The 56,548-nt window shown below is 61.1% G+C and carries 54 protein-coding genes (2 of these 54 only partly in view); 32 read left to right on the plus strand and 22 right to left on the minus strand.

Going from position 1 to position 56,548, the window contains the following annotated elements:
* Positions 1-450 carry the 5' portion of a pyridoxamine 5'-phosphate oxidase gene (gene pdxH / locus ACS5RD_RS18565; protein ID WP_489928617.1) on the minus strand. It extends 153 nt beyond the left edge of the window, so the window shows 450 of its 603 coding nt (coding positions 1-450); its start codon is at positions 448-450; the stop codon falls past the left edge of the window.
* Between the two features lie 121 nt (positions 451-571).
* Between pdxH and fabI the strand changes: the two genes are divergently transcribed.
* The 8 genes from fabI to trpE all read left to right on the plus strand — a co-directional run bounded on the left by fabI (position 572) and on the right by trpE (position 8,568).
* On the plus strand, positions 572-1,408 hold the full coding sequence (gene fabI, locus ACS5RD_RS18570) for an enoyl-ACP reductase FabI (protein ID WP_489928618.1): 837 nt from the start codon (positions 572-574) through the stop codon (positions 1,406-1,408).
* 28 nt (positions 1,409-1,436) lie between these two features.
* Positions 1,437-2,051 carry a LysE family translocator gene (locus ACS5RD_RS18575; RefSeq protein WP_489928619.1) on the plus strand — a complete coding sequence of 205 codons (615 nt, stop codon included), beginning with the start codon at positions 1,437-1,439 and terminating at the stop codon, positions 2,049-2,051.
* Positions 2,052-2,062: 11 nt separating this feature from the next.
* Positions 2,063-2,569 carry a xanthine phosphoribosyltransferase gene (gene gpt, locus ACS5RD_RS18580; RefSeq protein WP_489928620.1) on the plus strand — a complete coding sequence of 169 codons (507 nt, stop codon included), beginning with the start codon at positions 2,063-2,065 and terminating at the stop codon, positions 2,567-2,569.
* A 180-nt stretch (positions 2,570-2,749) separates the two neighbouring features.
* Positions 2,750-3,259 carry a DUF2127 domain-containing protein gene (locus tag ACS5RD_RS18585; RefSeq protein WP_489928621.1) on the plus strand — a complete coding sequence of 170 codons (510 nt, stop codon included), beginning with the start codon at positions 2,750-2,752 and terminating at the stop codon, positions 3,257-3,259.
* Positions 3,260-3,472: 213 nt separating this feature from the next.
* Positions 3,473-4,651: an aminotransferase gene (locus tag ACS5RD_RS18590; RefSeq protein ID WP_489928622.1), complete on the plus strand. Its 1,179-nt coding sequence runs from the start codon at positions 3,473-3,475 to the stop codon at positions 4,649-4,651.
* A 2-nt stretch (positions 4,652-4,653) separates the two neighbouring features.
* The gene (locus tag ACS5RD_RS18595; RefSeq protein WP_489928623.1) at positions 4,654-5,058 is read left to right on the plus strand and encodes a hypothetical protein; all 405 of its coding nucleotides are present in this window, start codon (positions 4,654-4,656) and stop codon (positions 5,056-5,058) included.
* A gap of 79 nt (positions 5,059-5,137) precedes the next feature.
* Positions 5,138-7,015: a peptidylprolyl isomerase gene (locus tag ACS5RD_RS18600; RefSeq protein ID WP_489928624.1), complete on the plus strand. Its 1,878-nt coding sequence runs from the start codon at positions 5,138-5,140 to the stop codon at positions 7,013-7,015.
* Between the two features lie 44 nt (positions 7,016-7,059).
* Positions 7,060-8,568, plus strand: a complete 1,509-nt coding sequence (gene trpE / locus ACS5RD_RS18605; protein ID WP_489928625.1) for an anthranilate synthase component I — start codon at positions 7,060-7,062, stop codon at positions 8,566-8,568.
* Positions 8,569-8,905: 337 nt separating this feature from the next.
* Here the strand turns inward: trpE and ACS5RD_RS18610 are convergent, their stop codons facing one another.
* A complete protein-coding gene (locus tag ACS5RD_RS18610; protein WP_489928626.1) occupies positions 8,906-10,513 on the minus strand; it encodes a divergent polysaccharide deacetylase family protein in 1,608 nt (535 codons plus the stop codon).
* Between the two features lie 157 nt (positions 10,514-10,670).
* Here ACS5RD_RS18610 and ACS5RD_RS18615 point away from each other — a divergent pair, with 157 nt between their 5' ends.
* The 6 genes from ACS5RD_RS18615 (at position 10,671) to lexA (ending at position 15,510) form a co-directional block, all read left to right on the plus strand.
* Entirely contained in the window at positions 10,671-11,258 is a 588-nt protein-coding gene (locus ACS5RD_RS18615; RefSeq protein ID WP_054007913.1) for an anthranilate synthase component II, read from the plus strand.
* Positions 11,255-12,268: an anthranilate phosphoribosyltransferase gene (gene trpD / locus ACS5RD_RS18620; protein ID WP_489928627.1), complete on the plus strand. Its 1,014-nt coding sequence runs from the start codon at positions 11,255-11,257 to the stop codon at positions 12,266-12,268. Before ACS5RD_RS18615 ends, trpD begins: the two co-directional genes overlap by 4 nt.
* Positions 12,269-12,275: 7 nt before the next feature.
* Positions 12,276-13,088, plus strand: a complete 813-nt coding sequence (gene trpC, locus ACS5RD_RS18625; protein ID WP_489928628.1) for an indole-3-glycerol phosphate synthase TrpC — start codon at positions 12,276-12,278, stop codon at positions 13,086-13,088.
* Positions 13,085-13,573, plus strand: a complete 489-nt coding sequence (moaC, locus tag ACS5RD_RS18630) for a cyclic pyranopterin monophosphate synthase MoaC (RefSeq protein ID WP_489928629.1) — start codon at positions 13,085-13,087, stop codon at positions 13,571-13,573. Before trpC ends, moaC begins: the two co-directional genes overlap by 4 nt.
* Complete coding sequence (locus ACS5RD_RS18635) at positions 13,570-14,745, plus strand: molybdopterin molybdotransferase MoeA (RefSeq protein WP_489928630.1); 1,176 nt, start codon at positions 13,570-13,572, stop codon at positions 14,743-14,745. The genes moaC and ACS5RD_RS18635 overlap by 4 nt, the downstream gene beginning before the upstream one ends.
* 78 nt (positions 14,746-14,823) lie before the next feature.
* A complete protein-coding gene (gene lexA, locus ACS5RD_RS18640) occupies positions 14,824-15,510 on the plus strand; it encodes a transcriptional repressor LexA (RefSeq protein ID WP_054007918.1) in 687 nt (228 codons plus the stop codon).
* Here the strand turns inward: lexA and ACS5RD_RS18645 are convergent.
* Positions 15,504-17,618: a ComEC/Rec2 family competence protein gene (locus ACS5RD_RS18645; protein WP_489928631.1), complete on the minus strand. Its 2,115-nt coding sequence runs from the start codon at positions 17,616-17,618 to the stop codon at positions 15,504-15,506. The two genes, lexA and ACS5RD_RS18645, sit on opposite strands and share 7 nt — an antisense overlap.
* Before the next feature lie 80 nt (positions 17,619-17,698).
* On the opposite strand from ACS5RD_RS18645, the gene gltX reads away from it, so the two are divergent.
* The 3 genes from gltX to ACS5RD_RS18660 all read left to right on the plus strand — a co-directional run bounded on the left by gltX (position 17,699) and on the right by ACS5RD_RS18660 (position 21,271).
* The gene (gene gltX / locus ACS5RD_RS18650) at positions 17,699-19,099 is read left to right on the plus strand and encodes a glutamate--tRNA ligase (RefSeq protein WP_489928632.1); all 1,401 of its coding nucleotides are present in this window, start codon (positions 17,699-17,701) and stop codon (positions 19,097-19,099) included.
* Positions 19,100-19,174: 75 nt separating this feature from the next.
* Positions 19,175-20,470, plus strand: a complete 1,296-nt coding sequence (gltA, locus tag ACS5RD_RS18655) for a citrate synthase (RefSeq protein WP_054007920.1) — start codon at positions 19,175-19,177, stop codon at positions 20,468-20,470.
* A 78-nt stretch (positions 20,471-20,548) separates the two neighbouring features.
* Positions 20,549-21,271: a heparan-alpha-glucosaminide N-acetyltransferase gene (locus ACS5RD_RS18660; protein ID WP_489928633.1), complete on the plus strand. Its 723-nt coding sequence runs from the start codon at positions 20,549-20,551 to the stop codon at positions 21,269-21,271.
* Here ACS5RD_RS18660 and aguB read toward each other — a convergent pair.
* From aguB to ACS5RD_RS18675, 3 genes are all read right to left on the minus strand, one after another.
* Positions 21,263-22,135, minus strand: coding sequence for an N-carbamoylputrescine amidase (gene aguB, locus ACS5RD_RS18665; RefSeq protein ID WP_489928634.1), 873 nt, complete (start codon positions 22,133-22,135; stop codon positions 21,263-21,265). The two genes, ACS5RD_RS18660 and aguB, sit on opposite strands and share 9 nt — an antisense overlap.
* Positions 22,136-22,213: 78 nt before the next feature.
* Positions 22,214-23,293 (minus strand): T6SS phospholipase effector Tle1-like catalytic domain-containing protein, encoded by a 1,080-nt coding sequence (locus tag ACS5RD_RS18670; protein ID WP_054008046.1) that lies wholly within the window; start codon positions 23,291-23,293, stop codon positions 22,214-22,216.
* Positions 23,294-23,378: 85 nt separating this feature from the next.
* Positions 23,379-24,524, minus strand: coding sequence for a type III PLP-dependent enzyme (locus tag ACS5RD_RS18675; RefSeq protein WP_489928635.1), 1,146 nt, complete (start codon positions 24,522-24,524; stop codon positions 23,379-23,381).
* Positions 24,525-24,747: 223 nt separating this feature from the next.
* Here ACS5RD_RS18675 and ACS5RD_RS18680 point away from each other — a divergent pair, with 223 nt between their 5' ends.
* On the plus strand, positions 24,748-25,179 hold the full coding sequence (locus ACS5RD_RS18680) for an Lrp/AsnC family transcriptional regulator (RefSeq protein ID WP_054007924.1): 432 nt from the start codon (positions 24,748-24,750) through the stop codon (positions 25,177-25,179).
* Here ACS5RD_RS18680 and ACS5RD_RS18685 read toward each other — a convergent pair.
* A complete protein-coding gene (locus ACS5RD_RS18685; RefSeq protein ID WP_489928636.1) occupies positions 25,176-25,919 on the minus strand; it encodes a hypothetical protein in 744 nt (247 codons plus the stop codon). The genes ACS5RD_RS18680 and ACS5RD_RS18685 overlap by 4 nt on opposite strands.
* Before the next feature lie 188 nt (positions 25,920-26,107).
* Here ACS5RD_RS18685 and ACS5RD_RS18690 point away from each other — a divergent pair, with 188 nt between their 5' ends.
* The 4 genes from ACS5RD_RS18690 to ACS5RD_RS18705 all read left to right on the plus strand — a co-directional run bounded on the left by ACS5RD_RS18690 (position 26,108) and on the right by ACS5RD_RS18705 (position 31,857).
* On the plus strand, positions 26,108-26,869 hold the full coding sequence (locus ACS5RD_RS18690; protein WP_489928637.1) for a VOC family protein: 762 nt from the start codon (positions 26,108-26,110) through the stop codon (positions 26,867-26,869).
* Positions 26,870-27,064: 195 nt separating this feature from the next.
* Positions 27,065-30,151, plus strand: a complete 3,087-nt coding sequence (locus ACS5RD_RS18695; RefSeq protein WP_489928638.1) for a valine--tRNA ligase — start codon at positions 27,065-27,067, stop codon at positions 30,149-30,151.
* A gap of 106 nt (positions 30,152-30,257) precedes the next feature.
* Positions 30,258-30,587, plus strand: coding sequence for a DnaJ family domain-containing protein (locus ACS5RD_RS18700; RefSeq protein ID WP_235815706.1), 330 nt, complete (start codon positions 30,258-30,260; stop codon positions 30,585-30,587).
* Between the two features lie 166 nt (positions 30,588-30,753).
* A complete protein-coding gene (locus ACS5RD_RS18705; protein ID WP_489928639.1) occupies positions 30,754-31,857 on the plus strand; it encodes a pyridoxal phosphate-dependent aminotransferase in 1,104 nt (367 codons plus the stop codon).
* On the opposite strand, the gene ACS5RD_RS18710 is transcribed toward ACS5RD_RS18705, so the two are convergent.
* The 3 genes from ACS5RD_RS18710 to gatB form a co-directional block, all read right to left on the minus strand.
* Complete coding sequence (locus ACS5RD_RS18710) at positions 31,858-32,247, minus strand: DUF4177 domain-containing protein (protein ID WP_489928640.1); 390 nt, start codon at positions 32,245-32,247, stop codon at positions 31,858-31,860.
* 134 nt (positions 32,248-32,381) lie between these two features.
* Positions 32,382-33,032, minus strand: a complete 651-nt coding sequence (locus ACS5RD_RS18715) for a glutathione S-transferase family protein (protein WP_489928641.1) — start codon at positions 33,030-33,032, stop codon at positions 32,382-32,384.
* A gap of 105 nt (positions 33,033-33,137) precedes the next feature.
* Complete coding sequence (gene gatB, locus ACS5RD_RS18720) at positions 33,138-34,649, minus strand: Asp-tRNA(Asn)/Glu-tRNA(Gln) amidotransferase subunit GatB (protein ID WP_489928642.1); 1,512 nt, start codon at positions 34,647-34,649, stop codon at positions 33,138-33,140.
* A 179-nt stretch (positions 34,650-34,828) separates the two neighbouring features.
* On the opposite strand from gatB, the gene ACS5RD_RS18725 reads away from it, so the two are divergent.
* Positions 34,829-35,449 (plus strand): transglycosylase SLT domain-containing protein, encoded by a 621-nt coding sequence (locus ACS5RD_RS18725; RefSeq protein WP_054007931.1) that lies wholly within the window; start codon positions 34,829-34,831, stop codon positions 35,447-35,449.
* On the opposite strand, the gene ACS5RD_RS18730 is transcribed toward ACS5RD_RS18725, so the two are convergent.
* Entirely contained in the window at positions 35,406-35,993 is a 588-nt protein-coding gene (locus ACS5RD_RS18730) for a hypothetical protein (protein ID WP_489928643.1), read from the minus strand. The genes ACS5RD_RS18725 and ACS5RD_RS18730 overlap by 44 nt on opposite strands.
* A 62-nt stretch (positions 35,994-36,055) precedes the next feature.
* Positions 36,056-38,617: an aminopeptidase N gene (gene pepN / locus ACS5RD_RS18735; protein WP_489928644.1), complete on the minus strand. Its 2,562-nt coding sequence runs from the start codon at positions 38,615-38,617 to the stop codon at positions 36,056-36,058.
* Positions 38,618-38,976: 359 nt separating this feature from the next.
* Between pepN and ACS5RD_RS18740 the strand changes: the two genes are divergently transcribed.
* Positions 38,977-40,455: an FAD-binding domain-containing protein gene (locus ACS5RD_RS18740; protein WP_489928645.1), complete on the plus strand. Its 1,479-nt coding sequence runs from the start codon at positions 38,977-38,979 to the stop codon at positions 40,453-40,455.
* 8 nt (positions 40,456-40,463) lie between these two features.
* Positions 40,464-40,625: a DUF2256 domain-containing protein gene (locus tag ACS5RD_RS18745; RefSeq protein WP_489928646.1), complete on the plus strand. Its 162-nt coding sequence runs from the start codon at positions 40,464-40,466 to the stop codon at positions 40,623-40,625.
* Here ACS5RD_RS18745 and ACS5RD_RS18750 read toward each other — a convergent pair.
* The 3 genes from ACS5RD_RS18750 to ACS5RD_RS18760 are packed head-to-tail and all read right to left on the minus strand — an operon-like array spanning position 40,622 to position 41,888.
* On the minus strand, positions 40,622-41,065 hold the full coding sequence (locus ACS5RD_RS18750) for an SRPBCC domain-containing protein (RefSeq protein WP_489928647.1): 444 nt from the start codon (positions 41,063-41,065) through the stop codon (positions 40,622-40,624). The genes ACS5RD_RS18745 and ACS5RD_RS18750 overlap by 4 nt on opposite strands.
* Complete coding sequence (locus ACS5RD_RS18755; RefSeq protein ID WP_489928648.1) at positions 41,065-41,550, minus strand: SRPBCC family protein; 486 nt, start codon at positions 41,548-41,550, stop codon at positions 41,065-41,067. The genes ACS5RD_RS18750 and ACS5RD_RS18755 overlap by 1 nt, the downstream gene beginning before the upstream one ends.
* Before the next feature lie 2 nt (positions 41,551-41,552).
* Positions 41,553-41,888, minus strand: a complete 336-nt coding sequence (locus ACS5RD_RS18760; RefSeq protein ID WP_426034484.1) for an ArsR/SmtB family transcription factor — start codon at positions 41,886-41,888, stop codon at positions 41,553-41,555.
* A 195-nt stretch (positions 41,889-42,083) separates the two neighbouring features.
* Between ACS5RD_RS18760 and ACS5RD_RS18765 the strand changes: the two genes are divergently transcribed.
* On the plus strand, positions 42,084-44,231 hold the full coding sequence (locus tag ACS5RD_RS18765; protein WP_489928649.1) for a malate synthase G: 2,148 nt from the start codon (positions 42,084-42,086) through the stop codon (positions 44,229-44,231).
* 86 nt (positions 44,232-44,317) lie between these two features.
* On the opposite strand, the gene ACS5RD_RS18770 is transcribed toward ACS5RD_RS18765, so the two are convergent.
* A complete protein-coding gene (locus ACS5RD_RS18770) occupies positions 44,318-44,569 on the minus strand; it encodes a BolA family protein (RefSeq protein ID WP_054007939.1) in 252 nt (83 codons plus the stop codon).
* 72 nt (positions 44,570-44,641) lie between these two features.
* Between ACS5RD_RS18770 and ACS5RD_RS18775 the strand changes: the two genes are divergently transcribed.
* Positions 44,642-45,274 carry a DnaJ domain-containing protein gene (locus tag ACS5RD_RS18775; protein ID WP_054007940.1) on the plus strand — a complete coding sequence of 211 codons (633 nt, stop codon included), beginning with the start codon at positions 44,642-44,644 and terminating at the stop codon, positions 45,272-45,274.
* Between the two features lie 9 nt (positions 45,275-45,283).
* Here ACS5RD_RS18775 and ACS5RD_RS18780 read toward each other — a convergent pair whose 3' ends face one another.
* The 3 genes from ACS5RD_RS18780 to msrB all read right to left on the minus strand — a co-directional run bounded on the left by ACS5RD_RS18780 (position 45,284) and on the right by msrB (position 48,321).
* A complete protein-coding gene (locus ACS5RD_RS18780; RefSeq protein ID WP_489928650.1) occupies positions 45,284-46,951 on the minus strand; it encodes a glycosyltransferase family 4 protein in 1,668 nt (555 codons plus the stop codon).
* Positions 46,948-47,751, minus strand: coding sequence for a class I SAM-dependent methyltransferase (locus tag ACS5RD_RS18785; RefSeq protein ID WP_489928651.1), 804 nt, complete (start codon positions 47,749-47,751; stop codon positions 46,948-46,950). The genes ACS5RD_RS18780 and ACS5RD_RS18785 overlap by 4 nt, the downstream gene beginning before the upstream one ends.
* A gap of 114 nt (positions 47,752-47,865) precedes the next feature.
* The gene (gene msrB, locus ACS5RD_RS18790; RefSeq protein WP_489928652.1) at positions 47,866-48,321 is read right to left on the minus strand and encodes a peptide-methionine (R)-S-oxide reductase MsrB; all 456 of its coding nucleotides are present in this window, start codon (positions 48,319-48,321) and stop codon (positions 47,866-47,868) included.
* A 195-nt stretch (positions 48,322-48,516) separates the two neighbouring features.
* Here msrB and cobS point away from each other — a divergent pair, with 195 nt between their 5' ends.
* The 4 genes from cobS to ACS5RD_RS18810 all read left to right on the plus strand — a co-directional run bounded on the left by cobS (position 48,517) and on the right by ACS5RD_RS18810 (position 53,683).
* The gene (gene cobS / locus ACS5RD_RS18795) at positions 48,517-49,491 is read left to right on the plus strand and encodes a cobaltochelatase subunit CobS (RefSeq protein WP_162232912.1); all 975 of its coding nucleotides are present in this window, start codon (positions 48,517-48,519) and stop codon (positions 49,489-49,491) included.
* A 71-nt stretch (positions 49,492-49,562) separates the two neighbouring features.
* Positions 49,563-51,434 carry a cobaltochelatase subunit CobT gene (cobT, locus tag ACS5RD_RS18800; RefSeq protein WP_489928653.1) on the plus strand — a complete coding sequence of 624 codons (1,872 nt, stop codon included), beginning with the start codon at positions 49,563-49,565 and terminating at the stop codon, positions 51,432-51,434.
* 50 nt (positions 51,435-51,484) lie between these two features.
* Positions 51,485-53,290, plus strand: a complete 1,806-nt coding sequence (locus ACS5RD_RS18805) for an aminopeptidase P family protein (RefSeq protein WP_489928654.1) — start codon at positions 51,485-51,487, stop codon at positions 53,288-53,290.
* Between the two features lie 45 nt (positions 53,291-53,335).
* A complete protein-coding gene (locus tag ACS5RD_RS18810) occupies positions 53,336-53,683 on the plus strand; it encodes a DUF427 domain-containing protein (protein ID WP_489928655.1) in 348 nt (115 codons plus the stop codon).
* On the opposite strand, the gene ACS5RD_RS18815 is transcribed toward ACS5RD_RS18810, so the two are convergent.
* A complete protein-coding gene (locus ACS5RD_RS18815; RefSeq protein WP_489928656.1) occupies positions 53,680-54,087 on the minus strand; it encodes a SufE family protein in 408 nt (135 codons plus the stop codon). The genes ACS5RD_RS18810 and ACS5RD_RS18815 overlap by 4 nt on opposite strands.
* A 118-nt stretch (positions 54,088-54,205) precedes the next feature.
* On the opposite strand from ACS5RD_RS18815, the gene ACS5RD_RS18820 reads away from it, so the two are divergent.
* Entirely contained in the window at positions 54,206-54,655 is a 450-nt protein-coding gene (locus tag ACS5RD_RS18820; RefSeq protein WP_489928657.1) for a hypothetical protein, read from the plus strand.
* Between the two features lie 15 nt (positions 54,656-54,670).
* Here ACS5RD_RS18820 and rnd read toward each other — a convergent pair whose 3' ends face one another.
* Together rnd and purN are read right to left on the minus strand one after the other, a co-directional pair.
* Positions 54,671-55,828 (minus strand): ribonuclease D, encoded by a 1,158-nt coding sequence (gene rnd, locus ACS5RD_RS18825; RefSeq protein ID WP_489928658.1) that lies wholly within the window; start codon positions 55,826-55,828, stop codon positions 54,671-54,673.
* Between the two features lie 325 nt (positions 55,829-56,153).
* Positions 56,154-56,548, minus strand: partial view of a phosphoribosylglycinamide formyltransferase gene (purN, locus tag ACS5RD_RS18830; protein WP_489928659.1) — the 3' portion only. Its footprint extends 193 nt past the window's final position; 395 of the gene's 588 nt are visible here — the last part of the coding sequence; its start codon lies beyond the right edge, outside the window; its stop codon occupies positions 56,154-56,156.

A 56,548-nucleotide genomic window follows, 5' to 3' on the forward strand; every position in this document is an offset into this window, starting at 1 on the left:
TGCACCCTTAGCGGCGGTGACTTTTGCCACCTCTGCCATCAAACTCAGCCGGGAGGAAAGTGGCTGCGATTGATCCGAGGCCCAAGCCCCCAACCGCGACTTCAGACTGCGGCTGGCGTAATAGTCATCCGCAGGCTTGCCCTCCTCACGGCTGACCAAACCGCGCACCCGAATCTGACGGCGCAGGCTTTTCCAATGCAGCACAAAGGCCACCTTGCCGGAAGCATCCAATTCGCGGCCCTTGGCCGAGCCATAGTTGGTGTAAAACACGAAAGAGTCAGGCTCGATATCCTTCAGCAAAACCATCCTCACATTCGGCAACCCGTCCGGGTCCACCGTCGCCAGCGCAATCGCATTGGGATCGTTCGGTTCGGTGGCTTCCGCCGCCGTCAACCAGCTTTTCGCCAGCGCAAACGGGTCATCGCCCGCAAAAATTCCGCTTCTGTCCATGATCTTTCCTTCCGGGGCCCAAACCTGCGGCCCAAACTTCGCCCTGACGCTCTCTCTTGATGCAGAGCAACCTTTCGCCTACACAGCTTTTTCAGGAAATAAGGTGGACGGGGAAGACCGAATGTCAACTGGACTCGTGACGGGCCCGCTTATGGCGGGCAAACGTGGGCTGATCATGGGGCTGGCCAATGACAAATCCATCGCTTGGGGCATCGCACAAGCCATTGCCGCGCAAGGTGCTGAAATTGCGTTTTCCTATCAGGGCGAGGCGCTGAAAAAGCGCGTCGAACCGCTCGCCGCCTCGATCGGCATGAACACCTTCGTCGAATGTGATGTCTCGGATGAGGCGTCGATTGACGCTTTGTTCGCCCATCTGGCCGAGCTGTGGGGCAAGATTGATTTCGTCGTCCACGCCATTGGTTTCTCGGATAAAGCCGAGCTGCGCGGTCGCTACGTTGACACCAGCCGCGCTAACTTCCTGATGACGATGGATATTTCGGTCTATTCATTCACCGCCGTCTGCCAGCGCGCTTGCGCGATGATGAACCAAGGCGGCTCTCTGCTGACCCTGACCTATTACGGTGCAGAAAAAGTCATGCCGCATTACAACGTGATGGGCGTGGCCAAAGCGGGCCTTGAGGCAAGCGTCAAATATCTCGCCGAAGACCTTGGCAAAGATGGCATCCGGGTCAATGCGATATCGGCAGGCCCGATCAAAACCTTGGCCGCGAGTGGCATCGGCGATTTCCGCTACATCATGAAGTGGAACGAACTCAACAGCCCGCTGCGTCGCAATGTCACGCAAGAGGAAGTCGGCAAGGCGGCACTTTACCTGCTGTCCGATCTCGGCTCTGGCACCACCGGCGAGAACCTGCATGTCGATGCGGGCTATCATGTCGTCGGCATGAAAGCCGTCGATGCCCCGGATATTGACGTAGTGACCGGCCGTAAGGACTAAGCCCGCGCAACCCATAGGGAGCAAACCGATGACCCTCACCGCCTTCCTCGCCGTCGCCTTCCTGCATCTGATGGTGGCCATTAGCCCCGGCCCCGCCGTGCTGATGTCGGCGCGCACTGGTGTGATCGAGGGCCTGCGCACCGGGTTTTTCTTAGCCTGCGGCATTGGCATTGGTGGCGTTATCTGGGCGATGGCGGCGCTGTTTGGCCTGAACCTGGTGTTCCAAGCCGCTCCCGCCTTGCTTTACGCGCTGAAAATCGTGGGCGGGCTCTATCTGATCTACATGGCCTGGGGCATGTGGAAATCCGCTGATCAGCCGCTGGACATGTCAGAAACCACGCGCCCGCCGCGCACCGCTTGGTCGGCGTTCCGCCTCGGCCTGATTACCCAACTTGCCAACCCCAAGCCCGCCGTTCTGTTCTCGGCGATCTTCGTCGGCACCGTACCGCCGCACACCCCGGCTTGGGTCTACGCCGCCCTGCTCACAGTGGTGTTCCTGAATGAGACGATCTGGAACACGGTTGTGGCCCGCATCTTTTCCTTCCACCGCTCAAAGGCCGCCTATATCAGCCTGAAATCCATCATCGACCGATGCTTTGGTGGTATGCTTGCCATCCTTGGCCTCAAGATCGCCGCCACCTGAAAGGGCCCGCCATGAACGACCGCTTGCCGCATGAAAAAGGCTTTCACGTCAGTTGGGATCAGATGCACCGCGACAGCCGCGCGTTGGCGTGGCGGCTGGATGGCAAGGGGCCGGACAACGGGTTGTGGAAAGCCGTGGTCGGCATCACCCGCGGCGGTCTGGTGCCTGCGATGATTGTTGCGCGAGAACTCGACATCCGCCGCGTCGATACCATCTCGATCAAAAGCTACAACCACCAGACCCAAGGCTCAGTGCCGGAAGTAATCAAAGCCCCGCAAGCGGATCTGATGGGTGACGGCACCGGGATTCTGATCGTCGATGATCTGGTCGACAGCGGCAAAACGCTGGAAGTCGTGCGCAAACTCTACCCCAACGCGCATTTCGCCACCGTCTACGCCAAACCTTCCGGCAAGCCGCAGGTCGACAGCTATATCACCGAGGTCAGCCAAGACACTTGGATCTTCTTCCCGTGGGATATGGCGCTGCAATACGTCCAGCCCTTCCGCGGCGCAGACTGACCCCCAACCCCAGATGACGGCTGCTTGAAGCCTTTGTAACAGGGCTTGCAACCGCACCGCTATCTGCGCCATATCCGCGTGCCCAACCTCTGGGCAACGGAAAGGCCGCCTCATGCTCGTCTGCCCCTGCCCCGTGCGCGCCTCCTTGATACAGTTCCGGCAGACGCAGGGCCTCTAAGCATGAAAGCCCCCGCCCGCCCCAGCAAAGCCCGCGTGCTGCATTGGCTGTTCGAGACCAGCCTTGCGATCAAGGGCTTGCTGTGTTCCGCCGAGTTTCTGGCGGGCCTCGGCCTGCTTTTGACCCCAAATGCCCCCATAGCGCGGCTGCTCTACTGGCTGACCCATTACCAGATCGCCGAGCACCCCACCGACACCCTCGCCGCTTGGACCCAACGCGCGATGGAGGGCTTTCCGGTTGCCACCCAAGACTTCTACGGCTGGTATCTGCTGCTGCATGGCGGGCTGAAACTGGCGATGGTGGTGATGCTCTGGGCCCGCATCCTCTGGGCTTATCCGGCGGCGATGGTGGTGCTGTCGGGCTTCGTGATTTACCAACTGTTTGAGTTTCAGCACTCAGGCTCGCCGTTCCTGCTGCTGCTGGCGTTCTTCGATCTGATGATGATCGCACTGGTCTGGCAGGAATACAAAGCCCTGAAAGTCAAGCGCAGCGCCAAGGCCGCCGCGCTCTAAGACCTGCCCCTATAACCACGCCGCCCCGGCCCTGAGCCGGGGCGGCGTCGGTTGCCTAAGAGCAGGAGGCCCCGGCTCAAGGCCGGGGCGGCGAGGGGATAAGGGACAGTGCCGCGCGAACGCTTCTCGCTTGAACTCAGGCCCGCATCCGTCAACACTGCGGCGCAAAGCAATGACGCCCGCCGAAGCGGGGCCGGCAAGGAGGCACCCAAGATGATCCACCCCCTCAACCCAGCCATGGCTGCCACCGATCCGCCGCCGGTGATGGAGGCGCGGCGCTGGCTGGCCGGTGTGACCTTCCCGCCCGAGCGCCCGCTGATCAACATCAGCCAAGCCGCCCCCGTCGAAAGCCCGCCGTTGGGTCTGCGGCAGGCTTTGGCCGATGCCGCACTGAACAATCCCGACGCCCATCTTTACGGCCCAGTGCTAGGCCTGCCCGCCCTGCGCGCCGAGGTTGCGAAACAATGGTCCGCGGCCTATGGCGGCACCGTGCTGGAAAGCCAAACCGCGATCACCCAAGGCTGCAACCAAGCCTTCTGTGCTGTGATGTCCACCCTTGCTGGCGCAGGGGATGAGGTAATCCTGCCAACCCCCTGGTATTTCAACCATAAAATGTGGCTGGATATGCAAGGGGTTAAGACCGTCCCCCTTGCCGCTGGTCCCGGCCTGATCCCCGAAGCCGAAGCCGCCGAGCGGCTTATCACCGAGCACACTCGCGCCATCGTCCTCGTCAGCCCCAATAACCCCGGCGGCGTCGAATACCCCGCCGAAACCCTCACCGCCTTCCGCGACCTCTGCCGCTCAAAGGGCATCGCCCTGATCGTGGACGAGACATACCGCGACTTCGACAGCCGCATCGGCCGCCCACATGATCTGTTCACCGACCCCGACTGGCACGACACCCTGATCCAACTTTACAGCTTCTCGAAAGCCTACCGCCTGACCGGCCACCGCGTCGGGGCCGTCACCGCCTCCGCCGAACGCCTGTTCCAGATTGAGAAATTCCTCGACACAGTAGCCATCTGCCCCAGCCAGTTGGGCCAGATCGGCGCCCTCTGGGGCATGCAAAACCTCGCCCAATGGCTCGCAGGCGAACGCGCCGAAATCCTCGCCCGCCGCGCCGCGATGGTCGCAGGCTTCTCCGCCCTGCCCGACTGGAAACTGCTCGGCTGCGGCGCGTACTTCGCCTATGTCGAACACCCCTACCCGCTGGCATCAGACGCCCTCTGCAAACGCCTTGTGGCTGAGGCTGGCCTCCTGATGCTCCCCGGCACCATGTTCCAACCAGAAGGCTCGCCAGACGGCAAACGTCAAATCCGCATCGCCTTCGCCAATGTCGATCAAGCGGGTATAGCCGAGACATTCCGAAGGCTGGCAGCGTTCAAGGGCTGAATATGCGCAATAAAACCCTCGTTGCAGCCGCTGGTGCCGCATTACTGGCGCTGATCATTTGGTGGCTCACCTCTGGCCCGCAACTGATCATCGCACTGGAAACAAATTCCGGCAGAAGCAGCCTGATCTACCGCTGCACCATCACGACAGATGCTGCCGAAGCCGAAGCGCGCGCAAACGCGGCCCATGTCGCACTTCAAGCGCGGGTCAAAGTCATAGGAACGGATGCTGGAAACCAAATGCACGCCGCGATGCAAGCGGCCAATGCCTCGGGGGATATTCCCGATCTCGGTGCAATCGACGCGGCAGCAAAGGCGCGAGTGCGCGCGCTTGAGGCTGATATAAAACATGAATTTGGCTGCGATGTCGACGTATCACCCCTGATGCGACGTAAGCCTGTCTCCTAACTCATCCCCCACCCCACTCTTGCCCCCATCCCCGCAACCGCTTAGACAAGCGGCCAAACCTTTGTAAGCAGGCAGACCCATGGCCAAGACACCTAATACCTCCGACGACACCCCGCAGAAAAAGCGCCGGGGCGGGTCCGTTATGGCATGGGTGCTGCTTGCGATGATCGTCGGCGGTCTGGGCGGCTTTGGTGTCACCAATTTCGGCGGCGGCACCGCCTCGATCGGCACGGTCGGGGATCGCAAAATCGACGTCAACGACTATGCCCGTTCGCTGCGCCAAGCCATGGACGGCTTCTCCAAGCAAATCGGCCAACCCGTCACCCTGCAACAAGCCCAAGCCATCGGCCTCGATCGCCAAGTGCTGCAACAGGTGATGGACCGCGCCGCGTTGGACAATGAAGCTGATCGCATCGGCCTGTCGGTCGGTGATGCTTCGGTCGCCAGCAAAGTCTCGGCGATCCCCAGCTTTCAAGGCGTCGATGGCTTTGACCGCACCACCTACCGCGAGGTTCTGCGCCAGAACAACCTGACCGAATCCAGCTTTGAGGCAGGCCTGCGCGCCGACACCGCCCGGCAACTCTTGCAAACCGCGATCTCCAGCGGCCTCACCCCGCCGCAAACCCTGACCGACACCATCGCCGCTTGGGCCGGTGAGCAGCGCGGCTTCTCGATGCTGCGCCTCACCGAAAAATCCCTGACCAAACTGATGCCGCCACTGAGCGATGCCGATCTGCAAGCCTATTACCAAGCCCATATCGACAGCTACACCCGGCCCGAGGCCAAACGCATCACTTATGTCGCCTTGCTGCCGGATACCCTCGCCAAAGACATGCCCTTGGACGAAGCGGCCCTCAAAGCCACCTACGAGGCGCGCCTTTCCACCTATATCATCCCGGAAAAACGCCTTGTCGAGCGCCTCGCCTTCGCCACCGAAGCCGATGCGGCTGCCGCAAAGGCCCGCATCGACGCAGGCACTTCGTTCGATGATCTGGTGAAAGAGCGTAACCTGAGCCTTGACGATGTCGACATGGGTGACGTGTCGCAAAAGGAACTTGCCGCAGCAGGTGACGCCGTCTTCGCGCTGAAAGAACCCGGCGTGGTCGGCCCGTTCCCGTCCTCGATCGGCCCGGCCCTTTTCCGCATGAATGCGATCCTTGCCGCGCAAGAAACCAGCTTTGAGCAAGCCAAGCCCGATCTGGCGCTGGAGCAGCAACTCGAATCCGCCCGCAAGGAAATCTCGGGCAAAGTCGAAGCGGTCGATGACGCGCTTGCAGGCGGCGCGACCCTCGCCGATGTCGCCAAAGAGCAGGGCTTGACCTTGGCGACCACCGATTATGCCGCCGGTGCCGACGACAACGACCCGATCACCGCCTACAAAGGCTTCCGCGACACCGCCGCCAGCATGGCCGAGGGCGATTTCCCCGAAGCCATCGTGCTGGACGACGGCGGCCTCGTGGCGATGCAACTCGACAGCACCCTGCCGCCCGCGCCGCTGCCCTTCGACAAGGTCAAAGAAAAAGTCACCGCTGCTGCGCAAGCCGACGCCCTCGCCAAAGCGCTAGGCGACGAGGCCACCCGGATCAAGTCGGCGGTCGAAGGCGGTGCCAGCTTGGGCGGCTTCGGCATCGTATCGCGGACCAGTCAGATCGACCGTCAAGGTGTTGTGAAAGACACCCCGCCCAGCCTGCTCGAAGCGGTGTTCCAGATGCAGCCGAACGATCTGCGGGTGATTAAGGCTCCCGGTTTCGCCGCCGTGGTGCAACTCAACTCCATCAGCGCTGCCGCCACCACGGGCGAAGATGCCACCGCCTTGCGCGACGCCATCAACGTCAACGCGGGGCGCGCGATTTCCGACGATGTGATGGCGCTGTACACGGCGGCCCTCACCGCCTCTGCCGGGATCACCTTGGACCAAGCCGCGATCAACGCGGTCCATACCCAGATGAACAACTAAGACCAGATCAAACCCAAGACCCGTTCTTAAACCAAGGCCCTGCGATGAACCTTCTGCCGTCCTTTGAACAGTTTGAACGCGGCTGGGCGCAGGGTCACAACCAACTGGTCTACGCCCGCTTGGCCGCCGATCTGGATACCCCCGTCTCGCTGATGCTGAAACTGGCCGAAGCCCGCACCGACACCTTCATGCTGGAATCGGTGACGGGCGGCGAAGTGCGGGGGCGCTATTCCGTGGTCGGCATGAAGCCCGATCTGATCTGGAAATGCCACGGCACCACCGCCTCGATCAACCGCGACGCCCGGTTTGATCCGCAAGCCTTCACCGCCTTGCCCGGTGCGCCGCTCGACAGTATGCGCGCCCTGATCGCCGAATCCCGCGTTGATCTGCCCGAAGGCCTGCCCGCGATTGCCTCCGGCCTGTTCGGCTATCTCGGCTATGACATGATCCGCCTTGTCGAACACCTGCCCAACATCAATCCCGATCCCTTGGGCCTGCCCGATGCCGTGCTGATGCGCCCTTCGGTGGTGGCCGTGCTGGATGGCGTCAAAGGCGAAGTCACCCTCGTCGCCCCGGCTTGGGCCGCCTCGGGTCTGTCGGCCCGCGCCGCCTATGCCCAAGCCGCCGAGCGGGTGATGGACGCCCTGCGCGACCTCGACCGCGCCCCGGCAGCCCAACGTGATCTGGGCGAAGCCGCCACCGTGGGGGAAATGAAATCGAACTTCACGCATGAAGGCTACAAGCAAGCCGTTGAAAAGGCGAAAGACTACATCCGCGCCGGGGACATTTTCCAAGTGGTGCCAAGCCAACGCTGGGCGCAAAGCTTCACCCTGCCGCCCTTCGCTTTGTATCGCAGCTTGCGCCGCACCAACCCCTCGCCGTTCATGTTCTTCTTCAACTTCGGCGGCTTCCAAGTCATTGGCGCAAGTCCCGAAATCCTCGTCCGCCTGCGCGACGGCGAAGTCACCGTGCGCCCCATCGCAGGCACGCGGATGCGCGGGGCTACGCCCGAAGAAGACAAGGCGCTGGAGTTGGACCTGCTTGCCGATAAAAAAGAACTCGCCGAACACCTGATGCTGCTTGATCTCGGCCGCAACGATGTCGGCCGGGTGGCGAAAGTCGGCACCGTCCGCCCCACCGAGAAATTCATCATTGAGCGTTACAGCCACGTCATGCACATCGTCTCCAACGTGGTGGGCCAAATCGCCGACGGTGAAGATGCGCTGTCAGCCCTGCTCGCAGGCCTGCCCGCAGGCACAGTGTCTGGTGCGCCCAAAGTCCGCGCGATGGAGATCATCGACGAGCTGGAACCCGAAAAGCGCGGCGTCTACGGCGGCGGGGTGGGGTATTTCGCGGGCAATGGCGAGATGGATTTCTGCATCGCCCTGCGCACTGCCGTGCTGAAGGATGAGACGCTCTACATCCAAGCGGGCGGCGGCGTCGTCTACGACAGCGACCCCGAATCCGAATACCAAGAAACCGTCAACAAATCCCGCGCCCTGCGCCGCGCCGCCGAAGATGCCGGTCTGTTCGTGCGCAAAGGCAACCTCTGACCTGAAAACAGGTGCCGCTTCGGGGGCCATCCATTCGGCGGTGAAACGTGCCCCCAGCACGTTTCATAATCCGCCTCAAACCTCACTCTGCGGCGCTGCCGGGGAAACTTTCGGCAAGGGCAGTGCTGCACACAAGCCTGGGATGCCTGCGGCGGGAGTATTTCAGAAAGAGCAAATCCGATATTGGCTCTGCAATTTCACATTGGCTTAAATATCCCCGCCGGAGGTATCCGACGCTGATGCCAAGCACGCGGACAAATGTTAAGAAAGCGTGAACAGCCCTCGCTTAACCCATTGATTTCTCATGAATGAGGCAGATGTCCACGCGTGGACGGCCCTATTTTACCGCGAGCACAGCCGTAATCGGAGCCAAAGCCACCGCGGCCCCCTTGCCCTCAATCGACCATTCTATCAGGGCCGCAATCGTCTCGGGCCGCGTGGTGCCCACCACCACAACCCGGCCCTCCTGCGCCGCCTTGAACGCCGCGCGGTCCAGATAGCGCCGGATCAGCGGCGTATCCTCGCCCGCGCCGTCCAAGTCACGGAAGATCACCGCCGCCGCCACATCCTCGCGCCGCGCCACCTGATCCGCCGCGTTCAGCCCCGCATCAAAGGTCACCAGACCACGGCCCTGATCCTTGATGATCGGCACCACCATCGTCGCCAGCGGCCGGTTGTCCTGAAAGCCCTGCGCGCCAATATCCATCACCGCGACCGCCTCGGGCAGCACCGCCGCATTGGCCTGAAAGGTCTGCTCCAGATCGCCCGCAGTCGCCCCCGCCGGGATCCCCGCCGCCAGCATCACCACCTCTTTGCCCGCCGCGCGATACACAGCCTCCGCAGCAGCCGCCCCCGGATCGAGCGGATCAATCACGAAACTGACCGGAAACGGCAGTGCCGCCAGCTTGGCCCGGTCCAGATCGGCGGCCCCACTGTCGACCAGCAGTACCGCAAACAACGGCTTGCCCAGATCATTGCTGAACTCCGCCGCATATTGCGCGATGGGGCGGGTGTCAGTGGCAGGCACAGGTTCCGCCGCCGCGGTCGGATCGGCGGGCGGCGCGGGCTCGGCAATGCTCGGCAGCCGCCCGACCGTCACGCCATCGACGGATTTGGTGAGCCCAACGCTTGGGGCCAAAGTTTCCGGCTGGCTGGTGTCGAGCAGTTTTGGCAAGTTATTCGCGGCAGCCTCCGGCGCAGGCTCTGGCACCACCACGGCGACCTCAGGGACAGCGGGTGCCGGATCCAGCACCAGCATCGACGGCGATGTGGGCTCTGCGGGAGCAGGCGCGGGCGTCAGCAGCGTCTCGGCGGCTTCTTGCGGCGCGGGCGGCGGCAGATCGGCCGGAGCCGGGGCTGCATCGGTGCCGATATCCCCCGCCAAAGCGCCCGGGCTGGCCGGAGCCGGGGCGGTCTCTGTCCCCGCCTGCACCTGAGGTGCCGCAGCAGCAGAACCGGGATCGTTCAGCGCCGCCGGGGCCTCGACACTCGCGACCGGGGGTTTGGCAGGCATATCGGGCAGTTCAGCGCTGGTCTTCGCGGCCACAGGTGCCGCAGCCTCGGGTTGCGGCGCTTCGGGCAAAGGGGGCAGCGCCTCGGCCACCGGTGCGGCAGGTTTGGGTGCGGGTGCCACCGGCTCTGGCAGTGCAGGCGGTGTCTCTTCAGCAAGAGGCATCGTTTCCGCAGCAGGCTTTGTCACAGGCATCGCCTTTGGCGCAGGTGCCGACTCTGGCACTATCACCCCAGCCGCATCCGTCGGCGCAGGCTTCACCGCCTCTGGCTTGGGCACCATCGCAGCCTCTGGCGCGGCCACCACAGGCTTGCTCTGATCCGCCACCAGCTGCGCACGCCCGTGCGGCAGCGGCGTCAGTTGCGAAACAACCCCCAGCCCAGCCCCCGCAACCACGCCACCTACGACGATCCCTGTCACGAAATTCCGGATCATACCTGTCTCCACCCGTTATGAGCGCCACTTGCCCTTGACGCCGCTTTGCCGCTAGGCCCATCTATAGCCGACATCCATCGGGGGCCCGCAAACCTTGGCCCCTCTATAAACCGAACCGCCGCCGCCTTCATCCCCTTTTCCGTCCGGACCTTGCAAGATGCTCCTGCTCATCGACAACTATGACAGCTTTACCTACAATCTCGTCCATTACTTGGGCGAGTTGGGCGCGGATGTGCGCGTGGTGCGCAATGATGCGATGTCGGTGCAAGACGCGCTTGCGCTGGCTCCTGAGTTGATCGTGCTGTCGCCCGGCCCCTGCGATCCGGCTTCGGCGGGCATCTGCATCCCTCTGACCAAAGCCGCCGCAATGGCCGACGTGCCGCTTTTGGGCGTCTGCCTGGGCCATCAGACCATTGGTGAGGCGTTTGGCGGCAAGGTGATCCGCTGCCACGAGATCGTGCATGGCAAGATGGGTGCGATGCATCACCACGGTGGCGGCATGTTCCGCGACCTGCCCTCGCCGTTTCTGGCCACCCGTTATCATTCCTTGGTGGTCGAGAAAGAAAGCCTGCCCGATTGCCTTGAGGTCACCGCTTGGCTGGAAGACGGCACCATTATGGGCCTGCGCCACAAAGAAAAGCTGATCGAGGGCGTGCAGTTTCACCCCGAATCTATCGCCTCGGAACACGGGCATCAGTTGCTGAAGAATTTCCTCGACTCCGCTCGGGCGCGTGTGCCCGCATGAGCGATATTCTCAAACCGCTGATCGGCGTGGCCGCCACCCGCGCTTTGACCCGTGCCGAGGCCGAAGCCGCGTTTGGCGCGCTGTTTGACGGTGCGGCAACCCCCGCGCAAGTCGGCGGTTTCCTTATGGCGCTACGGGTGCGTGGTGAGACGGTAGATGAATATGCCGCAGCCGCCAGCGTCATGCGCAGCAAATGCAACGCCGTGCGTGCACCCGAAGGGGCCATCGACATTGTCGGCACCGGGGGCGATGGCAAAGGCACACTGAACATCTCAACCGCCACCGCCTTTGTGGTCGCGGGCGCGGGCGTAGTCGTGGCCAAACACGGCAACCGCAACCTGTCGTCGAAATCCGGTGCAGCAGATGCGTTGACCGAGATGGGCCTGAATGTCATGGTCGGTCCCGAAGTGGTGGAGCGTTGTCTGAACGAAGCGGGCATTGGCTTTATGATGGCTCCGATGCACCACCCCGCCACCCGCCATGTCATGCCGGTGCGCGCCGAGTTGGGCACGCGGACGATCTTTAACATCCTTGGCCCGCTGACCAATCCGGCAGGCGTTAAACGCCAGCTCACGGGCGCATTCTCCCCCGCCCTGATCCGCCCGATGGCCGAAACTTTGCTGGCTTTGGGCAGCGAAAAAGCATGGCTGGTGCATGGTGGTGACGGTTCGGATGAAATTTCCATCGCAGCGCCCACCGCCGTAGCTGCACTCGAAAATGGCGCTGTGCGCGAGTTTACCTTGCACCCAGAAGACGCGGGACTCTCGATCTACCCCTTCGAGGCGATCCAAGGCGGCACGCCCTCCGAAAATGCCGTCGCCTTTCGCGCCCTGCTCGATGGCGCGAAAGGTGGCTTCCGTGATGCGGTGCTACTTAATGCCGCCGCAGCGCTTGTGGTGGCAGACAAAGCCACTAGCTTGAAAGAAGGCGTTGAAATCGCCCGGGTTTCCATCGACTCCGGTGCCGCGCGCGGCAAAATCGAGGCGCTGAAGCGTCTGACCAATCAATAGGGCGCATATGACCACCATTCTAGACCGCATCAAAGCCTATAAGCTGGACGAAATTGCTGACCGCAAGGCCCAAGTCGCGTTGGCAGACCTCGAACAAGCCGCCCGCGCGGCACCACCTCCGCGCGGCTTTGCCAAGGCTTTGTCGGATGCCGCAATCTCAGGCTATGGCCTGATTGCCGAAATCAAAAAAGCCAGCCCGTCCAAAGGCTTGATCCGCGCCGATTTTCATCCGGCTGAACTCGCACAGGCGTACGAGGCGGGCGGCGCAACCTGCCTTTCGGTGCTGACCGACGCGCCCAGCTTTCAAGGCGATGATGCCTTCCTGACGGAAGCGTCACAGGCCACAATTCTGCCCTGCCTGCGCAAAGATTTCCTCTACGACCCCTACCAAGTCGTCGAATCCCGCGCCCTGCACGCCGATTGCATCCTGATCATCTTGGCGTCTTTGTCCGACGCCCAAGCCGCCGAATTGGAGGCCGCCGCTTTCGAGCAAGGCATGGATGTGCTGCTGGAAGTCCACGACCGCGCCGAACTGGACCGCGCCTGTCTGTTGAAATCCCCGCTGATGGGCATCAACAACCGCAATCTGCATACGTTTGACGTCACGCTGGACACCACCCGCCAACTCGCCCGCTATGTGCCGGACGACCGGCTGATCGTCTCGGAGTCCGGCCTGTTCACCCCCGGCGATCTCGCCGATGTCGCCGCCTACGGTGCGCGCTGCTTCCTGATCGGTGAGGCTTTGATGCGGCAAGACGATGTAACCGCAGCCACAAAAGCCATTCTGACCAAGCCCTTAACCTCAGAGGCCGGGGTATGAGCCAAGAAACCGGCCTCACGCATTTCGACGACCAAGGCCGCGCCCATATGGTCGATGTCTCCGACAAACCCGTGACCGCCCGCATTGCCGTGGCGCGGGGGGCGGTGAAAATGTCCGCCGAGACCTTGGCTTTGATCACCGAAGGCCGCGCCAAAAAGGGCGACGTGCTGGGCGTCGCCCGTCTGGCGGGCATCATGGCTGCGAAGAAAACCGCCGATCTGATCCCTTTGTGCCACCCATTACCGATCACCAAAGTGTCACTGGATCTGACTCCCGATGCCAGCCTGCCGGGTATCGTGGTTGAGGCGACAGTGAAAACCGGTGGCCAAACCGGGGTTGAAATGGAGGCCTTGACCGCTGTCTCCATCGCCTGCCTGACGATCTACGATATGGTCAAGGCGGTCGAGAAATCCATGTCGATCGAAGGTGTCCATTTGATCCTGAAAGATGGCGGAAAATCAGGACGTTATGAGACAAAGCTATGATATCGATTGAAGACGCGCTCGCCCGCTGCATTGCGCTTGCAGCCCTCACCGACACCGAAACCGTCCCCCTGCGCCGCGCCCATAACCGCGTGATGGCGACGGCTGCCACTGCTCAGTTGACACAGCCGCCCTTCGACGCCTCGGCAATGGATGGCTACGCTTTGGGCCGCCCCGCCATGCCCGGTGAAAGCTTCACCGTCATCGGTGAATCCGGCGCAGGTCACGCATTCCAAGGCGCGGTCCAACCTCAGCAAGCCATCCGCATCTTCACCGGCGCTCCGCTACCCGAAGGGGCGCTCAGCGTGGCGATCCAAGAAGACATCAGCCGCAATGGCGACCAAATCACCCTAAGCAAGCCCGCCAAATCCGGCGACAATATCCGCCCGCGTGGCCAAGATTTCCTGCGCGGCCAAGCCCTATCGCCGCGCCTGCTGCGCCCCAACGACCTCGCCCTCTTGGCCGCAATGAACGTGCCTGACGTTACCGTCCGCCGCCGCCCCATCGTCGCGTTGATGGCATCCGGGGATGAATTGGTGATGCCCGGCGAGACCCCCGGCCCCGACCAGATCATCGCCTCCAACACCTTTGCCCTTGCCGCACTGGTCGAAGCGGCGGGCGGGGAAGCGCGGATGCTGCCGATTGCCCGCGATACCGAAGCCAGTTTGCGCACGGTATTCGGCCTGACCGAAGGCGCTGATCTGCTCGTCACCATTGGCGGCGCGTCGGTGGGCGATCACGATCTGGTCGGCAAAGTTGCCACCGATCTTGGGCTGGAGCGCGCGTTCTGGCAAATCGCCATGCGCCCCGGCAAACCGCTGATGGCCGGGAAAGTCTTGGGAATCCCGATGCTTGGGCTGCCCGGAAATCCGGTTTCTGCCATCGTCTGCGGCCATCTGTTCATGGTGCCAATGCTGAAAGCCATGCTCGGCCTTACCCCCGAACCGCAGGTCCTGAGCGCCCGCCTCGGCACAGATCAACCCGCCAATGGCCCGCGCGACCACTATATGCGCGCGCGGCTCACGGTCGAAAACGGTCAACCCACCGTGACGGCATTTGAGCGTCAGGATTCCGCTTTGCTGACGATTCTGACCGAGGCCAACGCGCTTTTGATCCGCCCGATGGGCGATGGGCCGCGCGGCGCGGGTGAGATGGTGAACTACATCGCAATCTAGCGCGGTGCGGCAAACCGCTTGACACAAAGCAAGAACACGGGCAGAACATAGCAACAACACCTGCATAAAGGCTGTGGCATGCTGACGCGTAAGCAACTGGAACTTCTGGATTTCATCAAAACCCGCATGGATAAAGACGGGGTGCCGCCGTCGTTTGATGAAATGAAAGACGCGCTGGATCTGCGCTCGAAATCCGGCATCCACCGGCTGATCACGGCGCTGGAAGAACGCGGCTTCATTCGCCGCCTTGCCCACCGCGCCCGCGCTTTGGAAATTCTGAAACTTCCAGAAGCGATGGAAAAACCCGGCTTCTCGCCGAAGTTGATCAAGGGCGACAAGGTCGATCCGCCGCGCCAAGCGATGCCGATTGCGGGCGTTTACGCGATGGAAATTCCGGTGATGGGCCGTATCGCCGCTGGCGTGCCGATTGAGGCGATTTCGCACATTTCGCATCATGTGGCGGTGCCGGGGTCGATGCTTTCGGGCAACGGCCAACACTATGCGCTTGAAGTCAAAGGCGATTCGATGATCGAGGCTGGGATCAACGATGGTGATATCGTGGTGATCCGCGAACAGATCACCGCTGAGAATGGCGACATCGTTGTCGCTTTGGTCGAGGATGCTGAAGCCACGCTGAAGCGTTTCCGCCGTCGCGGCAGCATGATCGCTTTGGAAGCCGCAAACCCCGCCTATGAAACCCGTGTGTTCCCGGATCATATGGTCAAGGTGCAGGGTCGTCTTGTCGGGTTGATCCGCAGCTACTGACGCGCCAAAAGCGCGCCCGGTTTGGCAAGGCTGCGGTCCTGCCAGATTGGTTTTCCTGCCATCCAGATACGTTGGGCGGCACGAGTGGGCTGCACGAGCAAACGCCCATCCTGCACCGAAAGCGCCAAAGACCCAGTTTGATCCAGCATGGTTCGATCTATGACGATGCAGCCCTTCGGCTTAGGAACAACGGGGATCACCGCTGCGGGCATCACCACCAGATCTGCCTGCGCACAAGCGGCGACCAAGGCCTCCCCCGCCGCCTTGCCGCTGAGCGCCACCCCCCGCCAACCGCCCAAGTCAAACGCCCGTGCGCCGTTTGGCCCCGAAAACCCCGCCCTTGCGTAAGCCTCTGTCTGCACAGCCAAATCGCCGTCGTCTTGCAGCCAATTCTCGGCGGCAAACCCCGCACCACGCGCCACTGACAGCGCCCGGCCCTGTTCGCCCATCACCCCAACCAGCGCGCCATCGCTGGAAATCAGCAAGCTAGGCCGCGTGGTGGTGGCCCACAGCGCCAGCCCCAAAACCAGCGGTGCCACTGCCGCCCAACGCGCCTGCCCGCGCCAAAGCACAGCCCAGACGCCTGCAAAAGTGATCAGCGGCATCACCACAGGCCCCGGCTGCACAATCGGCGTCACCGCGCCTTCCAGCTTTGCCACCCAATGCGCGACAAACAAAATCCAAGCCCCCGCCTGCTCCATCACCCACAAGGCCGGGCCTGCCAGACCAATCGGAGCCAGCAGCGCCGCCATCGCCCCCGCCGCCATCAGCACCGACATCACCGGCACGGTCAGCAGATTGGCGAGCAGGCCGTAATCGGTAAACCGGTTGAAAGTCGCCGCAGCAAAGGGTGCGGTGGCCAGCCCCGCCAGCCCCGAGGTCAGCACCAACGTGAACACCGGCATCAGCCAGCGCGGCAGCTTTTCGCGCAAAATCTGCCGATCCAAGGCCGAAAACCCTGCGATCAGCACGACAGTCGCGGCAAATGAGAGCTGAAACCCCGGCTCCAGCAAGCTTTCCGGTTGCGCCAACAGCAAGATCACCCCGGCCAACGCCACCGAGCGCATGGTCAAGCCTCGCCTGTCCAACAGCACCGCCCCCAGCATCACGCAGACCATCAAAAACGCCCGCACCGTCGCCACATTCGCCCCCGACAGCAGCAGATAAAACAGCGCCACCGCAAAGGCCGCCACTGCCGCGACCTTTTTCGAATTCACCCGCAGCGCCACGGGCGGGATCAGCGCCAGCCCGTAGCGCAGCAATGCAAACACAAAACCGGTGATGAACGCCATGTTCATCCCCGAAATCGCCAGTAAATGCGCAAGGTTCGAATCGCGCAGCGCCTGCACAGTCTCCAAGGAAATCGCCGAGCGATCCCCGGTCATAGCACCCGTCGCAAACGCCCCCGCCTCAGACGGCACCGCCGCAATCATCGCACGGGTAAGGTCGGTGCGCAGTCGGTTGATTATTTGCGTGCCGGGGGCAGCTTCGGCCCAGAGTAATACCGGACTGCGCGTATAGCCGACCGCGCCCAACTGCTGAAAATACGCCATACGGCGGAAATCAAAGCCACCCGGTTCGGCAGGTCCCTCGGGTGCGGCCAGCGAGGCGGTCAGCAAAACGACCTGCCCCGGATTAAATTTAACATCCTGACTATGCAGGGAAATCCGTACGTTCAGCGGGGTTTTCGCCGGGGGGAAATCCTGCAAAACCACCTGATCCAAGGTGATCCGCAGCGCATCCGACTGCGAGCGGTCAATGTTGATCACCCGCCCCTGCACCGCGCCATAATAGCGCTGCTCCAGCATCGGGGCCGCCACCAGATGCGCCCGGACACCCGCCGCCAGCATCCCCACAAGCACACAAGCTAGCGCAACCAGCGGTGGATGCCACAACTCCGGCCCAAAGCGATGCAGCAGGATAAGCACCAGAACCATGCCCGCGCAAAGCCCGTAGAACGCCAAACCAGGCTCAAACGGCAGCGCAAACCATGCAGCAATGCCGCAGCCCAGAAACACCGGCACCCACGCGAACAGCAGCCCGCGCGCCTCTGCCAGCGCATGCAGCGGCCACAGCAACATGTTCAGAACGTTGACCGGGCGTGCCACCACCTTGTTTTGCCCCTCGCATTTGCCTAAAGCTGCCGCGATCCTACTGCCGATAAGGTTTCTGAAAGGTTAACCCGCCCATGTCCCGCCCCGTTGTCACCCGCTTCGCCCCCTCGCCCACCGGCTATCTGCACATCGGCGGCGGACGCACGGCTTTGTTCAACTGGCTTTACGCGCGCGGCCGGGGCGGCAAATTCCTGCTGCGGATCGAGGACACCGACCGCGAGCGCTCCACCCCCGAAGCCACCGCAGCCATCCTGCGCGGGCTGACCTGGCTGGGTCTGGATTGGGATGGCGATGTGGTCAGCCAGTTTGACCGCAAAGACCGCCATGCCGAGGTCGCCTATGCGATGCTGGCACGCGGCACCGCCTATAAGTGCTTCAGCACGCAGGAAGAAATCGCCGCCTTTCGCGCCGAGGCCGAAGCGCGCGGCTCTTACGCTTTGTTCCAAAGCCCGTGGCGCGACGCCGATCCCGCCACCTTCCCCGACGCGCCTTATGTGATCCGCATGAAGGCTCCGCGCACGGGCGAAACCGTGATCGAAGACACCGTGCAAGGCCGCGTGGTGATCCAGAACTCTTCGCTCGATGATATGATTTGTTTACGGTCCGATGCTACGCCGACTTATATGTTGGCCGTGGTGGTCGACGATCACGACATGGGCGTCACTCATGTCATTCGCGGGGATGACCATCTGAACAACGCCGCCCGCCAGCAAATGATCTACGATGCGATGGGCTGGGAGATTCCGGTCTGGGCGCATATTCCGCTGATCCATGGCCCGGATGGCAAGAAACTGTCGAAACGCCATGGTGCGACCGGGGTCGAGGAATATCAAGCGATGGGCTATCCGGCGGCGGGGATGCGCAACTATCTCACCCGCCTAGGCTGGGCGCATGGCGATGCCGAGATTTTCACCACCGCTGAGGCCTTGCAGATGTTTGATCTGGACGGCATCGGTCGCTCGCCCGCGCGCCTTGATTTCAAAAAGCTGGAAAATACCTGCGGTCATCACATCGCGATGAGCGACGATGCTGCACTGCTGCATGAATTGACGGCTTATCTGGTGGCGGCAGGTAAACCTGCCCTCACAAATACGCAGAACACCCTGCTCAAATCCGCACTCTACTGCGTCAAAGATCGCGCGAAGACCTTCCCGGAACTGATTGAAAAGGCTCACTTTTCTCTGATTTCACGTCCGGTCAAACCCGATGAGGCTTCGGGCAAATCTTTGGATACGGTATCCCGTGGTATACTGAAAACATTGACGCCGCAGCTGCAAAATGCTAGCTGGACAAAGGATGCGTTGGAGCCGATCCTTAACCAAGTTGCCGCAGAAAACGGGATCGGTTTTGGCAAACTTGCCAGCCCCCTGCGCGCGGCCTTGGCGGGGCGTACTGTGACGCCGAGTGTGTATGACATGATGCTGGTCATCGGTCAGGATGAGACGATTGCCCGGCTGGAGGATGCGGCGGCTTGATCCGCGCTTCCCCCGCCGAACCGGAACGCGGGCCAGCCCTCTGCCGTAGGGATGGCTTTTATTGGGGGATGAAAGATGGCCGAACAGACCAAGACTGCCACGCTAAGCCTTGACGGAAAATCCTACGACCTGCCGGTATACTCGCCCACTCTGGGCCCGGATGTTGTTGATATCCGTAAGCTTTATGACCAAGCTGATGTCTTTACCTTTGACCCCGGCTTTACCTCGACCGCCGCTTGCGAAAGTGCGATCACCTATATCGACGGGGATAAGGGCGAGCTGTTGCATCGCGGCTATCCGATCGAACAACTGGCGCACAAATCGAGCTATCTCGAAATGTGCTACCTGTTGCTCTACGGTCAGTTGCCGAATGCCGCGCAACTGTCTGATTTTGAAGGCCGCGTGACTCGTCACACCATGGTGCATGAACAGATGCACAACTTCTTCCGCGGCTTCCGCCGCGATGCGCATCCGATGGCCACCATGGTCGGCGTGGTTGGGGCTATGTCGGCGTTCTATCACGACAGCTTGGACATCAATGACGAATGGCAGCGTGAGGTTGCAGCCATCCGCATGATCGCCAAATTGCCGACGATTGCCGCGATGGCCTATAAATACTCTGTCGGACAACCCTTTGTTTATCCAAAGAATTCCCTGTCCTACTCGGGCAACTTCCTGAACATGTGTTTTGCTGTTCCGGCGGAAGATTATCATGTGAACCCGATTCTCGCCAAAGCGATGGACCGGATCATGATGCTGCACGCCGATCACGAGCAGAACGCTTCGACCTCGACCGTGCGTCTGGCCGGGTCTTCGGGCGCCAACCCCTTCGCCTGCATCGCCGCTGGCATCGCCTGCCTTTGGGGTCCGGCACATGGCGGCGCCAACCAAGCCTGCCTCGAAATGCTGCGCGAAATTGGCACCGTGGATCGCATCCCGGAATATATCGCCAAGGCCAAAGACAAGAACTCGGGCTTCCGCCTGATGGGCTTTGGTCACCGCGTTTATAAAAACTTCGATCCCCGCGCGACGGTGATGAAGGAATCGGCGGATGAGGTGCTGGAGCTTTTGGGCATCCATAACAACCCGACCCTGCAAGTCGCCAAAGAATTGGAGCGGATCGCTCTGTCGGATGATTATTTCATCTCGAAAAAGCTGTATCCGAACGTCGATTTCTATTCCGGCATCATCCTCGATGCGATGGGCTTCCCAACCTCGATGTTCACGCCGATTTTCGCGATTTCGCGCACCGTCGGCTGGATTTCGCAGTGGAAAGAGATGATCGCCGAGAAAAACCAAAAGATCGGTCGCCCGCGTCAGCTTTATATCGGCGAAAAACAGCGCGATTACGTTGATGTGAAACACCGCTGAATGACCCAAGGGCGGCGCAAGCCGCCCTTGCCACTTGCGGGCCAAACTGCGACGTATTCCCTGATTTTTGAGGGTCCCATGCCGCAAACCAACCGTATTCCGCTGCTTGATCTCGCCCGCACCCTGACCCTGATCGGTATGGCCGCCTTCCATTTCAGCTATGATCTGCTGATGTTCGGCCTGATCCCCTACGAATATGCCCAAACCCCCACCTTCTACTTCCACGCCCGAATCGTCGCGGGCAGCTTCCTATTGTTATCTGGGATCGGCCTTTGGCTAGCGCATGGCCAAGCGATCCGCTGGCCCGCCTTCTGGCGACGCTTTGCCAAAATCGCCGGGGCAGCCCTGCTGGTCAGCATCGCCACCCGTATCGCCATGCCGGAATTCTACGTCTATTTCGGCATCTTACATGCCATAGCCCTTTATAGCCTGCTCGGCCTGATCACCCTCCGCCTGCCCGCCATCGTCACCGCCGCCCTCGCCGCTGTGTTCATCTACGGCAGCTACCACTGGCACACCCAGGCGCTGACCGCCCCACTTTTGCGCTTCATTGGTCTAAGCCTTGACCCCGCGACCACGATGGATTTTGAGCCGATCTTCCCATGGTTTGGTGCGGTTCTCGCAGGCATCGCCTTGGGCAAAACCGGCAGCCAAACCGGACTTTGGGCAAGGCTGGCGGGCAAACCTTCGGGAAAATGGGTGCAAATCCTAAGCTGGCCCGGTCAGCACAGCCTGCTGATTTACCTCATTCATCAGCCGATTCTACTGAGCCTCGTCTGGGCCTATGCCCAGCTAGGCTGAGCCGTCCAAGCTCGCCACCGCCCGATACGTCTCAGGCCGACGATCGCGGAACAATCCCCAAGACGCGCGCAAATCGGCAATCGCGTCCAGATCGAACGTGGCGGTCAGCACCTCCTCGGCCTCCCGCCCCGCTTTCGCCAGCATCTGCCCGGTGTGGTCCGAGATAAAACTCGACCCGTAAAATGTCACCTCACGCCCGCCCGGTGCCACTTCGCGCCCGATCCGGTTTGAGGCAATCACTGGCATGATGTTTGACCCGGCATGACCACGCATACATATCTCCCAATGCGGCTGGCTGTCATAGCCGGGGCTCGGCGGTTCCGAACCAATCGCGGTGGGATACAAAAGCATCTCGGCCCCCATCAGCGCGATCGCGCGCGCGCATTCCGGGAACCACTGATCCCAGCAAATCCCCACACCAATCCGCCCAAAGCCGGTATCCCACACCCGATAACCAGTATCGCCCGGCGAGAAATAGTACTTCTCCTCGTAGCCGGGCCCCTGCGGAATATGGGTCTTGCGGTAATTCCCCAGCACACGACCATCCGCATCAATCATCGCCATCGAATTGAAATAAGCCTGCCCCGCCTTCTCAAAATACGAACAGGGCAGCACCACGCCCAATTCCCGCGCCAAGGCTGAGAACCGCGCGATCAGCGGATGGCCTTCCATCGGAGCCGCCAGCGCGAAATACTGCGGCAGTTGCTCGATGCAGAAATAGGGGGTGGCGAACAGCTCTTGGATCAGAACCACTTGCGCGCCTTTGCCCGCCGCCGCGCGGATCAAAGCCTCGGCCCGATCCACATTGGTGGGCAAATCCCAACTACAGGCAAATTGCGTGGCGGCGACGGTGACAGGGCGCATTTGGGCTCTCCATTTTGGCCCAAGCTATTTGATCAAAACCAAACAGGCAAAGCCAAAACGGCGGCAAAGGCAAACCGCTTATCGCCCGCGCGCCAGTGGCCACGGCAGCCAACCCGCCCGCCTTGGCTGCTGCGCCGAAGGATGCACCTGCTCGGATGGATCGCGCCCGATCGCGCGGCGGTGGCGCAGCAGAAACCACATCCCCCAGCCGCGCATCGTGCCCACCATCGGGGCGTTCGCATCGCAGGGAAACCGCGCCCGCCAGCCCTCCGGCAGGGCCAATCCAACGCTTTCTGCTCGTTCCAGCATCCAGACCAGCGGGATATTCGCCAAAGGTCGGGCCGCCAGATCATCGCCGATCATGCCGCCAATATCGCCATGCGCGCCGCGAAACCACATCTGTTGCACATCACTTTCCCAACCCGGCGGACATTCCCAGAGCACCGGCTCGAACACCGCGCGGGTTTCATCCATCGCCAGCGCATGAAATCCATGCCGAATGGAACTGCCCAGATGGTGGTTGTGAAACTGGTGCTGCTGCTCGGTCAGCATCCACAACAGCGGCAAGCGCAGCCCCAAAGCTTTCACCGTGTCAAACACCCCGACCATCTGGATCGGCGCCTCCAGATGGCAAAACCGGTGCGAGAACGCCTGACTGGCCCGAGGATGGCTGTCGAGGCGGTAGTGGCGATAGGCCAAGGTCACGCCGCGCTCGGTGGCATATTCGCGTTTCAAAAGCCCGACCCGGTCGATAACCCCCGCCAAAGATCGCACGGCAAACGCCCCGCGCGAATAGCCGATCAGGTAAATCCGGTCGCCCTCGCGGTAGCGACTGGCGAGCCAACCATAAGCGCGGCGGATCTGGCGGTTGATGCCGCGCCCCTGCACAAGATTCATTCCATGCCGCCAACCTTGCCACTGGATACCCGGCTCGTAATACACCGTGCGATGCGCAGAGTGGCCATTTTCGGTCAACAGCTTGAAAATCAATCCACAATTTCCCTCCTGCCCATCGTCGAGCGACGAAAGGGTGCCATCCAGAATGATCACATGATCCACCACCCCGCGCTTGCGCCCCGGTGGCGGTGGTGCTGCGGGTTCGGTCTCAACGGTCGGATGACCGCGCCACCAATGTCTGATCCGGTTGAACAGCGACAGTGCCGCCTCCTGTAACCCCAAAAAACCAAAACGCTCTCGGCAAGTTTCCCTGCCGAGAGCGTAGGTTAACGAGATTACGGCGAAGTTAAAGCTTTTGTGACAGCACCGTCACCATGCCCAATTCGCCAAAGCCGTTGAAGCGGCTGTTGGTCACCGTCGAATAGGCCCCCATGCCATGCACGATGACATAATCACCCTCGGCAATATCGGCCGGGAACGGCACATCGCCGGGCAGCCGATCCACCGAATCGCAGGTCGGCCCGAAGCAAATCCGCGGCAGGATCGCCCCCGTGCGGCGCTGCCCTTCCGGCGAGAGCACCGCGATCCGGTCGATGATGCCGATCTGGCCCAGCTCAAACAGCGAGCCATAGACACCGTCGTTCAGGAACACATGCATATCGTCGCGCACGGCCTTGACCTTAGCCGCCAGCGTGAACGCATCGCCGCACATCGCACGCCCCGGCTCGCAGATCAGCATCGGGCGCTCGGCGCCAAAAGCCTCAGTCGCCACCCGGTCAATGGTGGCGAAGGTCTCATCCAACTGCGGCAACACGCCCTCAGCCCGATGGTTCGGAAAACCGCCGCCAACATTCAGCCGCGCGATCTTCACGCCAGCACGCTTCGCAATCACCGCAGCTTCACGGATATACGATGCCCAAGCCGCCGGATCGGTGCATTGCGTGCCGGGATGGAAGGTGATCGAGGCGATATAGCCCGCAGCCGCCACCACTTTCAGCAACTCAACCGCCACATCCTCGGTCGCGCCAAACTTCGCGCCGAAGTTATAGGCAGCGCCCGCCACCGGCAGCTTGAAGCGCACCGAAATCTCACAGTTGTCGGTCGGCACCATCTCAATCAACTTGGCCAATTCGCTCGCCGAATCAACCGAGTAGGATTTCACCTTCCGCGCCACCGCATGGGCGATCTCGGCACGCGAACGCACGGGGTTATTGTAATGGATCGCCGCATCGGGCGCCAAGCGCCGGATCAGGTCGATCTCAAACGGCGAGGCGCAGTCAAACCCTTTGACGCCCGCGGCGATCAGGTTTTCGATGACTTCCTCACCGGGGTTCGATTTGACCGCATAGGTCACAAGCCCCGGAAATCCATCAAGAAATTTACGGGCAACCGCTTGGACAGCCTGCGGTGCAAAGAACAGCACGGGATTCTCCGGCTGCTGATTGCGCAGATATTCGGTCGGATTGGTCCAGATCGTTTTGGACAGTCCCATCGGCGTATTCCTTTCTGCCAACAAGATGCGAGTCCCCTTTCGTTGCCGCCAAATCAATGGCCAAGGCACGGGCACCAGCAAGGTTTTCCAACCAGGCCAGGTGCGTATGAGCCGCCCTTTTCCTGCAACTTAGGATGCCGCATATGCGGTACAACTTCACCGAACAAAACTATATAACTGTTGGATTTCTTCGTTATAATAACCAAAAAAGGATACATATTGTATGGATGAGCTGGATCGCAACATTCTGACCCTGCTGGGGGCGGATGCACGCATGTCGGTGGCGACTTTGGCGCGGCGTTTGAAGGTGGCACGCTCCACCATTCAGGCCCGGCTGGAGCGGTTGGAGACATCCGGCGTCATCGCCGGCTACACGCTGAAACTCGGCGAAGCCGCCCGCCAAGGCCGCCTGCGGGCCAGCGTTTTGCTGACCATCGAGCCGCGCTCTCAGGCTGCCATTCTCACCCGCCTCAAGGGCATAGGCGAGGTGGAGCGGGTGTTCACCACCTCGGGCCGCTTTGATCTGCTGCTGCAAATCGCAGCCAGCAATACGCAACTGCTGGATCAGGTGCTGGACCAGATCGGGGCGCTGACCGGGGTGAAATCGTCGGAAAGCCTCATCCATCTCAGCACAAGGCTGGACAGGGCGGTTTAGCGTTTGCCAAACTCGCCGTCCCATATGGCGGGCAATTTCTCCTCTGGATCAGCGTAAACGGTGATCGTTGAACCCAGATTCGGCAAGCGGGCTCTCATCATCCGACTTTGTCCTGCGGCACCCTTCTCGTCTTGCCAGACGATGCTGGAGAAACTGCCATCAGAAAAGCCGAGTCCATTGGCATGATAGATCACCACAGCAGAGCGTCGCACCCCCACTTTGCGCAGATAGCTCATGCGATACGAAGCCTCTATCTTGCTGGATAGCGCTGCGAGCAAAAGCACCATAGCCACCAAGAACAACACACAATACCCAAATGCGCGCAGCCCACGGTGCTCGCCAAAAATAGTGATCGCGGAAAGATGCGGGTCATCTTTGGCATAGCGCAGCGCAATGGGGTCGCCCTTTGACAAAGATTGAAACAGGGTATGGGCCACCAAATTCTCACCGTCAAAGCGCTGCCCTTCTATGCTAAACGCATAGGCAACAAACAAGTCATAGCAGGGGTAGCGTCCTGACCGGCTTTCACAAGTCTTGGCTTGCGTCCTTAACCCCGTGACCTGTCCAGTCGCGTCCTCACCGTCAAACTGTAACGCCCAGCCCGTGCGCAGATCGCGGATCACATTGCCTGTGGTCAGAAATATCGTCACAGCCAAGACCGCCACGCCAAACAGGCCTGCCTTCAGAAGGCTGAACCGCCGCCGCAAACGCTCCACATCAGTCTTGGGCAAACCCAGCACCACGCCTCTTGTCCAACTCCAAGCCGCACTCGTCACAACCTAAGCCACGCCCCTACAGCCCGCCAGAACAATCACCACCCGTTCGGATTGGCAGGTTTTCGAGCATCCGCCACGCTGAGTGGGGAATTAGATTGCACCGAAGTGGAAAATACATTTACATTGATATCAAACAATCAACGGAGGTTCCGATGTCCTTTCACGGTCTGCCCTGCTGGTACGAACTGGCCAGCCCCGATCTTGATACCGTCAAGGGTTTCTACGCGGGCCTTCTGGGCTGGACATGGGCCGACAGCGGGATGCCGGGGATGACCTATCTGCTGGCCTCGCGCGATGGCGCTATGGTGGCAGGGCTGTTTGCGCCAGATCCCGGTATGCCGGTGGCTTGGACCGCTTACACCGCCGTCGATGATGCCGATGCCACGGTGGCAAAGGCCAAGGCCTTGGGCGCAAGCGTGGTGGTGCCGCCCACCGATATTCCCGGCACCGGACGGTTTTCGGTGCTGATTGATCCGCAGGGGGCTCCATTCGGCATCCTCCAACCGCAGCCGATGGCAGATGGCACGGCAGGCGGCGCGTTTGATCAGAAGAAATCCGGCCATGGCAACTGGCACGACCTCGCCACCCCCGACAGCGCAGTCGCTCTGGCTTTCTACGGCACGCTGTTCGGTTGGGCGCAAACCCGTGCGATGCAGATGGGGCCAGATATGGTCTATACCGTGATCAACCGCGACGGCCAGGACATCGGCGGCATCTTCACCGAGGCGGGCAAAGCAGGCCCGGCAGCATGGACGGTGTATTTCGGCATCCCGTCGGTGAACGCGGCAGTTGAGGCCGTCAAAGCCGCCGGCGGCCAAGTGCTGCACGGCCCCGCCGAAGTCCCCGGCGGCGCGTTCATTATCCACTGCACCGACCCCAGCGGCGCAGGTTTTGCGCTGGTGGGTCCGGCTTGACCTGAAACAGGGGCGGCCTCGGGGGGCATCGAGCCCCCTCTCAGCCGCGCTGCCGCCATATGCCGACAAGTGCTGCGCTTTGGGTTGCAAGAGAAGCGCGCCGCGCGGGAGTATTTTCAAAACAGCAAGCCATCTGGCGCTTGGCCTTGTCCGCTTGATTATGTATGGCAAGCCAGTGCTTTAAGGATGCCCAAAATGCCCATGGAAAAGACCTTCTCCCCCGCCGAGGCCGAGGCCCGGATATCCGCGCTGTGGATCGACCAAAAGGTCGGCCGCGCCGGCGCGAATGCCAAGCCAGGCGCGGAAGCGTTTTCCATCATGATCCCGCCGCCGAACGTCACCGGCTCCTTGCACATGGGCCATGCCCTTAACAACACGCTGCAGGATATCCTGATCCGCTGGCACCGTATGCAAGGCCATGACACGCTTTGGCAGGTCGGCACCGACCACGCCGGCATCGCCACCCAAATGGTGACCGAGCGCGATATGGCCCTGCATCAAGAACCCAACCGCCGCACCATGGGGCGCGAAAAATTCCTCGCCCGGGTCTGGCAGCAAAAGGTCAAATCGCGCGGCACCATCATCGGGCAGCTGCAACGCCTTGGCGCCTCCTGCGATTGGGACCGCGAAGCGTTCACCATGTCCGGCGCCCCCGGTGCGCCCGGAGGCGAGGATGGCAATTTCCACGACGCCGTGATCAAGGTGTTCGTGGATATGTACAACAAGGGCCTGATCTATCGCGGCAAGCGTCTGGTCAACTGGGACCCGCATTTTGAAACCGCAATTTCCGATCTTGAGGTCGAGAATATCGAGGTCGCAGGCCATATGTGGCATTTCAAATATATTCTGGCCGACAAGCAAACCTATGAATATATTGAGAAAGACGAAGACGGCACTATAATCCTGCGCGAGATGCGCAACTACATCTCCATCGCCACCACCCGTCCCGAAACCATGCTCGGCGACGGCGCTGTGGCCGTGCACCCCTCTGACGCGCGCTACCAATCCATCATCGGCAAGATGGTCCACCTGCCGCTCTGCGACCGTCTGATCCCGATCATCGCCGATGAATACCCCGACCCCAGCTTCGGCTCGGGCGCGGTGAAAATCACCGGCGCGCATGATTTCAACGACTATCAGGTCGCCAAGCGCAACACCCTGCCGATGTATCGCCTGATGGACACCCGCGCCCAGATGCGCGCCGACGGTGCCCCCTATGCCGACGCGGTGAAGCGCGCGCGCGAAATCGCGGCGGGTTCGCCTACGGCCGAAAATGAAGTCGATGCCCTCAACCTCGTGCCCGAAAAATACCGTGGGCTGGATCGGTTCGAGGCCCGCAAACAAGTCATCGCCGACATCAACGCGCTTGGCCTCTGCGTCTCGACCCTGCACTCAGAAATCGACCCCGAAACCGGCTCTGAACACCTGACGCGAGAGCCGTTTGTCGAGGCGAAAAAGATCATGCAGCCCTTCGGCGACCGCTCCAAGGTGGTGATCGAGCCGATGCTGACCGACCAATGGTTCGTAGATACCGCCAAAATCGTCGGCCCCGCGCTGGATGCCGTGCGCTCGGGTGCCACCAAAATCATCCCGGAATCGGGCGAGAAAACCTATTTCCACTGGCTGGAGAATATCGAGCCTTGGTGCATCTCGCGGCAGTTGTGGTGGGGCCACCAGATTCCGGTTTGGTATGGGCCGGACCTGACTGACCTCTCAGCGGCGGGGCTAAACCCAAAACTACCATTGGGCATCGACGTGCTTGCTGGCAAAACGGATTTTGCAACGCATTCCTTCTGCGCGCCGTCTCAAGAAACGGCGGTTGAGCAGGTTTCAAAGTATATCCAAGCCGCCGAACTTCGGGTCACTGGCACCGGGAGCAACCACACAATCGCTGGTTTTACCGTGGTTCAAAGCCGCGACGAAGCCATTGCTCTGCTGCGTAAGCAGACCGACAGTGACATTATTCTCTACCCCATCTACCGCGATCCCGACGTGCTCGACACATGGTTCTCCTCCGGCCTCTGGCCGATCGGCACCCTTGGCTGGCCCGAGCAAACGCCTGAACTGCAAAAATATTTCCCCACCTCGACCCTGATCACCGGGGCCGATATCATCTTCTTCTGGGTCGCCCGCATGATGATGATGCAGCTGGCCGTGGTGGATGAAGTGCCGTTCAAAACCGTCTACCTGCACGGTCTTGTCCGTGACGCCAAGGGTAAGAAAATGTCGAAATCCCTCGGCAACGTCATCGACCCGCTGGAGATCATCGACGAGTTCGGTGCCGACGCCCTGCGCTTCTCCAACGCCGCGATGGCGAGCCTTGGAGGCGTGTTGAAACTCGACACCGCCCGCATCGCAGGCTACCGCAACTTCGGCACCAAGCTGTGGAATGCCTGCCGTTTCGCCGAAATGAACGGCGTGTGGGAGGGGCACGCGACCCAAACCGAAGCTCCCAAAGCCACCGCCACCGCGAACCGCTGGATCATCGGCGAAACCGCCAAAGCACTGGCCGAAGTCAACGCCGCCCTGAAAGACTACCGCTTCGACAACGCCGCCGACGCGCTCTATAAATTCGTCTGGGGCAAGGTCTGCGACTGGTATGTCGAATTCGCCAAACCCTTGTTCGACGGCCCCGAAGCGCCCGAAACCCGCGCCACAATGGCATGGGTGCTGGATCAGAGCATGATTCTGCTGCACCCAATGATGCCCTTCATCACCGAAGACCTGTGGTCCACCACCGGAACCCGCGCCAAACTGCTGGTCCACACCGATTGGCCGACCTACGGCGCAGATCTGATCAACACGGACGCCGCCACCGAAATGGGCTTCGTCACCGCCCTGATCGAAGAAATCCGCTCCGCGCGCGCGCAGGTCCACGTCCCCGTAGGTCTGAAATGCGATCTGGTCGCGACCGACCTCTCCCCCGCCGCCCGCACCGCTTGGGCGCGGAATGAGGCGCTGATCAAACGCATGGCCCGCATCGACACCCTCACCGAAGGCCCCGCCCCGAAAGGCTCCATCTCTGTCGCGGTCGAAGGTGCCAGCCTCAGCATCCCGCTGGCGGGCCTGATCGACATTGCCGAGGAAAAAGCCCGCCTGACCAAGACCATGGACAAACTGGCAAAGGAAATCGGTGGTCTGAAAGGTCGCCTGAACAACCCCAACTTCGCAGCCTCCGCCCCCGAAGACGTGGTCGATGAAGCCCGCGCCAACCTCGCCGCGCGCGAGGACGAAGCCGCCAAACTGCAAACCGCGCTGAAACGTCTGGCAGAACTCGGCTAAGGTCATCCTCTGCGCTCAAATATCCTGCAGGGGGTTCAAGGGGGGCGCAAAGCCCCCCTTTCCACATTCCACCCAAGCGCCTACATTTTCCAGGATGGAGGCCCCGATGTCCTGGCTCAACAAACTCGCAGAACGCCAAATCGCCAAGGCCCGCGCCAAGGGCGAACTTCAGGGCCTGAAGGGCGAAGGTCAGCCCCTGCCCGACCGCCCCGGCGATGCCTTTGTCAGTGCGGGCGATGCCGTAGGCTTCCGCATCATGGCCGAAGCCGGCGTTCTGCCCGAAGAAATCACCCTGAAAAAGCAAGCCGCCGAACAACGCGCCCATCTCGCCTCCCTGAGTGATGAGGCACAGCGCAAAGCTGCCATGGCGAAACTCGCCGAGATCGAAATGCGCCAAGCCATCGCAGAAGAAGCCCGCCGCAAATTTCTGCGGTAGGGTGGCTGAAACCCACCAATCGTCAGCAAATCATTAAAAATCCCTTAACGTGACCACCCCAACCGTCTGATAATACAAAACATTTTTTGGTCCCGAGTTGGGACCATCCCCCTCCATCGCCAAATCCCCCTTGCCAGCCCCGCAAAAATCCCCCCAAATCCCGGCTATGAAAGCCCCCATCCTCACCCCGCTCGCCACCTCCCTGCCCTCCACCGTCCCCTTCACCGGACCCGAGACGCAAGAGCGCCGCCAAGGCCACCCTTTCATCGCCCGCCTCGGAGCGAACGAGTCGATCTTCGGCCCCTCCCCCGCCGCAATCAAAGCCATGCAAAAAGCGGACTCGGAAGCCTGGATGTACGGGGACCCCGAGGTCCACGCTCTCAAAGCCGCCCTCGCCCAACATCACGGCTGCGCCCCCGAAAACATCGTCGCCGGAGAAGGCATCGACGGCCTGCTCGGCTACCTCGCCCGCCTGATCGTTGAACCCGGTACCCCCGTGGTGACCAGCCTCGGCGCCTATCCCACCTTTAACTTCCACGTCGCAGGCTACGGCGGCAGCCTGCATCGCGCGCCCTATAGGGCTGACCACGAAGACCCGCAGGCCCTACTGGATCTGGCGCGGCAAACCCAAGCCCGCATGCTCTACCTCGCCAATCCCGACAATCCGATGGGCAGCCACCACCCCGGAACTGCGATCAAAGACCTTCTCGCAAACCTGCCCTCTGAGACCCTGCTGGTGCTGGATGAAGCCTATATCGACCTTGCCCCGGAAGGCACCGCACCAGAAATCCCCGCCGACACACCCAACCTGATCCGCTTCCGGACGTTTTCGAAAGCCCACGGCCTCGCAGGCCTGCGGGTCGGTTACGCGATCACCTCGGCCCCGCTGGCTATCGCCTTCGATAAGGTTCGCAACCATTTTGGGCTGGGCCGCGTGGCACAAGCGGGGGCTTTAGCCGCCTTGCAGGATCAAGCCTACCTGGCCGAAATCCGCGCCAAGGTCGCCACCGCCCGCGCCCGCCTGAACGGCATCGCCCGCGCCAACGGCTTGATCCCGCTGCCCTCGGCCACCAATTTCATCACGATGGATTGTGGCCGCGACGGCGATTACGCCCGCCGGGTCCTCGCCGAACTTCTGTCGCGCGGCATTTTTGTGCGGATGCCGGGGGTGGCCCCGCTGGACCGCTGCATCCGCGTCAGTCTGGGCGATGAGGCCGCCCTCGCGGCCTTTGAAGCCGCCTTGCCAGAGGCCATTAAAGCCGCAGATTGATCACTCAGCCGCCAAGCCGGGTGCGGCAGGTGCCAGGCCATTCGCTGGCCCCAAAGCCGGAGCCGGGCCTACAGGCACCTCAGCCGGGCCCAAACGCGGCACGGCGGAGATTTCCTCCACGGCCAGCAGAGGTCGCGCCGTCGAGGCCTCAGCCTCGATCAGACGGCGAAACACCAGCACGTTCTGGAAGGTGGTTTTCGTCCCACCCGTGAAGCCTGCCCGCTCGTCAACGGGCAGCGTATCGGCGCGGACATAGTCCCAGCCGTCACGGCCCAAATCGTTCATCACAAGCGTCAAGGTCAGCGCAAAGCGGTCTTCAATGGTTTTGACCCCGCGCGATTTTTCGCCCCGGCGAGGGGCGGGAATCACTTTGTATTCGTAACGCTGCATCGGGTCGCTCCTGAAGATATGGGTGGCATAATACGAACAACGCCGGGTAAGGCCAATCACAGAAAGGACATTCTGCCAACCGCGCGCGGATTTCGCCACAGCACAAGATGCAGTGGGCATTTGCGCAAAGTCTGCTAGCCCTTGCCCGCAATCGGCGGCAACTCTGGTGCATCCAGCCCCGCGAAGGGATCAGCCCAAGCAGGCAGCGCGGCAATCCGCCGATACCAGGCGTCAATCTGCGGGTAATCCGCCATTGGTAAGTCAGCCACATCATTGAACGCGAGATAGCTTGCCATGCGGAAATCGGCATAGCTTAGGCCGCTGTCGAGCAGGTAATCCCGGCCAACCAGATGCGCATCGAGTTGTGCTGCATGTTCGTTAAAATCCGCCAAGCCCTGCACCAGCACCGCCGGGTCAATCGGGCCAAAACCGTAGCGCTGCTTGGTGCCGCGCTCGAAATGCACCACGTCGCAGGCCTGCACGAAATAGGCTTTACCCCAAGAAATCCAGCGGATCATCTCGGGCATCTCATCGCCCATTCGCCAAAAATCTGATCCTGCCTGCATTGAAAGACGGCAGGCGATTGCGTCCGCTTCCCACAAAGAATGGCCGTTTTCCAGCAAGATCGGGATGCGCAAACTGGGGTTCAGGGCGCGAAATTTCGCGCTCTGCGCCGGGCTAAACGGCGAGGCAAATTCAAACACCACATCCGAATTCAGATGCCGCGCGACGGCCACGGCAAGCCGCGGGTTGGGATTGCGCGAGTAAAACAGGGTCGCGGTCATGCTGGCCTCCAATTTAGATTGATATCAATATAAATTGGAGGCGTTAGATGTCTAGAAGAAATACCGCTTGGTTGTGCCCGACCGCACGAATCATAAAGCCGAGGCTCAGAGTCCGAGTTTTTGCGCCACCATCGCGTTGACCACAGCCGGATTGGCCTTGCCCCCGGTCGATTTCAGCACTTGCCCGGTGAACCACCCCGCCAGTTTGGCATTGACGCGGGCCTTTTCCACTTGATCGGGGTTCGCCGCGATCAGCGCATCCAAAGCCGCCTCAATCGCACCGGTATCGGTGACTTGTTGCATCCCGTGCGCTGCCGCGACTTCCGCCGGATCGCCGCCCTCCGTCCAGATGATCTCGAACAAATCCTTGGCCATCTTGCCGCTGATCGTGCCTTTGGCGATCAGATCCAGCACACCACCGAGTTGCGCGGTGGACACCGGGCTGTCAGTGATCGCCTTGCCCTCTTTGTTCAAACGGCCAAACAGCTCGTTGATCACCCAGTTCGCCGCCTGCTTGCCATCGCGGCCCTGCGCCACAGCCTCGAAGAAGCCAGCGCTTTCCAGATCGGCGGTCAGCACATTGGCGTCGTAATCGGTCAGGCCGAAATCGCCCATGAAGCGGGCTTTCTTGGCATCGGGGAGTTCCGGCATCGCGGCCGCAATGTCATCGACCCATGCCTGCTCAATCTCCAGAGGCAGCAGGTCGGGGCAAGGGAAATAGCGGTAGTCATGCGCTTCTTCCTTGCTGCGCATCGACCGGGTTTCGTTCTTGTCGGGATCATAGAGCCGGGTTTCCTGCGTGACCGAACCGCCATCCTCCAAAATCGCAATCTGGCGGCGGGCCTCATAGTCAATCGCCAGTTGGATGAACTTCATCGAGTTCATATTCTTGATCTCACAGCGGGTGCCGAGATGGCTAAAGTCTTGGCTGGCTTGGTATTTCTCATACTGGCCAACCCGGCAGACCGAGACGTTCACATCGGCCCTCAAATTCCCGTTCTGCATGTTGCCGTCGCAAGTGCCGAGGTAGCGCAGGATCTGGCGCAGCTTAACGACATAGGCGGCAGCTTCTTCCGGGCCACGAATATCGGGGCGGCTGACAATTTCCATCAGCGCCACGCCGGTGCGGTTGAAATCGACGAAAGACATTGTCGGGTCCATGTCATGGATCGACTTGCCTGCGTCTTGTTCAAGGTGAATCCGCTCGACCCGCACCAGACGCGCCACGCCCGGCGACAGTTCAACCAACACTTCGCCCTCGCCCACAATGGGGTGATAAAGTTGCGAAATCTGATAGCCCTGCGGCAAATCGGGGTAGAAATAATTCTTGCGGTCAAAGGCCGAGCGCAGGTTGATCTGTGCCTTCAGCCCCAAGCCGGTGCGCACGGCTTGCTCAATGCAAAACGCGTTGATCACCGGCAGCATCCCCGGCATCGCGGCGTCAACGAAGGCGACGTTGGAGTTCGGCTCGGCCCCCACTTGGGTTGAAGCCCCCGAGAACAGCTTGGAGTTGGACGACACCTGCGCATGGATTTCCATGCCAATCACCAGCTCCCAATCATGCTTGACGCCCGCTATCAGCTTCGGTTTCGGCGCTTCATAAGTCAGATCAAGCATGGCGGGTCTCCGTGGTTTTCGCCCCCTGTTTAGGCAGGCGGGGCGGTTGCTGCAAGGGTGGCGCGGGCGGAAACCTGCCGATATTGGCCGACACACGCTCGCAAAACTTGCCGGATGCCCGATTCGCCCCGATACGCGGTAGGTCGCCATGCTGGTGCGGCGCAACTTGTGACGGACTAATGCGGATCACTTCCCTCTTCGGCGCGGCTTTCTCCCTGTTGTTTTTCGGCTTCGCTCCGGCCCTGATGGCCGAGGTTTTGCCAAAAATGCGCTGGGATCACGTCCCCGAAGCGGCAAGCTGGACCAATGCGGCGCTGGTCTCGGTTGAGAAATACGACAGCAAATTGGCAGCCCAAGTTCCCGATGATATTCAGACATGGTGCCCCGGCTACGAGAGCGCCTCGATGGACGACCGCCGCGCGTTTTGGGTGGGCGTGATGTCGGCGGTGGCGAAATACGAAAGCGGCTATAACGCGAAGGCCGCAGGGGCCGGGCGTTATTTCGGGCTAATGCAGATTTCGACCCAGACCGCCAATGCCTATCGCTGTGAGGCGAATACCGGGAAAGAATTGAAAAGCGGGGCTGCCAATCTCGACTGTGCGGTGAAGATCATCGCCCGGCAAGTTGGCCGCGATGGCATGGTTTCGGGCAAGGGCAACCGGGGCGTGGCCCGCGATTGGGGCCCGATGAGCAAGGCCAAGGTGCGCGCCGATATCGCGGCATGGACAGGCAAACAGGCGTATTGCGCGATGCCAGTCAAACGCGCAGCCGCCTCACAATCGCAGAAAGATCGCGGCTAAGGGGTTTTGTCTTTAACCTGACGCAGCCGGAACACCGAGGATAGCTGCGCCAGCGCCTCAGATTGCCGTGGTGACGATTGCCCGCCGCCTGCCCCACATCGCGCAAAACCAGCATCAAAGGCTCAAACCCGGCATGGCCGCGCAATTTGTAAAGCCTGCGCGCCAAGCGATCAAACCCGGCCTGCGCGCCGCCACATTCACTGACCAGCCAGCGGCCCAGAATAACCGCCTCTTGCGCCTGATCATGACCCTGCCCCAGATGGCTTTGCAGACTGCGGATCAGCGCATTTTGCTGCTCGACCGGGGGCAAGCCGCCCAGTTCCAGAAACGCGATCCCCACCGCAGCGATGGCCGCATCGGCATCGTCGAGCGCCTCGACAGGATGGATCTTTGCCCGCTGCCGAAAACCGAAGCGCAGCGCGGCGATCATCACATCGCCTGCCATGCCGACCAGATCCTCGGCCACCACGCGGGCGTTGCGCGCCCGCACTGACCAGAAATAAGCGGCCACGATGATACCCACCAAACCAAGAACAAACGGCACTTATCACTCCATCGTGGCTATTTCTGCAGATTGCCGAATGGCTTATGAGAGGTCAAGCGGGCCTAACCTAGCATCCGACCGACCATTTCAGACAGATCGCGCGACAGCCCCGGTGCTGCCATGATCCGCTGCAACGCGCCGCGCATCAGCGCTTGACGGTCGGCATCATAGCGTGGCCAAGATTCAAACGCCGTTGACATCCGCGAGCCGGTTTGCGGGTTCAGGGGGTCCAGCTTGATCAGCCAATCGGCAAGCAGGGCGTAACCCTCGCCAGCGGCATGATGGAAACCTGCGTGATTGGCCGACAGCGCGCCAATCACCGCGCGGAAGCGGTTGGGGTTTTTCCAGTCGAAATCGGGGCGCGCCGTCAAGCGCCGCACCACATCCGCCACCGCTTCGGGGTCCGCCGCCGCGACCTGCACCGCGAACCATTTGTCCAAAACCAGCCTGTCGCCCTGCCATTTGGCGGCGAAATCCGCGAGTTCGGCTCCTCCGGTGCCAATATCCAGCAAAATCGCCAAACTGCCGAAACTCTCGGTCATATTGTCCGCCGAGGCATAAGCCGCCCGCGCGCCTGTCCCGTCATCTAGCCGCGCCAGTAGCCCCAAGGCCACCAAGCGCAGCGCCCGCTTGCCCGCAGCCGCCGCATCCGGCGAGAACGCTCCCGGCACCCGGCACGCCAGTTCCAACCCCGGCAACCCAGACGCCAAGCGCTGCGCCAAAGCCTGCTGCAACGCCCGCCGTTCCAGATAAATTTGTGCTGGATCAGGCACATGGCCAGCGGCGTACAAAGTCGCCGCCATGTCGTCTTCCCCCGGCAGCCGCAAACACAGCGCCCGGAATGCCGGGTCTAAGCTTTCATCAAACGCCAGTCGCGCCAGCCCATCCAGCAGATCTGCCCCCGGCGCGGCCCCATCGACGATCATCCGTGCCAGCACATCTTTGGCAAGACTGCGCCCGGCCTCCCAACGATTGAACGGATCGGTGTCGTGTGCGAGCAAAAACGCCCGTTCTGCCGCAGGCACGCTGCGTTCCAAGATCACCGGAGCCGAAAACCCCCGCAAGATCGACGCCACTGGGCGCGAGGCCAAGCCCTTGAACGCAAAGCTTTGCTTGGCCTCGGTTAGTTCCAGCACCGTCGTCGGCACCACCTCATCACCGTTCGGGTTCAACAGCCCCACCGCGACCGGGATCACCTTCGCGCCCTTTTGCGCCTGCCCCGGCGTGGCCGGATTTTCCTGCGCCAAGGTCAGCGTATAGGTGCCATCCGCCCAATCTTCGCTCACGGTCAACCGAGGCGTCCCGGCCTCGGTATACCAGCGCTTGAACTGGCTCAAATCGCGGCCAGTAGTGTCTTCAAACACCGTCAGCCAATCCTCAATCGTCGCCGCCTGCCCATCATGGCGGTCAAAATACAGATCCAGCGCGCGCGCATAATCGGCATCACCGACGAGGCGTTTCAGCATCCTGATCACCTCGGCGCCCTTTTCATAGACCGTCGCGGTGTAGAAATTGTTGATCTCAACAAAGCTGTCAGGCCGCACCGCATGCGCCAAGGGGCCGCCATCCTCGCGGAACTGCCGCGCCCGCAGCATCAGCACATCTTCAATGCGCTTCACCGCATGGCTGCGCAGATCGCCCGAGAACTGCTGATCGCGAAACACCGTCAGCCCTTCTTTCAGGCAGAGTTGAAACCAATCCCGGCAGGTGATGCGATTGCCGGTCCAGTTGTGAAAATACTCATGCGCGATGATCGCTTCTACCCGCGCAAAGTCATCATCCGTCGCGGTTTCGGGGCTGGCCAGCACGGCCTTAGAGTTGAAAATGTTCAACCCTTTGTTCTCCATCGCGCCCATATTGAAGTCATCGACGGCAACAATGTTGAAAATGTCCAAGTCGTAGGCGCGCCCATAGACCCGCTCATCCCAAGCCATCGAGGCTTTCAGGGCCTGCATCCCCCAAGCACAACGCCCCTCATCCCCTGGCCGTACCCAGATATTCAGGCCCACATCCCGCCCCTCCATCGTGGTAAATGCTCCAGGATGCGCACGCAAATCCCCCGCCACCAGCGCAAACAGATAGCTGGGCTTCGGCCAGGGATCATCCCACTCCGCCCATCCCGCGCCCTGCCCCACCGGATTGCCATTCGAGAGAAGCACCGGCAAATCGCTTTCAATCCGCACATGAAACCGCGCCATCACATCGGGGCGGTCAGGGTAATAGGTGATCTTGCGAAAGCCCTCCGCCTCGCATTGGGTGCAATACATGCCTTTCGACATATAAAGCCCCTCCAGCGCAGTGTTGCCCTCGGGTGCGATTTCGACCTCGGTTTCCAGCACGAACGCGCCCGCAGGCAGCAAGGCCGCCGCCAGCGTCAATCCGGTTGCATCGAGGCTCGCCTGCACCGCCCTGCCATCCACCACGCAAGACATTAGCCGCAGCCCCTCGCCATCCAGCCGCAAATCCTGCCCTGCCCGCGCCGCCGGATTGGGGGCCAAATGCAGCCGGGCCAAAACCCGCGTGGCCGTTGGATGCAGCTTGAACGTCAACTCCACCCGATCAAGCAGATGGCTGTAGGGTTGGTAGTCGGCCAAGTGAATGGTGCGTGGATCATCTGCAGGCATGGTGGTCTCCTTTGCGCCAAGGTTTCGCAATCGTCGGGGAGGCGCAAGAGCCAAGCGCGCCCTCTCATGCTTTCACATTGGCCAAAATATCCAGACATGAGTGCATGCTTTCCGATTAGCCTTTGGCCACTTCCTTTTCATTCTGCGCCACGTCCCCACCCCCCCGATTCGCGACCTAGGGTTAACGCCGATGCCCAATCCCAACCCGCCATAGAGCGTATGTGCAGAAATCAGACGCATAAAATACTGATGACATATCCGAAAGTATTCATGATTTCAGCGTATTAAACCAATGCACACCCCTCCCTCCCCCGCGTCCTCCCTTTACAGCGCCAATTCCTCCGCTATCTCTATGTTCCATGAATGTTCTCATTTGGTTCAAACGCGATCTGCGCGCCCATGACCACCCCGCCCTGACCCATGCGGCGGGGCTGGGGGCGGTGTTGCCGCTGTACATTGTCGAGCCGGATTACTGGGCGCTGCCCGACACCTCTGCCCGACAATGGGCGTTCACGGCAGAATGTCTGGAAGATTTACGCGGTCAACTTGGCGAACTTGGTGCCCCGCTGCTTGTACGCGTCGGGGATGCGCAGCACGTGCTGGAACGGCTGTGCCGCCAGCACAACATCACACGCATCGTGTCGCATGAGGAAACCGGCAATGCCTTCACCTATGCCCGCGACCGTCGCATCTCGACATGGGCGCGCAGCGCGGGCATCATCTGGGATGAGGTGCCACAATCCGGTGTGATCCGTCGCCTTGCCAGCCGTGATCAGTGGCAAAGCCGTCGCGACACCTTCATGGCTGCAGCGCAACTTGAAACCACCGCCCTGAACGCCCTGCCGGGGTTGGAACCCGGCCTGATCCCCACCGCCCGCGCCCTGCGGTTGACCGAGGATAAATGCGCGCATCGCCAACTCGGGGGGCGGGTGCAAGGCATTGATCTTCTCGACTCTTTCCTCACTCACCGCGGCGCACCCTACCGCTCGGCGATGTCCTCGCCCTTGACCGCCGAGCGTGCATGCTCGCGACTTTCCCCGCACATCGCCCTCGGCAGCCTGTCGCTGCGCGAGGTGGTGCAGGCCACGCAAACCCGCGCAGCCGAATACCCCGGCGGGCGCTGGGGGGGAGCGCTCAGCAGCTTTCAGGCGCGCCTGGCATGGCGCGATCACTTCATCCAAAAGCTGGAAGATCAACCGAATATCGAGACCCGCTGCCTGCAATCGTCTGCCGAATTGCTGCGCCGCAGCAGCGATCCGGCCCGACTTCACGCTTGGGAGAATGGCGAAACCGGCCTGCCGTTTCTGGATGCCTGCCTGCGCTACCTCTCGGCCACCGGCTGGCTGAATTTCCGCGCCCGCGCCATGGTGATGGCCTGTGCGTCATATCACCTGTGGCTGGATTGGCGGGTGACGGGGGCGGTGCTTGCCCGCAGGTTTACCGATTATGAACCCGGCATCCACTGGCCGCAGGTGCAGATGCAATCGGGCACCACGGGCATCAACACGCCGCGCATCTATAACCCGGTGAAACAGGGATTCGATCAAGACCCAACGGGCGCGTTCACGCGTCGGTGGATTCCCGAATTATCAGCCGTTCCAGATGCTTATCTGCAAGCCCCTTGGCGGTGGTCAGGGGCTGGACGTATCTTGGGCCGCCGCTATCCCGAGCCGATTGTCGATGTCACCACCGCGCAACGCGACGCGCGCGAGGCGGTCTGGGGGATGCGTCGCAAACCCGTTGCCCGCGCCGAAGTTGTTGAGATTATCGAGCGTCACGCCTCCCGCGCGCCCAAACGCGTGCAGCCCAGTCACGGCCAGCTCAGTCTTGACCTCTAATGCCAAAAATGCGCAAGAAATCTGATCTGCCCGTCAAAATCTGCGCCGCCTGCGGCCGTCCTATGGTCTGGCGCAAGGCTTGGGAAAAGACTTGGGATCAGGTGAAATACTGCTCTGACGCCTGCCATAAAACCAAAGGGGGCCGCAGCGCAGCCCCCGGGCCTGATTAATGCGCGCCGACCGCTTTGGCGAGCTTGCCCAATGTCTGAAGCCCCAGCGCCTCGGCCCCGAAGCCTTTGGCCTGCGCACATTCTTCCGGGGTGATGAACACCATCCGCATCGTCACCTTGGTCTGGCCCTCCACCTCGATCAGATCAACCGAAGCATCCGCGTGTTTCGGCCCGTTCTCGCCCCACAGCAATGTGTATTCGATCCGACTTTGGGGCTGGATCAACACATACAGGTGATGGTTGGGATACACCTTGCCATCTGGGCCGATCATGTCGAACACCCACTCGCCCCCCGTGCGCAGATCAATCCGGGTGGTGCGGCAGGAAAATCCATCCGGTCCCCACCATTGCGGCAGGCTGGCGGGATTGACCCAAGCGCCCCAGACCACTGCAACCGGAGCCTTGATCACCCGCTCGATGACCATGGTGCGATCGTCCATCATTTCAACCCCTGCGCATATTCCTCCAACTGCGTCACCACCGTGCCCCAGCCGTCATAAAACCCCATCTGCCTGTGGCTTTCCGCCGTCTCTTTGTTGCGATGCCGCGCCACCGCCGTATAGCGGGTGCGGCCATTGCCAATATCTTCAAAGGTCAGGATCGCGGTCATGAAGGGTTCGGGATTAGGCTTCCAGCCTTCGGTATAAGTATCTGTGAACACCAGCTTTTCATTCGGGATCACCTCAAGGTAAACCCCGTTGTTTTCCATCTCGGTGCCATCCACATCGAAGGTGGTGTTGCACTTGCCGCCGGGCCGCACGTCCAAGGCGCAAGCCGTGACCTTATGCGGTTTCGGCACGAACCAATGCACCAGATGCTCGGGCGTGGTCCAGCAGGTATATAGGATTTCGCGCGGCGCATTGATCTCGCGCACCAGCACCAGATCGGTTTCGGGGTTCAATTCAAGCTTGGAGTCGGGCGTCATCTTCAGGATTCCTTCATTAATTCAGCAACGTAAGCTTCCAAACGGTCAGTCCGCGCCTCCCACAAAGCGCGTTGATCGGCCAGCCAGCCTTCGGTGGCGGCCAAAGTTTCCGGGCGGGCATGGCACATCCGGGTGCGCCCGGTCTTTTCGGTACGGATCAGGGCGGCGTCTTCCAGTACGCCAAGGTGGCGCATCACCGTCGGCAGAGCCAAACCCGTCGGGCGCGCCAGTTCCGAGACCGGAACCGCCCCTTGGCCCAAGCGCGCCAGAAATCCGCGCCGGGTCGGGTCGGACAAAGCCTGAAAAATCAGCGAAAGGTCGGGATCATGTTTAGCCATATGGCTAACTAACATGCCTCTGGCAGAACGCAAAGATAAACTTAGCTATATCACTAAGCATTACGCGAAATCCTGCCATTGCCATGCATTCCCGAAAAGTGTTTTCGCCTTTTCCGAGAAAATCTCGGCCCACAAAACTTTCCCAGCCGCAGCATTTCTGCTATCGGCTAGAGAAAGCCAATTAGCGAGGGTCCGATGGTTACGCGCGTCACACGGCACGGTTTGCAGGTGGATCAGGTTCTGGCGGATTTCCTTGAAACGCATGCCCTGCCGGGCACTGGGGTCTCGGCGGATCAGTTTTGGGCGGGCATGGCCGATCTGGCCCAAACCGAAGGGGCTGTGAACCGCACGTTGCTGGCGAAGCGCGAAACGCTGCAATCCCAGATCGACCGCTGGCACCACAGCCACCGCAACGCCCCGCATGATCCGGTCGCGTATAAGGATTTCCTAAGCGAAATCGGCTATTTGCTGCCAGAGGGTGATGATTTTCAGATCGACACCGAAAATGTGGATGCCGAAATCGCTCGCATTTCTGGCCCGCAGTTGGTGGTGCCAATCACCAATGCCCGCTACGCTTTGAACGCTGCCAATGCGCGCTGGGGCAGCCTTTATGACGCGCTGTATGGCACCGATGCGATGGGAAGCCCTGCGCCCGCTGGCGGTTATGACCGCGGTCGTGGCGCCCGTGTCGTGGCCCGCGCGCGGGTATTTCTGGACGAGGCCTTTCCGATCCAAGGCACCAGCCACGCCGATGTGCGGCGCTATTATGTCTCCAACGGTGCGCTGCTGGTCGATGATCTGCCACTGGCGAATCCTGCAAAATTCGCGGGCTACAAGGGTAATCCGAAAGCCCCGGACTCGGTGTTGTTGGTTAACAATGGGTTGCATGTCGAGTTGGTGTTCGACCGCGCCCACCCGATCGGCAGCCGCGATCAGGCACAACTCGCCGATGTGGTGCTGGAATCCGCGCTGTCGGCGATCATGGATTGCGAGGATTCGGTGGCCTGCGTCGATGGTGAGGATAAAACCCTCGCCTATGCCAACTGGCTGGGGCTGATGCAGGGCACCTTGACGGCTGACCTTGATAAAGGTAGCCGGAAAATCACCCGCACGTTGAACCCCGACCGCATCTTTACCGCGCCCGATGGTGGCACGCTGACCGTGAAAGGCCGCGCGCTATTGTGGATCCGCAATGTCGGCCATCTGATGACCAATCCGGCGATTCTGCTGCCCGATGGGTCCGAGATTTTTGAGGGACTGATGGACGGGCTGATCACCAGCTTGATCGCCATGCATGATCTGAAAAAGACCGAAGGGTTGCGCAACTCGCAATGTGGCTCGGTCTATGTCGTCAAACCCAAGATGCACGGACCAGAGGAGGTTGCCTTTGCCGATCAGTGTTTTAGTAAGATTGAATCCATCCTAGGTCTGCCCGCGAACACCGTCAAACTCGGCGTGATGGATGAAGAACGCCGCACCTCGGTCAACCTGAAGGCATGCATCCGTGCTGCCCGCCACCGTCTCGCCTTCATCAACACCGGCTTTCTGGACCGCACGGGCGATGAGATTCACACCTCGATGGAAGCTGGCGCGTTTAGCCGCAAAGACTTCATCAAGCGCAAATCGTGGATCGGCGCGTATGAGAACCAGAACGTCGATATTGGTTTGGAATGTGGCCTGCAAGGTCGCGCCCAGATCGGCAAAGGCATGTGGGCGGCACCCGATCTGATGGCAGCGATGTTGGAGCAGAAGATCGAACACCCCAAGGCCGGGGCCAGTTGCGCTTGGGTGCCTTCTCCGACGGCAGCCACGCTACATGTGCTGCATTATCATAAGGTTGACGTGGCCGCCGTTCAGGCCAAGCTGAAAGCAGGCGGGCGGCGAGGCTATGTCGAAACCGTGCTGGAAATTCCGCTGGCGACCTATCAAAAATGGACCGAGGCGCAAATGCTGCGGGAGGTCGAGAACAACGCTCAGGGAATTTTGGGCTATGTGGTGCGCTGGATTGATCAGGGCGTCGGCTGCTCAAAAGTACCTGACATCAATGACATCGGCCTGATGGAAGACCGCGCCACCTGCCGGATTTCCGCGCAACACATCGCCAACTGGCTTCATCACGGCATCGTCTCGGAAGCCCAAGTCGATGCCGCAATGCGAAAAATGGCCGCCGTTGTTGATCGCCAAAACGCGGGCGACCCCGCCTATCATCCAATGGCCCCCGGCTTTGACGGCATCGCCTATCAAGCCGCCTGCGATCTGGTGTTCAAGGGGCGTGAACAGCCCTCGGGCTACACCGAACCCGTGCTGCACGCCCGCCGCCTGCAGTTGAAGGCGCGCGGCTGACGGGCGGCTCATCAAGCCTTGCGGCTTTCTTCGCTTCAGCGAAAAGGGGCCGCAAGGGAGCGACGAGCAGGCGGTGAAACCAAAGCTCAGCCAATATCCAAAGCCAGCGCGTGAATGCGCTGGTTCAAATCGCCCAGTGCCTTTTGCACCGCCCGATGCCGCGCCACCCGGCTTAGAGCGGCCAGTGCATCCGCCCGGATCAGCACCGCAAAATGGCTCTCGCCCGAGCCATCATCGCCGCCATGGCCCGCATGTTTGTGGCTTTCATTGACCACCTCCAGCCGGCTTGGTGAAAAAGTGATCGTCAACCGCGCAATCAACTCACTCTCAATGCTCATTTTTCGCCTTTGCCCCTTCTATCTGCCGCTCAAACCTCTAATGTCTTGCCTTCAGTTCGGAAAGGCCTCTGCATGTCCACTCGTCCGCCATTTGAGTTTGATATCCGCGTCTCGTCAGACAAAGCCAAGCGCAAAACCACGCGCCGGGGCATGTCGGGGGCGTTTGAAACCTCGAACAAGGCCTGCGACTTTCCCGGCTGCAAAGATAAGGGGGCTTACCGCGCGCCCAAATCGCCTGATCACTTGGACGAGTTTTTCTGGTTCTGCCGCGATCACATCCGCGAATATAACCTGAAATGGAATTTCTTTGGCAATGCCACGGATGAAGAATTCCAGAAACTGCTGGAAAAAGACCGTCTGTGGGAACGCGAAACAAAACCGTTCAGCAAGAAAGACGACGGCAACGCTTGGCACCGTGTTGGCGTCGATGACCCTATGTCACTGCTGGGCGACAACGCCACCCGCAACCCCGGCAAACCGACCTCAAACGCCACCCGCAAACTGCCCGCAACCGAGCGTAAAGCAGTGGAGATTCTGGATGCCCGCGATACTTGGACGAAGACGGAGATTCGCAAGCAATACAAAGGCTTGGTGAAGGATCTTCATCCGGACATGAACGGCGGCGACCGCTCGGATGAGGACCGCTTGCAGGAAGTGGTTTGGGCTTGGGATCAGATCAAAGACAGCCGTTACTTTAAGGAGTGACGGCGGGCTCTACGCCCGTCGCACGAAGCCATATTTCAAAAGCCAGATCGCAATCCGCTCAACGGGCGCACCTTTCAGCCCCGATCCGGCCTCTAACTGCGCCAAATCACAGCCCGCAGGTCCCGCCGCAATCACCGCTCGCAGCACTTGCGCGATATGGTCGGGGGCGGCAAATACGCGCTTGAGCCCCTGATAATTCCGGGTAGCCAAAACATCGGTCAGGCTGGGCCGCCCGGTCGGGTCGGCCAGCACCAGCCGGGTTTTCTCAAAGGTGACTTGCTCGGTCGGATAGCTGCCGAACAGATGCATCGGCGAGGGCGCAATCGGCAGCACGTCGGCCTTGTAGCGCAGCGATTGTGCGGTGCCAGCCTTGCGACGCGCATCCTGCTCGCCCCAAAGTGCTTGCATCTGCGGCACCACCTGCGCCCAATCATACATGGCCTGCACCCGCGCTTTGCCAGCGGCGCCCATGCGGCGGCGCAGATCCGGATCGCGCGACAGTTGCAAAATCCGCGCCGTCAGTTCGGGCAAATCCAGCTCGGTCAGCGCCGAGGTTGAGGCGCAATACTGCACATAGCTGTCAGTGCCGCCCTGATAGCGCAAAGCCTCTTGCGCGTAATACTGCCCCGGCAGGGTGCGGGTGGTGATGCGGAAGCCGACATCATTAGAGACGGTATCTTTCATGCCATCCCAGTCAGACACCAGCAGCGGCAGCCCCGCCGCCATGCCCTCCAACGGAGCCAAGCCAAAGGTTTCCTGAATGTTATCAATCAGGAACATGAACACATCCGCGCCGGACAAAGCCGCCTTGCGGTCATCGGCCGATGCCCCATCCAGCAGGGCGAAACCGACATCCGGCATCAGTTTCGCCGCACCTTCCGTGAACACCTTTCGCGAATAATCATCGCGGAACTGGCCACAAAACGCCACGAACAGCTTTTGCCCCGGCAGTTGCCGCTGCGCCGCTTGCATGGCAAGATAAATCGGCAGCGGGTCGAATTTCTCATGCGGGGTCAGCCGGGCGATGGTGGTGAACACCACATCCTCTGGCCCTGCCCCAAGCTTCGCGCGCAAAGCCGCACCCGCCGCCGCATCTGGCGCGAAATCGGCGCAATGCACGCCCAAGGGGATCACCGGCAGCATCGGGCGGGGGGGCGGCGTGGCTTTCAGATGCGCGCGGATGTGGTCGTCAATCCGGTCCATCTGATAGCTGACCGAGGCCAGCACCGACTGGCTGGTGCAAATCACTGCATCCCATGCGGTCACAGGTGCCATCCGCAGATCAAAGAACCCCTGCATCACCGCATGGGTCGAGGTGGTGTGGGTAATGCCGCAAATCGACCACGCTCCCGTGCCGTAAGGTGCACGACGCCAGCTTTCCGTGATGTAATTCGGGCTGGGGAAAAACACCGTCTGCACGGGGGCGATGCTGGCAGGCCGCAACAACGGCGCGTGACGCACAGCTTTTCCCGGGCGCAAGTTTGCCGCCAAAGCCTTGACGGGTTCGATTTCCCCCGCGCCATGCGACAGCAGCACGAATTCATCGACATCCGCATGACGCAAAAAGCCCTTGAGGAAAGATTCCCCCGCCACCCGCCGCCCATTGATCCCCTTGGCTGTGGGGTCAAAGCCATCCTGTGCATACCAGATCGCGGCGTTTCGTGCTGCCTCACTCATTTCTTCACCATCCACAGCCACGGCGTCGGGCCCGAGCGCCACTCCCACAGCGCCACCAACCGATCCAGGTCGCTCAGCGCCTCCATCCAGTCCGGCAAACCGGAATCGTCCAGCCGCCGCCCGATCACCCGGATATGATGGGTGGCCTTGAACCGTTCGACGATCAGATGACTGATGCCATGGCGCAGACAATCGTGCGACTCGACCAGAATATCGGCGGCCCGCAGACCGCGCGCGCGCACTGGGTCCAGCAACTCTCCCTCTGCGCCCTCAATATCACAAATCACCAGAGTTTTCTGCGCGCGGCACAAGTCGAAATCGGCGTGCTCCATCAACCCGCCGATCTCCACCCGATCCGTCACGCCATTCGCCGCTGCCAGTGCGGCACACAAAGCCTGCGCTTTCGGATTGGCATCGCGCGCCAGCACCCGCGCTTTTGGCAACCGCCGCGCCAGACCTACGGCGTAATAGCCCTCTGCTGAGCCGACGTCGATCACCACAGGATAGGCTTTGGTGACAATCTCCTCAATCACCGGAGCCAAACTCGCCTCATAGGCCCCCAAAAGTCGCGCGGAACGCGAGCCTTCCGAGGCCCGCACCGGATAGTCCATGCCCTTGAACGGTCCCGACAACACCTTGGTGCCAGAGCGTTCGACCAGAGTGTTGGAAATCAACTCTGACCGCCACTTCGCCAGATGCCGAAACGCCTGCTCCAGCCGCGCCGCATCCGGTGGGCCATCCAGCAACCGCTTTAGGGTTTCGGTGGCGGAAATCGTCAGGGGCGAGGCTGGTTTGGCCAATTTAGGCACTCCGCTGGGGCGCGGGCATCTTCCCGCTTGGCCCTATCGGTAGCGGGCAAGCCCTGCCCTGTCTATCCTACGCGCTGCACGCCGCGCGAAATTTCCCCGCCCGTCTCACGCGGGCACAAATTTCAGCGCCGCCCCGTTCATGCAATAGCGCAATCCGGTGGGTTTCGGCCCATCGTCAAACACATGGCCCAAATGCCCGCCACAACGGCGGCAGTGTACCTCGGTACGGGTGGCGAAAAGGCTGCTGTCGTCTTGAGTGCCAATCGCCCTCTCCAACGGTTGGAAAAACGACGGCCAGCCGGTGCCGCTATCAAACTTCGCCTCAGACGCAAACAGCGGCAAATCGCAGCCAGCGCAGAGAAACGTGCCCTTGCGGTGTTCATCGTTCAGCGGACTTGACCCCGCCCGTTCGGTCTCAGCCTCACGCAGCACGCGATATTGCATATCGCTCAGCTTGGCCCGCCATTCGGCCTCGCTCAGGGTGATTTCAAACGTCTCAGCCCGCAGCGGCGAGGCCAAAGCGAGGGCGGCAACGGAGGCTAGAAAACTGCGGCGGCGCATGGCATTTCTCCTCTTAGGTCCGGGGATTGTATCCTAACAACGGGCCCCCACGCCGATAAGTTTCATCTTCTCACGCAGAAGCGAAGCAGAACGGAAATCGCGTGATCCCTTGCCCTTGCGGCCCTGCCCGTTATGTTCCACAAACGGATAGGATCGCGGGCCAAAGCCCGCCAGTTTGATATGGGCGACGGGCAAATGGCAGATACGATTATGAAACCCACCGAAGAAATCTCGGTTCGCGAGGTCTTTGGCATCGACACCGACATGAAGGTGAAAGGGTTTGCCGAAGCCACCGACCGGGTGCCTGCGATTGATCCTACCTATAAATTCGACCCCGACACCACTTTGGCGATTTTGGCAGGCTACGCCTACAACCGCCGTGTGATGATCCAAGGCTATCACGGCACCGGCAAATCGACGCATATCGAACAGGTCGGCGCGCGGCTGAACTGGCCGACGGTGCGGGTGAACCTCGACTCCCACATCTCCCGCATCGACCTGATCGGCAAAGACGCGATCAAGTTGCGCGACGGCAAGCAGGTGACCGAGTTCCACGAAGGCATCCTGCCGTGGGCTTTGCGCAACCCCGTAGCCATCGTGTTTGATGAATACGACGCAGGCCGCGCCGACGTGATGTTCGTGATCCAGCGCGTGCTGGAGCATGACGGCAAGCTGACGCTGCTGGATCAGAACGAAATCATCACCCCGCACCCGTCCTTCCGCCTGTTCGCCACCGCGAACACCGTGGGCTTGGGCGACACCACAGGCCTTTACCACGGCACCCAGCAGATCAACCAAGCCCAGATGGACCGTTGGTCGCTGGTCGCGACGCTGAACTACCTCAGCCACGACGCCGAAGCTGCCATCGTTCTGGCCAAGCGCCCGCACTACAACACCGAGAAAGGCCGCAAGGTGATCAGCCAGATGGTCACCGTCGCCGACCTGACCCGCACCGCCTTCATGAACGGCGATCTTTCCACCGTGATGTCGCCCCGTACCGTGCTGAACTGGGCCGAAAATGCCGAGATCTTCCGCAACGTAGGCTACGCCTTCCGCCTGTCGTTCCTGAACAAATGCGATGAGTTGGAGCGTCAGACGGTGGCCGAGTTCTACCAGCGCTGCTTTGCAGAAGAACTGCCGGAGTCTGCGGCCAGCATGGCGATGAAATAATGTAGGGTGGGGTTTCACCCCACCTTCCCGAAGCGATGGGGCAAAACCTCATCCTACGACTTGGACGGATCATGACCAAACCCACCGACAACCCCGCCGATCCGTTCAAAAAGGCCCTCGCCGAGGCCACAAAGACCATGGCCAACGATCCGGAAATGACGGTGACCTATTCGGTCGATCCGGCCGGCATGAACAAAGAAGGCATCCGCCTGCCGCAAGTCAGCCGCCGCATGACGCGGGACGAGGTGCTGCTTGCCCGTGGCACCGCCGACGCATTCGCGCTGCGCCGCAAGTTTCATAACGAATCCACCGCAACGAAATATGCCCCCACCGGGCCCTTGGCGCGCGAAATCTACGACGCGATGGAAACCGCCCGCTGCGAAGCCGTCGGCGCCCGCGCCATGCCTGGCACCGCTGGCAACATTGACGCCAAAATCGCCTATGAAGCGGATCGCAAAGGCTATTCCCAGATCACCAAGCGTGAGGATGCCCCGCTTTCCGTCGCCGCAGGCTACCTTGTCCGCCATCTGGCCACAGGCCGAGACATGCCGAAAGGCGCCGCCAATGTCATGGAGATGTGGCGCGACTTCATCGAGGGCCAAGCCTCGGGTACGTTGAACAATCTCGATGATGTGCTGGACAATCAAGCCGCCTTCGCCCGCCTCGCCCGCAAGGTGATCGCGGATTTGGGCTATGGCGACCAGCTAGGCGACGACCCCGACCAGCCGGACGAGGACGAGTCTGGCGACGAAGCGCAAGAGGATCAAGACGCACCGGATTCGGAAGGATCCGAGGAGCAGGATTCGGAAGATAGCGAAGCCTCGCCCGAGCAATCGCAGGAAGACCAGCAAGACCAATCCCAAGCCCAAGTCACCATGGAAGACTCGGCGGATATGGAGCAAGGTGACGAGGCCGAACTGCCCGAAGGCGAAGCCCCGCTTGATCCCCCGCCCCCCGCGCCCTATTCCGACGCAGACCCGAACTACACCGTCTACACCACGGATTTTGATGAAGAAATCAAAGCCGAGGATCTGGCCGAACCTGCCGAACTCGAACGCCTGCGCGCCTATCTCGACCAGCAGTTGGACCCGCTGAAAGGTGCTGTCAGCCGTTTGGCAAACAAGTTGCAACGCCGCCTGCAAGCCCAGCAAAATCGCTCATGGCTGTTTGATCTGGAAGAGGGCACGCTGGATGCGGGCCGTCTGGCGCGCGTCATCGCCAATCCCACCACCCCCCTCAGCTTCAAACAGGAAAAAGACACCGAATTCCGCGACACTTGCGTGACACTCTTGATCGACAACTCCGGCTCGATGCGCGGCCGCCCAATCTCCATCGCCGCGATCTGCGCCGATGTCTTGGCGCGCACGTTGGAACGCTGCTCGGTCAAGGTCGAAATCCTCGGCTTCACCACCCGGGCTTGGAAAGGAGGCCAATCCCGCGAGCGGTGGCTGGCACAGGGCCGCGCCCAACAACCGGGTCGACTGAACGATCTGCGCCACATCATCTACAAATCCGCCGACGCCCCTTGGCGCAGGGTTCGCCCCAACTTGGGCCTGATGATGAAAGAGGGCCTCTTGAAAGAAAACATCGACGGCGAGGCACTGGAATGGGCGCACCGCCGCATGATGGCCCGCCCCGAAGCCCGCCGCATCCTGATGGTGATCTCGGACGGCGCGCCCGTCGATGACAGCACGCTGTCGGTGAACCCCGCGAATTTCCTCGAAAAACACCTGCGCGACGTGATCGCCATGGTCGAGCGCAAGAAGGCGGTCGAGCTGATCGCCATCGGCATCGGCCACGACGTGACCCGCTATTATCAACGCGCCGTCACCATCACCGATGTCGAACAACTGGCGGGGGCAATGACCGAACAACTCGCCGGGCTGTTTGAGGTTGATCCAAGGAAACGCGCTAAGGCGCTGGGGATGCGTCGGGCCGGGTAAGGCCGCTCACCCGCGCGCATCCGAAGATATTTGAGCACAGAGGACCAACCATGTTTCAAAGCTTCGACACCCACGCCTCGCCAGCGCAGGGCCCCGCCCGTCTGGCGGCTTTGCGTCAGGTTCTGGCCACCGAGGGGCTGTCCGGCTTCCTTGTGCCGCGCGCCGATGTGCATCAGGGCGAATATGTCGCCGCCCGGGATGAGCGGTTGCAATGGCTGACCGGATTTACCGGATCGGCGGGGTTTTGCATCGTTCTCCCCAATATCGCGGGCGTGTTCATCGACGGGCGCTATCGCACGCAGGTCAAGGGTCAGGTTGACCTTGAGCATTTCACCCCAGTGCCTTGGCCCGAGATCAGCGCCGGGGCATGGCTGAAACAAAACCTGACCGAGGGTGTGGTGGGCTTTGACCCATGGCTGCATACCGCCGATGAAATTGCCAAGATTGAGGTCGCTTTGGATGGCACCGGGGTGATCCTGCGCGCCTGCACCAACCAGATCGACCGGATTTGGCCAGATCAACCGACGGCTCCGCTCGGCCGCGCCTTTGCGCATCCCGACAGCCTTGCAGGGGAAACCAGCGCGCAGAAACGCGCGCGGCTGGCAGAAAGCTTGCACGCGGCAGGCCAGACAGCGGCGGTGATCACTCTGCCCGACAGCCTTTGTTGGCTGTTGAACATCCGAGGCGCGGATGTGCCGCGCAATCCGGTGCTGCACGGCTTTGCCATCCTGCATGAAAATGCCCATGTCACTCTATTCGCCGATGCCGAGAAATTCGACGATGCCACCCGCGCCCATCTGGGCAGCGATGTGCTGCTGCGCCCGGTTTCGGCCTTCGTGCCCGCCCTGCGCACATTGCTGGGTGCCGTCCGGGTCGATCGTGGCACCGCCCCACTGGCCGTCTCAACCGAACTGACCGAGGCAGGCCTCGCCGTGGCTTGGGGCGACGATCCCTGCCGTCTGCCGAAAGCCAAGAAAACCGCCGCCGAAATCGAGGGCATGCGCGAAGCCCATCTGCGCGATGGCGCGGCGGTGGTAGAATTCCTCTGCTGGCTGGATCAACAGACCCCGAAAGGCGGCCTGTCCGAGATTGACGTGGTGCGCGCATTGGAAGGCTTCCGCCGTGCCACCAATGTGCTGCATGACATCAGCTTCGACACGATTTGCGGATCGGGCCCGAATGGCGCGATCATGCATTACCGGGTCACGGAAGAGTCCAACCGCGCGCTTGGCCGCAATGAATTGCTGTTGGTGGATTCTGGGGCGCAATATCTCGACGGCACCACCGACATCACCCGCACCATTGCCGTCGGCGACCCCGGCGACTACGCCCGCGCCTGCTTCACCCGCGTCTTGCAAGGCACCATCGCGATCAGCCGTGTGCGTTGGCCCGCAGGCTATGCCGGTCGTGATCTTGACCCCCTCGCGCGCTATGCTTTGTGGCTGGCAGGGCAGGATTTCAACCACGGCACCGGCCATGGCGTTGGTGCCTTCCTGTCGGTGCATGAAGGCCCGCAGCGGCTGAGCCGCATCTCGGAAGTCCCCCTTGAACCCGGCATGATCCTTTCAAACGAGCCGGGCTATTACCGCGAGGGTGAGTTTGGCATCCGGCTTGAAAACCTGATCGTGGTGCAGCCCGCGCCCAAGCTCGTCGGCGGCGATGATGAGCGCAGCCAGCTCAGCTTTGAAACCCTGACCTTCGTGCCCTTCGACCGCCGCCTGATCCTGACCGCCGAACTGTCCCCCGGTGATCGCAATTGGCTCGACGCCTATCATGCCGAAACCTTAGAAAAACTGGCCCCCCGCCTGTCCTCTGACGCCCTCGCATGGTGCCAATCCGCCTGCGCCGCATTGTAAAGCCCAAAAATCGCGCTACCCTTCTGCCAACCGCAGGAGGCGCGCATGGCTTACATTACGATCACCCCGCAAGATCGCCCGCTGACCATCACAGCGGGCGGCAAACGCTTAGGCGAAACCCGCAACGCACTTGAGCTGAAAGAGGGCAGCTACCCACCCGTCCTCTACATCCCGCGCGCCGATGTTGATATGACACTGCTGGTGAAAACCACGCGCGAAACCACCTGCCCGCATAAGGGCCTGTGCAGCTATTACGCGGTCAAAACGCCGCAAGGCCTGCTCGAAAACGCCGTCTGGTCCTATGAGGCGCCAATCCCCGGCATGGAACAGATCACAGGCCACCTCGCCTTCTACCCCGACAAGGTGACGCTGGCCGCAGTCGAAAAGATCTAGGCCTCCGCCGCCACTTTACGGATCCGCTCCACCATCGCCCGCACCCCGTTCGAGCGCTGCGACGACAAATGATCGTTCAGCCCCAGCCGCCCAAATTCTGCATGGGCATCGACCTGTGCCACCTCAGCCAGCGGCAACCCCGCATAAAGCGCGTGCAGCACCGCGATCAAGCCGCGCACGATCATCGCATCCGACTCGCCCTGAAACTCAAACCGCCCCTCGGCGATCATCGGACGCAGCCAAACCTGACTGGCACAGCCATCAACCTTCAGCGCGGGCACCTTAAAGCTGTCGTCCAACGGCGGCATCGCTTTGCCCAAATCAATCACATGGCGATAGCGCTCCTCCCAGTCATCAAGGAACTCAAAGGTCTCGGCGATTTCTTCAAAGGCGGGCGTGGCCATGCGTCTCTCCATCTCTCCCCCCGAGGTAGTGCGCCCCAGCCCAAACGTCCAGCCCAAGCGGGCTTTTCAAACCGCCGTCAATCGGCTACCGATCTTGTAACGCCAAAGGGATGCCCATATGCGCTTTCGCCTGCCCATCGCCATTCTTGCTTTGACCGCCATGACCGCTTGTGGTGGTTTTTCAAGCCGCCTGAACCCATTCAAATGGTTCAAACGCTCGGCCCCTGCCGAAGTAGTCAGCACTGAGGCCGCTGCCGATCCACGCCCGCTGGTCGCCGATGTACTGTCGATGAAGATCGAGTCCTATCCCGGCGGAGCGATTGTGCGTGCCACCGGTCTGCCGCCGACGCAAGGCTTCTGGAGTGCCGAACTGGTGCCGCAGCCGTTGGACGAAAAAGGCACGCTGGTGCTGGAATTCCACGTCTTCCCACCCGTGGGGTCGGCAGCCGTGGTCAACCAACAATCGCGCGAGATTACCGTGGCCTACAACCTGTCCGACATCAAACTGCAACAGATCAATCAGATCGTCGTGCAAGGTGCCAGCAATGCCCGCGCCAGCAGCAGGTAAGCTGAGGGTGCGGGGTTAAATCCGCACCACCCGCACGTCATTGCCCTTCGCCGACAGCGCAATCTCACCCCGGCAGAGCCGCATCGCGTCATCGCCAAACGCCTCGGCGCGCCAGCCCTTCAGCGTCTCCAGATTACGCTCTCCGGCGGCAATCGCGTCCAAATCCGAGGCAGAGGCGATCAATTTAGGCGCCACACCCAGACTCTCGGATTTCGCCTTCAACAACACCCGCAGCAAATCCGCCAAAGCCGGATTGACCTGCATCTGATCTTTTGAGAGATCCGGTTTCGGTAAATCTTCCTGCCGCATCTCCATTCCCGCCTTGATCGCCGCCAGTATCCCCTCGGCAATCTCGGTCTTGCGTCCCTCACGCAGCAACAACCGCGAGCGGCCCAATTCCTCAACATTGGTCGGCCGGGTCGAGGCCAGCTCCAACAAGGCATCGTCCTTCATCACCCGGCTGCGCGGTACGTTGTTGCCCTGCGCATATTTTTCGCGAAACCGCGCCAATTCCTTGACCACGCCCAGAAACCGCCCCGAGGTGGTGCGCGTCTTCACCCGCAACCAAGCCTCCTCGGGATGCACAGTATAGGTCGCGGGATCCGTCAGAACCGAAAGCTCCTCCTCCACCCACGCCTGCCGCCCGTTCTTCGCCAGTTGTGCGGCCAGAAACTCATAGATCACCCGCAAATGCGTCACATCCGCCAAAGCATATTCGCTCTGCGCCGAGGTCAGCGGCCGGCGCGACCAATCGGTAAACCGCGAGGTTTTATCCAAATTCTCCTTGGCGATCTTTTTCACCAAAGTCTCATAGCCCACCTGCTCCCCAAAGCCGCAGACCATCGCCGCGACCTGTGTGTCAAACAACGGCTTCGGGAACACATTGCCTTCCACGAAAAAGATTTCCAGATCCTGCCGCGCAGCATGGAACACCTTGACCGTCGCCTCGTGGCGAAACAGATCATACAGAGGCTCCATCGACATCGCAGACCCCTCAATCGGGTCGATCAGCACCGCATCGCCATCCTTACCGGGCAAAGCCATCTGGATCAGACACAGCTTTGACCAATAGGTCCGCTCGCGCAGAAACTCGGTATCAATGGTGACGAAGGGCTTTGACTTCGCGGCTGCACAAAAAGCGGCGAGGTCTTCGGTGGTGGTGATCGTGCGCATGGGCGTCTTTCGCAAAGGGCTCACGGGGGTATCCCGCCCTTCCGCTATAGGCAGCATTGCAGAGCAAGAAAAGCCCAAGCGCTTGCTGGTAGCCAAATACTAGGAAGGAAGGCTCCAGCGCCACAGCCCCAACGCCAAAGGTGACACCCCAAACCCGCGCTGCCTCGCCAAATCGCGAACAAACAAGCCTTTGCTCTTTTCGAAATACTCCCGCCGGAGGCATCCCAAGCCACAGCTCGCACCACGCCACAGGAAAAACTCAAGTCCCACAACCCGCGTCAAAGCCTTCGAGCGGGGGCTCGATGCCCCCCGAGAAGGCTCCCCGTTACAGGTCCAGCCTGCTACGATCCCCAGCCGCAAACCGCCGCAACACCGCTGGATACAACCGATGCTCCAGCATCAACACCCGCGCCGACAGATCGGCCTCAGTGTCACCAGGTAAAACCGCAACCCGCGCTTGGCCCAAAATCGGCCCGGCATCGAGTTCCGCCGTCACCTCATGCACCGAACAACCCGCCTCAGCATCCCCCGCCGCCAAAGCTCGGGCATGGGTGTGCAGCCCCGGATACTTCGGCAACAGCGAGGGGTGAATGTTCAGCATCCGCCCTTCAAAGCGGCGTACAAACTCCGGCGTCAACACCCGCATGAAGCCAGCAAGGCAGAGAATGTCGGGTTCAGAGGCCAAAATCGGTTCCAGCAAAGCAGCTTCAAACGCCGTTC

This window comes from Cypionkella sp. PAMC25878, from assembly GCF_058135695.1.

Coding starts and splice junctions, on each gene's coding strand:
- gpt (WP_489928620.1), top strand. CDS start 2,063: ATGAACGACCGCTTGCCGCATGAAAAAGGCTTTCACGTCAGTTGGGAT.
- fabI (WP_489928618.1), top strand. CDS start 572: ATGTCAACTGGACTCGTGACGGGCCCGCTTATGGCGGGCAAACGTGGG.
- ACS5RD_RS18725 (WP_054007931.1), top strand. CDS start 34,829: ATGCGGATCACTTCCCTCTTCGGCGCGGCTTTCTCCCTGTTGTTTTTC.
- ACS5RD_RS18600 (WP_489928624.1), top strand. CDS start 5,138: ATGGCCAAGACACCTAATACCTCCGACGACACCCCGCAGAAAAAGCGC.
- lexA (WP_054007918.1), top strand. CDS start 14,824: ATGCTGACGCGTAAGCAACTGGAACTTCTGGATTTCATCAAAACCCGC.
- ACS5RD_RS18780 (WP_489928650.1), bottom strand. CDS start 46,951: ATGAGTGAGGCAGCACGAAACGCCGCGATCTGGTATGCACAGGATGGC.
- ACS5RD_RS18700 (WP_235815706.1), top strand. CDS start 30,258: ATGTCCTGGCTCAACAAACTCGCAGAACGCCAAATCGCCAAGGCCCGC.
- ACS5RD_RS18815 (WP_489928656.1), bottom strand. CDS start 54,087: ATGGCCACGCCCGCCTTTGAAGAAATCGCCGAGACCTTTGAGTTCCTT.
- ACS5RD_RS18690 (WP_489928637.1), top strand. CDS start 26,108: ATGTCCTTTCACGGTCTGCCCTGCTGGTACGAACTGGCCAGCCCCGAT.
- ACS5RD_RS18750 (WP_489928647.1), bottom strand. CDS start 41,065: ATGGACGATCGCACCATGGTCATCGAGCGGGTGATCAAGGCTCCGGTT.
- ACS5RD_RS18585 (WP_489928621.1), top strand. CDS start 2,750: ATGAAAGCCCCCGCCCGCCCCAGCAAAGCCCGCGTGCTGCATTGGCTG.
- ACS5RD_RS18715 (WP_489928641.1), bottom strand. CDS start 33,032: ATGACCGCGACCCTGTTTTACTCGCGCAATCCCAACCCGCGGCTTGCC.
- moaC (WP_489928629.1), top strand. CDS start 13,085: ATGAGCCAAGAAACCGGCCTCACGCATTTCGACGACCAAGGCCGCGCC.
- ACS5RD_RS18635 (WP_489928630.1), top strand. CDS start 13,570: ATGATATCGATTGAAGACGCGCTCGCCCGCTGCATTGCGCTTGCAGCC.
- aguB (WP_489928634.1), bottom strand. CDS start 22,135: ATGCGCCCTGTCACCGTCGCCGCCACGCAATTTGCCTGTAGTTGGGAT.
- ACS5RD_RS18755 (WP_489928648.1), bottom strand. CDS start 41,550: ATGACGCCCGACTCCAAGCTTGAATTGAACCCCGAAACCGATCTGGTG.
- ACS5RD_RS18705 (WP_489928639.1), top strand. CDS start 30,754: ATGAAAGCCCCCATCCTCACCCCGCTCGCCACCTCCCTGCCCTCCACC.
- ACS5RD_RS18675 (WP_489928635.1), bottom strand. CDS start 24,524: ATGGGACTGTCCAAAACGATCTGGACCAATCCGACCGAATATCTGCGC.
- ACS5RD_RS18660 (WP_489928633.1), top strand. CDS start 20,549: ATGCCGCAAACCAACCGTATTCCGCTGCTTGATCTCGCCCGCACCCTG.
- ACS5RD_RS18770 (WP_054007939.1), bottom strand. CDS start 44,569: ATGAGCATTGAGAGTGAGTTGATTGCGCGGTTGACGATCACTTTTTCA.
- ACS5RD_RS18805 (WP_489928654.1), top strand. CDS start 51,485: ATGTTTCAAAGCTTCGACACCCACGCCTCGCCAGCGCAGGGCCCCGCC.
- trpC (WP_489928628.1), top strand. CDS start 12,276: ATGACCACCATTCTAGACCGCATCAAAGCCTATAAGCTGGACGAAATT.
- ACS5RD_RS18760 (WP_426034484.1), bottom strand. CDS start 41,888: ATGGCTAAACATGATCCCGACCTTTCGCTGATTTTTCAGGCTTTGTCC.
- ACS5RD_RS18680 (WP_054007924.1), top strand. CDS start 24,748: ATGGATGAGCTGGATCGCAACATTCTGACCCTGCTGGGGGCGGATGCA.
- ACS5RD_RS18820 (WP_489928657.1), top strand. CDS start 54,206: ATGCGCTTTCGCCTGCCCATCGCCATTCTTGCTTTGACCGCCATGACC.
- ACS5RD_RS18610 (WP_489928626.1), bottom strand. CDS start 10,513: ATGATCCGGAATTTCGTGACAGGGATCGTCGTAGGTGGCGTGGTTGCG.
- cobS (WP_162232912.1), top strand. CDS start 48,517: ATGGCAGATACGATTATGAAACCCACCGAAGAAATCTCGGTTCGCGAG.
- ACS5RD_RS18595 (WP_489928623.1), top strand. CDS start 4,654: ATGCGCAATAAAACCCTCGTTGCAGCCGCTGGTGCCGCATTACTGGCG.
- ACS5RD_RS18575 (WP_489928619.1), top strand. CDS start 1,437: ATGACCCTCACCGCCTTCCTCGCCGTCGCCTTCCTGCATCTGATGGTG.
- ACS5RD_RS18765 (WP_489928649.1), top strand. CDS start 42,084: ATGGTTACGCGCGTCACACGGCACGGTTTGCAGGTGGATCAGGTTCTG.
- pepN (WP_489928644.1), bottom strand. CDS start 38,617: ATGCCTGCAGATGATCCACGCACCATTCACTTGGCCGACTACCAACCC.
- rnd (WP_489928658.1), bottom strand. CDS start 55,828: ATGCGCACGATCACCACCACCGAAGACCTCGCCGCTTTTTGTGCAGCC.
- ACS5RD_RS18740 (WP_489928645.1), top strand. CDS start 38,977: ATGAATGTTCTCATTTGGTTCAAACGCGATCTGCGCGCCCATGACCAC.
- gltX (WP_489928632.1), top strand. CDS start 17,699: ATGTCCCGCCCCGTTGTCACCCGCTTCGCCCCCTCGCCCACCGGCTAT.
- gatB (WP_489928642.1), bottom strand. CDS start 34,649: ATGCTTGATCTGACTTATGAAGCGCCGAAACCGAAGCTGATAGCGGGC.
- ACS5RD_RS18710 (WP_489928640.1), bottom strand. CDS start 32,247: ATGCAGCGTTACGAATACAAAGTGATTCCCGCCCCTCGCCGGGGCGAA.
- cobT (WP_489928653.1), top strand. CDS start 49,563: ATGACCAAACCCACCGACAACCCCGCCGATCCGTTCAAAAAGGCCCTC.
- ACS5RD_RS18810 (WP_489928655.1), top strand. CDS start 53,336: ATGGCTTACATTACGATCACCCCGCAAGATCGCCCGCTGACCATCACA.
- ACS5RD_RS18695 (WP_489928638.1), top strand. CDS start 27,065: ATGCCCATGGAAAAGACCTTCTCCCCCGCCGAGGCCGAGGCCCGGATA.
- ACS5RD_RS18775 (WP_054007940.1), top strand. CDS start 44,642: ATGTCCACTCGTCCGCCATTTGAGTTTGATATCCGCGTCTCGTCAGAC.
- trpD (WP_489928627.1), top strand. CDS start 11,255: ATGAGCGATATTCTCAAACCGCTGATCGGCGTGGCCGCCACCCGCGCT.
- ACS5RD_RS18590 (WP_489928622.1), top strand. CDS start 3,473: ATGATCCACCCCCTCAACCCAGCCATGGCTGCCACCGATCCGCCGCCG.
- gltA (WP_054007920.1), top strand. CDS start 19,175: ATGGCCGAACAGACCAAGACTGCCACGCTAAGCCTTGACGGAAAATCC.
- msrB (WP_489928652.1), bottom strand. CDS start 48,321: ATGCGCCGCCGCAGTTTTCTAGCCTCCGTTGCCGCCCTCGCTTTGGCC.
- trpE (WP_489928625.1), top strand. CDS start 7,060: ATGAACCTTCTGCCGTCCTTTGAACAGTTTGAACGCGGCTGGGCGCAG.
- ACS5RD_RS18745 (WP_489928646.1), top strand. CDS start 40,464: ATGCGCAAGAAATCTGATCTGCCCGTCAAAATCTGCGCCGCCTGCGGC.
- ACS5RD_RS18615 (WP_054007913.1), top strand. CDS start 10,671: ATGCTCCTGCTCATCGACAACTATGACAGCTTTACCTACAATCTCGTC.